Source organism: Pseudomonas sp. JL23, from assembly GCF_056933585.1.
This window is the reverse complement of sequence record NZ_CM167795.1, coordinates 3995556-4053226: the sequence shown is the minus strand read 5'-3', so window position 1 is coordinate 4053226 and position 57671 is coordinate 3995556. Positions and strand designations below refer to the sequence as shown.

General features: G+C 60.3%; 47 protein-coding genes and 2 pseudogenes (2 of these 49 cut by a window edge). 22 read left to right on the top strand and 27 right to left on the bottom strand.

The annotated features are described in order from the left end of the window. Positions 1 to 529, bottom strand: partial view of an acetylornithine transaminase gene (locus tag AC1Z24_RS18735; RefSeq protein ID WP_483742137.1) — the beginning only. The gene continues 656 nt to the left of window position 1, outside the view; 529 of the gene's 1185 nt are visible here — the first part of the coding sequence; it begins with the start codon at positions 527 to 529; its stop codon lies beyond the left edge, outside the window. A 99-nt stretch (positions 530 to 628) separates the two neighbouring features. Here AC1Z24_RS18735 and AC1Z24_RS18730 point away from each other — a divergent pair, with 99 nt between their 5' ends. After that, entirely contained in the window at positions 629 to 1531 is a 903-nt protein-coding gene (locus AC1Z24_RS18730; RefSeq protein ID WP_483742136.1) for a LysR family transcriptional regulator, read from the top strand. 199 nt (positions 1532 to 1730) lie between these two features. On the opposite strand, the gene AC1Z24_RS18725 is transcribed toward AC1Z24_RS18730, so the two are convergent. The 5 genes from AC1Z24_RS18725 to ppk2 all read right to left on the bottom strand — a co-directional run bounded on the left by AC1Z24_RS18725 (position 1731) and on the right by ppk2 (position 6878). After that, complete coding sequence (locus AC1Z24_RS18725; protein WP_483742135.1) at positions 1731 to 2003, bottom strand: DUF2790 domain-containing protein; 273 nt, start codon at positions 2001 to 2003, stop codon at positions 1731 to 1733. Positions 2004 to 2306: 303 nt separating this feature from the next. Then, entirely contained in the window at positions 2307 to 3242 is a 936-nt protein-coding gene (locus AC1Z24_RS18720; protein WP_259108523.1) for a chemotaxis protein CheV, read from the bottom strand. 274 nt (positions 3243 to 3516) lie between these two features. After that, positions 3517 to 4461, bottom strand: a complete 945-nt coding sequence (locus AC1Z24_RS18715; protein ID WP_483742134.1) for a class I SAM-dependent methyltransferase — start codon at positions 4459 to 4461, stop codon at positions 3517 to 3519. 249 nt (positions 4462 to 4710) lie between these two features. After that, positions 4711 to 5745, bottom strand: coding sequence for a phosphate ABC transporter substrate-binding protein PstS (gene pstS / locus AC1Z24_RS18710; RefSeq protein WP_483742133.1), 1035 nt, complete (start codon positions 5743 to 5745; stop codon positions 4711 to 4713). Between the two features lie 215 nt (positions 5746 to 5960). Then, complete coding sequence (ppk2, locus tag AC1Z24_RS18705; protein ID WP_259103281.1) at positions 5961 to 6878, bottom strand: polyphosphate kinase 2; 918 nt, start codon at positions 6876 to 6878, stop codon at positions 5961 to 5963. A 223-nt stretch (positions 6879 to 7101) separates the two neighbouring features. Here ppk2 and AC1Z24_RS18700 point away from each other — a divergent pair, with 223 nt between their 5' ends. Next, positions 7102 to 8061: a Ppx/GppA phosphatase family protein gene (locus AC1Z24_RS18700; RefSeq protein WP_483742132.1), complete on the top strand. Its 960-nt coding sequence runs from the start codon at positions 7102 to 7104 to the stop codon at positions 8059 to 8061. Here the strand turns inward: AC1Z24_RS18700 and AC1Z24_RS18695 are convergent. The 5 genes from AC1Z24_RS18695 to AC1Z24_RS18675 form a co-directional block, all read right to left on the bottom strand. Beyond that, complete coding sequence (locus AC1Z24_RS18695) at positions 8058 to 8762, bottom strand: YoaK family protein (protein WP_259103277.1); 705 nt, start codon at positions 8760 to 8762, stop codon at positions 8058 to 8060. The genes AC1Z24_RS18700 and AC1Z24_RS18695 overlap by 4 nt on opposite strands. 9 nt (positions 8763 to 8771) lie before the next feature. Further along, positions 8772 to 9011 carry a hypothetical protein gene (locus tag AC1Z24_RS18690; protein ID WP_483742131.1) on the bottom strand — a complete coding sequence of 80 codons (240 nt, stop codon included), beginning with the start codon at positions 9009 to 9011 and terminating at the stop codon, positions 8772 to 8774. An 89-nt stretch (positions 9012 to 9100) separates the two neighbouring features. After that, entirely contained in the window at positions 9101 to 9439 is a 339-nt protein-coding gene (locus AC1Z24_RS18685) for an FKBP-type peptidyl-prolyl cis-trans isomerase (protein WP_483742130.1), read from the bottom strand. A 74-nt stretch (positions 9440 to 9513) separates the two neighbouring features. Next, the gene (locus tag AC1Z24_RS18680; protein ID WP_483742129.1) at positions 9514 to 10530 is read right to left on the bottom strand and encodes a zinc-dependent alcohol dehydrogenase family protein; all 1017 of its coding nucleotides are present in this window, start codon (positions 10528 to 10530) and stop codon (positions 9514 to 9516) included. A gap of 247 nt (positions 10531 to 10777) precedes the next feature. Continuing rightward, entirely contained in the window at positions 10778 to 11686 is a 909-nt protein-coding gene (locus AC1Z24_RS18675; RefSeq protein ID WP_483742128.1) for a LysR substrate-binding domain-containing protein, read from the bottom strand. 125 nt (positions 11687 to 11811) lie between these two features. Here AC1Z24_RS18675 and AC1Z24_RS18670 point away from each other — a divergent pair, with 125 nt between their 5' ends. Both AC1Z24_RS18670 and AC1Z24_RS18665 read left to right on the top strand, forming a co-directional pair. Continuing rightward, positions 11812 to 12432: a glutathione S-transferase family protein gene (locus AC1Z24_RS18670; RefSeq protein ID WP_483742127.1), complete on the top strand. Its 621-nt coding sequence runs from the start codon at positions 11812 to 11814 to the stop codon at positions 12430 to 12432. A gap of 30 nt (positions 12433 to 12462) precedes the next feature. After that, positions 12463 to 13428 (top strand): flavin-nucleotide-binding protein, encoded by a 966-nt coding sequence (locus tag AC1Z24_RS18665; RefSeq protein ID WP_483742126.1) that lies wholly within the window; start codon positions 12463 to 12465, stop codon positions 13426 to 13428. Between the two features lie 72 nt (positions 13429 to 13500). Here the strand turns inward: AC1Z24_RS18665 and AC1Z24_RS18660 are convergent, their stop codons facing one another. The 3 genes from AC1Z24_RS18660 to AC1Z24_RS18650 all read right to left on the bottom strand — a co-directional run bounded on the left by AC1Z24_RS18660 (position 13501) and on the right by AC1Z24_RS18650 (position 16178). After that, entirely contained in the window at positions 13501 to 13776 is a 276-nt protein-coding gene (locus AC1Z24_RS18660) for a hypothetical protein (RefSeq protein ID WP_483742125.1), read from the bottom strand. Between the two features lie 426 nt (positions 13777 to 14202). Continuing rightward, complete coding sequence (locus tag AC1Z24_RS18655) at positions 14203 to 14832, bottom strand: response regulator (RefSeq protein WP_483742124.1); 630 nt, start codon at positions 14830 to 14832, stop codon at positions 14203 to 14205. Beyond that, positions 14829 to 16178, bottom strand: a complete 1350-nt coding sequence (locus tag AC1Z24_RS18650; RefSeq protein ID WP_483742123.1) for a cache domain-containing protein — start codon at positions 16176 to 16178, stop codon at positions 14829 to 14831. The genes AC1Z24_RS18655 and AC1Z24_RS18650 overlap by 4 nt, the downstream gene beginning before the upstream one ends. A gap of 209 nt (positions 16179 to 16387) precedes the next feature. Between AC1Z24_RS18650 and AC1Z24_RS18645 the strand changes: the two genes are divergently transcribed. From AC1Z24_RS18645 to AC1Z24_RS18615, 7 genes are all read left to right on the top strand, one after another. Further along, the gene (locus AC1Z24_RS18645) at positions 16388 to 18451 is read left to right on the top strand and encodes a carbon starvation CstA family protein (RefSeq protein ID WP_483742122.1); all 2064 of its coding nucleotides are present in this window, start codon (positions 16388 to 16390) and stop codon (positions 18449 to 18451) included. Positions 18452 to 18469: 18 nt separating this feature from the next. Continuing rightward, positions 18470 to 18667, top strand: a complete 198-nt coding sequence (locus tag AC1Z24_RS18640) for a YbdD/YjiX family protein (RefSeq protein WP_259103250.1) — start codon at positions 18470 to 18472, stop codon at positions 18665 to 18667. A 279-nt stretch (positions 18668 to 18946) separates the two neighbouring features. Beyond that, a complete protein-coding gene (locus AC1Z24_RS18635) occupies positions 18947 to 19963 on the top strand; it encodes a TRAP transporter substrate-binding protein (protein WP_483742121.1) in 1017 nt (338 codons plus the stop codon). Positions 19964 to 19985: 22 nt separating this feature from the next. Continuing rightward, positions 19986 to 21914 (top strand): TRAP transporter large permease, encoded by a 1929-nt coding sequence (locus AC1Z24_RS18630; protein WP_483742120.1) that lies wholly within the window; start codon positions 19986 to 19988, stop codon positions 21912 to 21914. Positions 21915 to 21926: 12 nt separating this feature from the next. Continuing rightward, a complete protein-coding gene (locus AC1Z24_RS18625) occupies positions 21927 to 22979 on the top strand; it encodes a LacI family DNA-binding transcriptional regulator (RefSeq protein ID WP_483742119.1) in 1053 nt (350 codons plus the stop codon). A 7-nt stretch (positions 22980 to 22986) separates the two neighbouring features. Then, entirely contained in the window at positions 22987 to 24006 is a 1020-nt protein-coding gene (locus tag AC1Z24_RS18620) for an NAD(P)-dependent oxidoreductase (RefSeq protein ID WP_483742118.1), read from the top strand. Further along, a complete protein-coding gene (locus AC1Z24_RS18615) occupies positions 23999 to 24805 on the top strand; it encodes an amidohydrolase family protein (RefSeq protein ID WP_483742117.1) in 807 nt (268 codons plus the stop codon). Before AC1Z24_RS18620 ends, AC1Z24_RS18615 begins: the two co-directional genes overlap by 8 nt. A gap of 126 nt (positions 24806 to 24931) precedes the next feature. On the opposite strand, the gene AC1Z24_RS18610 is transcribed toward AC1Z24_RS18615, so the two are convergent. Next, complete coding sequence (locus tag AC1Z24_RS18610; protein ID WP_483742116.1) at positions 24932 to 25399, bottom strand: RidA family protein; 468 nt, start codon at positions 25397 to 25399, stop codon at positions 24932 to 24934. Between the two features lie 163 nt (positions 25400 to 25562). Here AC1Z24_RS18610 and AC1Z24_RS18605 point away from each other — a divergent pair, with 163 nt between their 5' ends. Further along, the gene (locus AC1Z24_RS18605; RefSeq protein ID WP_483742115.1) at positions 25563 to 27227 is read left to right on the top strand and encodes an FAD-dependent oxidoreductase; all 1665 of its coding nucleotides are present in this window, start codon (positions 25563 to 25565) and stop codon (positions 27225 to 27227) included. Positions 27228 to 27373: 146 nt separating this feature from the next. On the opposite strand, the gene AC1Z24_RS18600 is transcribed toward AC1Z24_RS18605, so the two are convergent. Beyond that, the gene (locus AC1Z24_RS18600; RefSeq protein WP_483742114.1) at positions 27374 to 28663 is read right to left on the bottom strand and encodes an MFS transporter; all 1290 of its coding nucleotides are present in this window, start codon (positions 28661 to 28663) and stop codon (positions 27374 to 27376) included. Between the two features lie 153 nt (positions 28664 to 28816). Further along, positions 28817 to 30934, bottom strand: coding sequence for a putative bifunctional diguanylate cyclase/phosphodiesterase (locus tag AC1Z24_RS18595; RefSeq protein ID WP_483742113.1), 2118 nt, complete (start codon positions 30932 to 30934; stop codon positions 28817 to 28819). A gap of 264 nt (positions 30935 to 31198) precedes the next feature. Here AC1Z24_RS18595 and AC1Z24_RS18590 point away from each other — a divergent pair, with 264 nt between their 5' ends. The 3 genes and pseudogenes from AC1Z24_RS18590 (at position 31199) to AC1Z24_RS18580 (ending at position 33794) form a co-directional block, all read left to right on the top strand. After that, on the top strand, positions 31199 to 32050 hold the full coding sequence (locus AC1Z24_RS18590; protein ID WP_483742112.1) for a CAP domain-containing protein: 852 nt from the start codon (positions 31199 to 31201) through the stop codon (positions 32048 to 32050). A gap of 223 nt (positions 32051 to 32273) precedes the next feature. Beyond that, positions 32274 to 32888 (top strand): annotated as a pseudogene (locus AC1Z24_RS18585) (methyl-accepting chemotaxis protein); the annotation flags it as partial. An 18-nt stretch (positions 32889 to 32906) separates the two neighbouring features. Further along, on the top strand, positions 32907 to 33794 hold the full coding sequence (locus AC1Z24_RS18580) for a methyl-accepting chemotaxis protein (RefSeq protein WP_483746665.1): 888 nt from the start codon (positions 32907 to 32909) through the stop codon (positions 33792 to 33794). A gap of 163 nt (positions 33795 to 33957) precedes the next feature. Here AC1Z24_RS18580 and AC1Z24_RS18575 read toward each other — a convergent pair whose 3' ends face one another. Further along, a complete protein-coding gene (locus AC1Z24_RS18575) occupies positions 33958 to 34908 on the bottom strand; it encodes a GlxA family transcriptional regulator (protein ID WP_483742111.1) in 951 nt (316 codons plus the stop codon). Between the two features lie 108 nt (positions 34909 to 35016). On the opposite strand from AC1Z24_RS18575, the gene AC1Z24_RS18570 reads away from it, so the two are divergent. Beyond that, complete coding sequence (locus tag AC1Z24_RS18570; RefSeq protein WP_483742110.1) at positions 35017 to 35781, top strand: SDR family oxidoreductase; 765 nt, start codon at positions 35017 to 35019, stop codon at positions 35779 to 35781. Between the two features lie 112 nt (positions 35782 to 35893). Here the strand turns inward: AC1Z24_RS18570 and AC1Z24_RS18565 are convergent, their stop codons facing one another. Then, positions 35894 to 36805, bottom strand: coding sequence for a LysR family transcriptional regulator (locus AC1Z24_RS18565; protein ID WP_483742109.1), 912 nt, complete (start codon positions 36803 to 36805; stop codon positions 35894 to 35896). A gap of 210 nt (positions 36806 to 37015) precedes the next feature. Between AC1Z24_RS18565 and AC1Z24_RS18560 the strand changes: the two are divergent. Continuing rightward, positions 37016 to 38290 (top strand): annotated as a pseudogene (locus AC1Z24_RS18560) (MFS transporter). 18 nt (positions 38291 to 38308) lie between these two features. Next, complete coding sequence (locus AC1Z24_RS18555) at positions 38309 to 39583, top strand: glucarate dehydratase family protein (protein WP_483742108.1); 1275 nt, start codon at positions 38309 to 38311, stop codon at positions 39581 to 39583. A 110-nt stretch (positions 39584 to 39693) separates the two neighbouring features. Here the strand turns inward: AC1Z24_RS18555 and AC1Z24_RS18550 are convergent, their stop codons facing one another. The 4 genes from AC1Z24_RS18550 to AC1Z24_RS18535 all read right to left on the bottom strand — a co-directional run bounded on the left by AC1Z24_RS18550 (position 39694) and on the right by AC1Z24_RS18535 (position 42822). Beyond that, positions 39694 to 40461: an SDR family oxidoreductase gene (locus tag AC1Z24_RS18550; protein ID WP_483742107.1), complete on the bottom strand. Its 768-nt coding sequence runs from the start codon at positions 40459 to 40461 to the stop codon at positions 39694 to 39696. A gap of 23 nt (positions 40462 to 40484) precedes the next feature. Then, positions 40485 to 41552: a phosphotransferase family protein gene (locus AC1Z24_RS18545; protein ID WP_259103214.1), complete on the bottom strand. Its 1068-nt coding sequence runs from the start codon at positions 41550 to 41552 to the stop codon at positions 40485 to 40487. Between the two features lie 198 nt (positions 41553 to 41750). Continuing rightward, complete coding sequence (locus AC1Z24_RS18540; RefSeq protein ID WP_483742106.1) at positions 41751 to 42065, bottom strand: SCP2 sterol-binding domain-containing protein; 315 nt, start codon at positions 42063 to 42065, stop codon at positions 41751 to 41753. A gap of 55 nt (positions 42066 to 42120) precedes the next feature. Then, complete coding sequence (locus AC1Z24_RS18535; protein ID WP_483742105.1) at positions 42121 to 42822, bottom strand: histidine phosphatase family protein; 702 nt, start codon at positions 42820 to 42822, stop codon at positions 42121 to 42123. A gap of 209 nt (positions 42823 to 43031) precedes the next feature. Between AC1Z24_RS18535 and sohB the strand changes: the two genes are divergently transcribed. After that, entirely contained in the window at positions 43032 to 44054 is a 1023-nt protein-coding gene (gene sohB / locus AC1Z24_RS18530; protein WP_483742104.1) for a protease SohB, read from the top strand. Positions 44055 to 44138: 84 nt separating this feature from the next. Continuing rightward, the gene (locus AC1Z24_RS18525) at positions 44139 to 47708 is read left to right on the top strand and encodes an NEL-type E3 ubiquitin ligase domain-containing protein (RefSeq protein ID WP_483742103.1); all 3570 of its coding nucleotides are present in this window, start codon (positions 44139 to 44141) and stop codon (positions 47706 to 47708) included. 89 nt (positions 47709 to 47797) lie between these two features. Here AC1Z24_RS18525 and AC1Z24_RS18520 read toward each other — a convergent pair whose 3' ends face one another. Together AC1Z24_RS18520 and AC1Z24_RS18515 are read right to left on the bottom strand one after the other, a co-directional pair. After that, positions 47798 to 48292, bottom strand: a complete 495-nt coding sequence (locus AC1Z24_RS18520; protein WP_259103205.1) for a DUF934 domain-containing protein — start codon at positions 48290 to 48292, stop codon at positions 47798 to 47800. Then, positions 48276 to 49934 carry a nitrite/sulfite reductase gene (locus AC1Z24_RS18515; protein ID WP_483746664.1) on the bottom strand — a complete coding sequence of 553 codons (1659 nt, stop codon included), beginning with the start codon at positions 49932 to 49934 and terminating at the stop codon, positions 48276 to 48278. Before AC1Z24_RS18515 ends, AC1Z24_RS18520 begins: the two co-directional genes overlap by 17 nt. A gap of 527 nt (positions 49935 to 50461) precedes the next feature. Here AC1Z24_RS18515 and AC1Z24_RS18510 point away from each other — a divergent pair. After that, positions 50462 to 51547 (top strand): ABC transporter substrate-binding protein, encoded by a 1086-nt coding sequence (locus AC1Z24_RS18510; RefSeq protein WP_483742102.1) that lies wholly within the window; start codon positions 50462 to 50464, stop codon positions 51545 to 51547. Here AC1Z24_RS18510 and AC1Z24_RS18505 read toward each other — a convergent pair. After that, positions 51544 to 51765 (bottom strand): DUF2970 domain-containing protein, encoded by a 222-nt coding sequence (locus AC1Z24_RS18505; RefSeq protein WP_259103202.1) that lies wholly within the window; start codon positions 51763 to 51765, stop codon positions 51544 to 51546. The two genes, AC1Z24_RS18510 and AC1Z24_RS18505, sit on opposite strands and share 4 nt — an antisense overlap. Positions 51766 to 51895: 130 nt before the next feature. Then, positions 51896 to 55615 carry a methionine synthase gene (gene metH / locus AC1Z24_RS18500; protein WP_483742101.1) on the bottom strand — a complete coding sequence of 1240 codons (3720 nt, stop codon included), beginning with the start codon at positions 55613 to 55615 and terminating at the stop codon, positions 51896 to 51898. A gap of 151 nt (positions 55616 to 55766) precedes the next feature. Between metH and AC1Z24_RS18495 the strand changes: the two genes are divergently transcribed. Continuing rightward, positions 55767 to 57671, top strand: the 5' portion of a protein-coding gene (locus AC1Z24_RS18495) for a fatty acid cis/trans isomerase (protein WP_483742100.1). Its footprint extends 384 nt past the window's final position; only the first 1905 of its 2289 coding nucleotides appear in the window; its start codon is at positions 55767 to 55769; its stop codon lies off the right edge, out of view.

Below are 57671 nucleotides of genomic sequence, written 5' to 3'. Positions count from 1 at the left end.
GCGAGCCCCAGGTTTCACAGGCGTGGTCCAGGGCGTCCAGATCACCGAACGGCACTTTCAGGAAGTCCCCCGGCAGTGAGTTGAAACCCACCCGCACCGCCGGGCCGTCGCTGGCCGACAGCGTACCCAGGGTACGGCCATGGAAAGCATTGCCCATGACCACGATCAGCGGCTTTTCGACACCTTTATGCCAAGCAAACAGCCGCGCCAGTTTCAACGCGGTTTCATTGGCTTCGGCCCCTGAATTGTTGAAAAACGCCCGCTCCATGCCCGACAGTTCGGTCAGCTTTTGCGCAAGCCGTTGCTGCCAGTCAATGCTGTACAGATTGGAGGTGTGCAACAGTAGGCCGGCCTGATCGCGGATCGCTTCGACCACGTCGGGATGGCTGTGGCCGACATTGGTCACCGCCACGCCGGCCACGGCGTCCAGGTATTCACGGCCGTCCCGATCCCACAGACGGCTGCCCAGACCGCGCTCGAAGCACAGCGGCAGAGGTTGGTAAGTGGTCATCAGGCAGGCGGTGGACATGGGATCAAGCTCCTTGAGGATGTGAGCTTGCAGTATCGTTAGCCAGTCATGATGGATAAACACTGGTATTGTTCAAGCATTTTAAATCCAGGATTGATAATGGATCTGTTCCAGGCGATGACGGTTTACATAAAAGTGGTGGAGGGCGGCAGCATGACTGCAGCGGCCCAACACTGCGGGATGTCCACGACCATGGTGGGCAATCATCTGCGGGCGCTGGAGCAGCGTCTGGGCGTCAGCCTGTTGAACCGCACCACCCGGCGGCAAAGCCTGACGGAGTTCGGCACTGCGTATTACCAGCGCTGTCAGGAAGTGCTTGGACTGGTGGCGGACTCCGAGCGTCTTGCCGAACAGCAGCAGGGCGAGCCGCAGGGCACGTTGCGCATCACCGCGCCACTGACCTTCGGCTCGGAGCGCCTGGCCCCCGCCCTGAGCGAATATTCCCAACGCTATCCTCAGGTCAAACTGGACGTGGTGCTGACCAACCAGCGCCCGGATCTGATCGGCAACAGCTTCGATGTGGCGGTGCGCCTTGGCGCCGTGGAAGCACCGGGGTTGATTGCCCGGCCGCTGGAGGACTACGTCCTGAAGATCTGCGCCTCACCCGAATACCTGCAACGCAATGGCACGCCCAGACACCCTGAGGACCTGCAGGAACATAACTGCCTGGCCTTTGCCTACCCGGCGGGAGATGACTGGAGTTCGGTGATCAAACAATGGCAGTTCAGCAGTCCTGACGGCGATATCTTCGTGCCGGTCAACGGTTCGCTAGTGATCAACAGTTCGGCGGGCCTGCATCGGGCAGCCCTGGCCGGGATGGGCGTGGTGATGCTGCCGGATGCGCTGGTATTGCCGGATATACGCGAGGGGCGTTTGATCGATCTACTGCCGGGCTATCAACCGCCCAGCCGACCCATGCATCTGGTGTATTCGCCGGATCGCTATCGGTTGCCCAAACTCAAACACTTTGTTGATCATGCGATGAGTTTGTGGGGCAAGTAAGCTGGGTGTGTATGGGAGCGAACAGTGTGGTAGCGATTTCGTGGGAGCCAATTCATTCGCGAAGAGGCCGGTACATCCGATAGATATTCATCGTCTGAAATACCGCATTCGCGAATGAATTCGCTCCCACAAGGTTCGCTCTCGTCGCGCATATTATTCAGGGCGTAAAGAGCGCTAGCTTATTCTTTCTCACCGGTGTTCAGCCGTTGGAACAGCCATTGCCCATGACTTGATACTTGAGGATATGACGCTGACCCTGGGAGTCTTCGTAAGTCATTTCCATTGGCACAACGGCGCAGACATTCGCCACTTCCGTGGTTGTAATAATTTTATGAATATCCAGGTTCATACCGTAGGTATAGTCTTGCGCAACCACATCCTGCACTGGCTGATTCGCTATTGTGTCATCGGCCATGGCAGAAACACTCAGGCAGGAGACAGCGGCCGCGATCAGCAGGGCGTTAACGTTCATTACAGTTTTCCTTGGCAGTGATAATAAATCGGTCGCGCAAGTGACGAGACGGTTAGTTGTCTGTTTTATTCAGAAAGGGTCTTTTGTCGTCAAGCGTTTTCATGGCGCGAATGGTAGGGCGCCGAAAGAAAGAGGGGTAGAGGTATTTTTGATAAACACTTTTTGCAAAAGCTGCAATAATCCCGAGTGGGTCATTCAAGTCGGCTGAGATAAAGGCGGGATATTAGACTTTGGTCGAAACTTTGGTTTTTAAATAATGGATAATCGACCCTTTATGGCTCGATTATCCACGACGCTGTTTGATTACTGGTTTGGAAAGCGCAAGTTCATGTGATCAATTACCCGCTGTGCCAAGTCATCCGGGTGGAACTTGGCGAGAAAGTCATTGGCCCCGACTTTCTTCACCATGGCCTGGTTGAATACCCCTGACAGGGAGCTGTGCAGGACAATATGCAGGCCATGCATGCGTGAGTCATTGCGAACTTCTGCGGTCAGGGTGTAACCGTCCATTTCCGGCATTTCGATATCGGAAATCATCATCAGGAACTCTTCGGTGGGCTTCTTGCCTTCATCCACCATGGCCTTCAGATACTCCAGGGCCTGGCGCCCGTCGTTCAGGGCGACCACTTCCACGCCGATCTTTTCCAGGCAACGACTGACCTGCTTGCGCGCTACCGAGGAGTCGTCGACGGTCAGCACACGAATGGTCTTGGCTTTTTCCTGTACCTGTTCATCGATGACACCTGCGGAGATCTCCTCGGCCACGGGAGAAACCTTGGCCAGGACTTTCTCCACGTCGATGATTTCCACCAGCTTGTCGTTCACCTTGGTCACGGCAGTCAGGTAGTTGTTGGTGCCGCTGCCGCGAGGTGGCGAGTGGATGTCTTCCCAGTTGAGGTTGACGATATGCTCGACCGAGTAGACCAGGAAGCCCTGGGTCTTGCGGTTGTATTCGGTGATGATGACGTAGGCCGACGCCGGATCGGCGAGACCGGGCAGGCCGGTGGCCAGGGCCAGGTCGAGAATCGGGATGGATACACCGCGAATATTGGCAACGCCGCAGATGTTTGAGTTAGAGCCTGGGATCAGGGACAGGTGCGGACATTTAAGGACTTCCCGGACCTTGAATACGTTGATGCCATAGAGTTGATGTTCATTGAACTTGAATAGCAATAGTTCGAGGCGGTTCTGGCCGACCAATTGAGTGCGACTATTAACAGCGTCCATTATCCCGGCCATAGGTACCTCTTATGTTATTCAAGTGAGCAGTGCCCACTGATCATGGCATCAGGCGCAGGCACTGGTAAGCGGCACGGGTCCGTGTGCAGGTGAGTTATTTCATCTCACTCTAGCGTGTATCGGCACGCTTTCGCTGTTGTTAAGGCCAGAGTAGGTGATTCGTCGGGAAAAAAACGTCCGGCGAAAAATAAACATTAATTTGGATCCAAATCCACCGTAATTGCCGCGCATTTGCCAATCGCGCGACAGTGCATTCGCGCGATCCGCAATCAGATCAAAGGCTTTTTTGCCGGAATATCAACGCTTTCAGGCCACCGTTACTATCGGCGTCGATAAATTCTGGCGGATTATCCAGGCGTTGTTCGAAATGCAGCCTGGGCGCCTCAATCGCCATCTGTTCAATGAGAAAGTCCGGGCCGACGCTGGGATCGTTCATGCAGGCCAGCACGCAGCCGTCGACAGTGAGCAACTCCGGCAAGCGGCGCAGGACACGTCGATAATCCTTGTCGAGTTCGAAGCTGCCTTTCTGGAACGAGGGTGGATCGATGATTACCAGATCATAGGGGCCGGATTTCTTCACCATGCCCCATGACTTGAACAGGTCATGTCCCATGAAACCGACGCGGCTCAGATCGTGGTTGTTCAGGCGATGGTTGTCGCGACCGCGGTTCAGCGCGCCACGGGCCATGTCCAGATTCAGTACCTGCTCCGCGCCACCGGCAATGGCCGCCACGGAAAAGCCGCAGGTATAAGCGAACAGGTTGAGGATGCGCTTGCCCTGAGCCTGGGCGCGGACCCAGTCGCGGCCGTAGCGCATATCGAGGAACAGTCCGGAGTTCTGTTTTTTACCGAAGTCGACCTTATAAGTCAGGCCGCTCTCATGAATCAACCATTCATTGACCACTTCACCGCACAGCCACTCGGTAGTGCTGTCGGGCAAATAGCGATGCTGCAACAGCAGGGTGTGGGCCTGAGCCTGGCGCCAGGCAACCGAGGTGCTCAGTTCCATCAACAACGCTTTCAACACGAGCAGTTCGTCGGCAGGCGGCTCACGGAACAGCGACACCAATACCACGCCTTCCATCCAGTCGACGGTGATCTGCTCAAGCCCGGCCCACAGTCGCCCACGGCCATGGAACAGGCGGCGGGTTTCCTCAGGGGGTGGGGTCAGGGCGCTGATCAGGTGCTGGTGCAGGGTCGCGAGTGCTTCGGAGTTCATGAAGGCGCATCAGTCGATAAAAGAGCGCGGCATTCTAAACCTATCAGGCGGCTTGTGCTTCGGCCTGCTGCAAACCAACAGAATGAATTGGAATGAGGGGTGGGAGCCGGCTTGCTGGCGATGGCCTCGGTGAGGTCACCGGCATTGTTGCGAGCGCTTCGCACTCGATCGCCACCAAGGCGGCTCCCACGAGTCCTCTGTCTGAAATTCGACAGCCTGGCGTCATGGGCGCGGCGGTTTGGACTGTATTTAGGGCCTCATCTTGTTCTCTGTCCAATAGGCTTCGACCTGTTGGGTCAGCGCATCGGGCAGCGGCACAAAGTTAAGGGCGTTGGTCTGGGCCTTGCCGTCTTCCAGGGACCACTTGAAGAAGTCCAGTACCAGTTTGCGCCGCTCCGGATCCTTGGCCAGTTTCGGCATGACCACGAAGGTGGTTGCCGTTACCGGATAGGCATTGTCACCCGCCGCATTGATCATCGAGGTATTGAAGTCCTGGGCGCTGTCCCAGTTGGCTGCCGCCGCTGCGGCCTGGAAACTGGCCACGGTGGGCGGTACGAAGTTCCCCGCCTTGTTTTGCAGCAGACCGAAGTTCAGGTTGTTCTGTTTGATATAGGCGTATTCCAGATAACTGATGGAATCAGGCATCTGCTTGACGTAAGTGGCTACGCCTTCACTGCCCTTGGCGCCGAAACCGGTTGGCCACTTCACTGAGACGCCGCTGCCGATGGTGCCTTGCCACGCTGGGCTGACACTGGACAGGTAATTGACCCAGTTATAAGTAGTGCCCGAGTCATCGGAGCGGTAGACCACGACTATCTTCTTGTTCGGCAAAGTAACGCCGGGATTAAGTGCAACAATCGCCGGGTCATTCCACTGTTTGATCTTGCCCATGAAGATATCGGCCATCACCGCGCCGCTGAACTTCAGAGTGCCCGGGGCAATACCACTCAGGTTCATCACCGGGACGACGCCGCCGATCACCAGGGGAAATTGACCCAGGCCGTGGCTGGCCAGTTCTTCGGACTTGAGCGGCATGTCACTGGCGCCGAAGTCCACGGCATCGGCCTTGATCTGGGCAATACCACCGCCGGAGCCGATGGCCTGGTAGTTGATGCGCTTGCCGGTCTTCTGGTTATAGTCTGCCGCCCACTTGGAGAGGATTGGATAAACGAAAGTTGATCCGGCTCCGGTCACTTCTTCTACGGCACTGGCCTGGTTGACAAGAGTGAGACTCAACACCAGGCCCAGGCTTGCGGCCATCAGTGTTTTGGAAAACTCGAACATGCGACGACTCCCGGTCGGTCAATATAGGCAAAGGGGATAAATAGGGGCGGGCGGTCTCGCTTGCCCGCCACTGGATTTGTCAGTGGGAGCGTGTCTTGCCCGCGAAAGCAATCTTTCAAGCGAAGAACATCTTTCGAGTCTCCGACTCTTCGCGGGCAAGCCACGCTCCCACTGACAATCACATCCAGGTTTTATGTTTGCTATGCACTAAAGGCCTAGTACACCGGCGGTACAATCAGCTCATTCGGCGTCGGCACGCGGGTGTAATCCTCACGGCGCTGGCGCTGTGGCAACTCGATCACCGGGTGCTCGACTTCTTCGTAGGGCATTTGCCCTAACAGGTGATGAATGCAGTTCAGACGTGCCTTCTTTTTATCGTCGGCCTGCACGACCCACCATGGCGCTTCGGCGATATGGGTGCGGTTGAGCATGATTTCCTTGGCCTTGGTGTAGTCCTCCCAACGACGGCGGGATTCCAGGTCCATAGGGCTGAGTTTCCACTGCTTGAGCGGGTCATGGATGCGGCTGAGGAAGCGCAGGTGCTGCTCCTGATCGGAGATCGAGAACCAGTACTTGATCAACTGGATGCCGGAGCGGGCCAGCATGCGTTCGAATTCCGGCACGGTACGGAAGAATTCTTCGTATTGGTCGTCATTGCAGAAGCCCATGACCTTTTCCACGCCCGCGCGGTTGTACCAGCTGCGGTCAAACAGGACGATTTCGCCTGCAGCCGGCAGGTGCGAGACGTAACGCTGGAAGTACCACTGGGTCTGTTCGCGGTCGTTGGGTGCGGGCAGGGCGGCGACGCGGCAGACCCGTGGGTTGAGGCGCTGGGTGATGCGCTTGATCACGCCACCCTTGCCGGCGGCATCGCGGCCTTCAAACAGAATCACTACTTTGTGGCCGGTCTTGACCACCCAGCTTTGCAATTTGACCAACTCACCCTGCAGGCGGAACAGCTCGCTGAAATACAGACGACGGGCTTCTTTTTCTTCGAGGCTGTCGAGGTCGCCTTCAAAGAGTTTGTCGAGGCCGTGTTCGTCTTCGGCCAGTTCCAGCTCCAGTTCTTCGTCGTTGTGGTCCTGCAGCTCGCGGTGGATACGGCGCGCCAAGGTATCGTTGCCTGGATGCATGAGAGAAGCTCGCATGGTTGTCGGAGGGCTCCGATTTTAGTAACGGCATGTGACGGGTTGGTGACGGAAACTTCCTACAGGATTTGATTGCTCCGTCACACAGGCAAACGGGCGTTGTCATCATCGTGTAACGGACCCGGTGGCAAAATCAGCCACTTCTTCACTTTTCATGGGCTTGCGCATCGCGCGTGGGTTGCTCGTGAACTCAACAGGAATTTGGGTATTGAAAAGTGACACTCCGCTGTTTGCCGCCGTCGACCTGGGCTCCAACGCCTTTCGCATGATGATTGGCCAGCCGGTCAAGCGTGACCAGCGTATGGTCATTCAGGAAGTCAAAACCCTGCGCGAGCCGGTACGTCTGGCCGAGGGCTTTCAGGGCCGGGCCCTGGATAACCTGGCGCTGGAGCGCGGCTGGCTGGCCCTTGAGCGGTTTGGCAAGCGTCTGCGTCATTTCGAGGCCGGTCGCGTTCGAGCCGTGGCTACTAGTGCAGTGCGTGAGGCCGAGAACGGTGGGCTATTCCTCAAGGGCGCGCAAGAGCGCCTGGGTTTTCCTATCGATGTCATCTCCGGGCGTGAAGAGGCCAAACTGGTCTACGCCGGTGTCGCCCATACCATGCCCGACGCTGAAGTCCCGCGTCTGGTGGTAGACATCGGCGGCGGCTCCACCGAGCTGATCGTCGGTCAGGGCGAGCGCCCTTTACTGGCGCAAAGCATCGCTATCGGCAGCGGCACGTTCAGCAAACGCTATTTCCCCGGCGGCCATATCAGCGCCCTGGCCATGCAGGAAGCCGAGCGCGCCGCCATCGAACGCTTCGAAAAGGTCGCCCAGCGCTATCGCAAGCTGGGCTGGCAGCAGGCGATCGGTTCGTCCGGCACGGCGCGCATGCTGGCCAAACTGATCAAGCTCAATGGCCTCAACAGCTTCGGCGAGACGGGCATCACTTATGCCGCTTTGTTGCGCCTGTCGGTGTGCCTGCTCGAAGCCGGTAATGTCCAGCAACTGCGCCTGGTCGGCCTGCAAAGTCAACGCATGAGCACCTTGCCCGGTGGCCTGGCAATCATGCTGGCGGCGTTCAAGGTATTTGCCATTGAGGCTATGCAGCCGTCCGAACCGGGTTTGCGCATGGGCGTGTTGCATGGCCTGTTAGGCCTGCATAACTCGCCGCTGCGTAAACTGGCTTAACGCGGCATATAGCGCTTCTGCCATCTATGAGGGATTTTCAGCGACAACAGGCCCAGCAGCGCCGCGACCAACGCGCTGACCAGCAGCGCCTTGAGCCCCAGTCGCTGCTCCAGAAAGGCGCCTATCACCGCGCCGAGAAACATGCCAAGCCACGGCACCAATTGCACCCGCCAGCCATCGCGGCGTTCACCGAGCATCCAACGCCCCAGGCCACGACCAAAGCGTGACAGGGCGCCGGTGACATAGGTCAGGCCCACCGGCAGGCCGTTGACCTGTTCCACGGCGGCATTGAGCATGCCCATCGCCAGAATGGCCGCGATCAGCGCAGGCAACTGCGTATCCAGTGGCCAGGCCGCAGCCAGACACAACAACATGGCGATGCACAGCAGTAACGGCAACGCGCGCCGACCGCTACGCCGGGCGACCACGATACCCAGGGCATTGCCCATTACGAAGGCCAGCAGTACCCAGAGGAGTCGCAGCATGACCCCGGTTTCCCCGGCGCTGATCGCCACCGCCAGTCGGGTTGTATTGCCGCTCATGAATGAAACGAAATCCCCGGTGGCCATGAAGCCGATGGCATCGGTCATTCCCGCCAGCACCGACAGACTCGCCGCCAGCGCCATGCCGATACGGCCGCGCCATTTCTGCATGTGCAAGTGTTGTGGGCTGCTGCCGGTGCGGGTCGGGGCGGGGAGCATGGCGCTTCGTCAATCCTGAGGATTATTGAGCTTGGCACGTACGATGCGCTTGTCCTTGATCTCATCGGCATAGGCCTTGAGCTGGTCGGCATCGCTGTAGAGGCGGTTGACCAGTTGCAGGGTTGCGGTGACATCGACATCCGGCATCTGCCCGGCGAGCCTGAGGATTTCGTTGGCGGCGTTTTCCAGATTGATGGCTGAGCCGCGCAAGTGGCGTTTGAGTTCCTGGGTTGGCTTGTTGAGGGCCATAAAAGAGATTCCTGAGCAAAGACGCAAATTACCTTGCGCGGAGCATGGCTTTTTCCCCCGCCGCGCGCAATGCCCCGATGCCTCGGTGATCAATCGTCCCGGGTCAGGACTTCCAGCAGCTCGATTTCAAACAGCAGATTGGAGTTTGGCGGGATGGCACCCATGGTACGTTCGCCGTAGGCGAGGTGAGCCGGCACCCAGAGCTTGCGCTTGCCACCGACCTGCATGCCCATCAAGCCCTGGTCCCAACCCTTGATCACCCGGCCGCTGCCGATCACGCACTGAAACGGCTTACCGCGTTCCCAAGAGGAATCGAACACCGTACCGTCTTCCAGGCATCCGGTGTACTGGGTGGCGATCAGGGCACCCTTGACCACGGCTTTGCCGGTGCCGGGGGTGAGGTCTTCAATTTGCAGTTCCTGGGGCATTTGCGGCTCGTACTGTGGTTGGCGATGACGGGCCGCTTTTTCTCAGGATTGCGTGTGGCTGGCAACTGTTTTCATCACACTGGCTTCAAAACCACCCGCCCATACGCCGTCTGGTGTTCCAGATAGTCATGGGCCTTGGCCGCATGTTCCAGGTTGAAGCTGCGGTCGATATCCGAGGCCAGCGGGTGTTCCAGGGTCAAGCGGTTGATGCCTTCCAAGGCCCGTTTCAGCGCTTCGCCGTCCTGGCCGATGTTGAATTCGGGCTTGCCGGTGAAGTTGCACAGGCAATGGACGAAGAAGCGGATGTTCTTCTTGAACGCCTCTATGGCCGGGAAGGGCGTGTAGTTGCCGCCGCGCAGGCCGTATAAAACCAGACTGCCGCGCGGTGCCAGGACGTCGCCGAGCAGGGACATCTGTGGGCCGCCAAGGCCGTCGAAGATGGCCTCGACGCCGTGGCCATCGGTCAGTTTGGTAATGCGCATGCCCAGGTCCTGTTCGTCGGTGACGATGACTTGCGCGGCGCCATTGTCGAGCAGGTACTGGCGGTCCTCGGGGTTTTTCGTCGCGGCGATGACCTTCAGGCCCAGGGCCTTGCCCAGTTTGACGAAGGCAATGTTCGGGCTCAGCGTCGCCTCGGTGACGAGGATGCTCTGGCCGGGCTGTACGCGGGCCAGGTCGACGAGGGCAAACCAGGCCAGCAGCAGCGGATTGTAGTGCACCGCCGCCTGAGCCGGTGTCAGATTGTCCGGATAGCGGGTCAGGGTGGCGCGGGGCTGAATGATCAGGTCGCCATAGACCGGGTAGTCGTTGGTATTCACCGCCTGAAAGCTGGCGACGCGATCACCGGGCTGCAGATCAGTGATCTGTGCACCGACAGCTTCTACCACACCGGCCATTTCAGTACCCAGGCCAGCTGGCAGGCGAGCCTTGCACGGGCCCAGGTCCTGACGCCAGAGCACGTCATCCCAGCTCACGCCAATGGCTTCGACGCGGATCAGTACCTCGTCGGCAGCCGGTTGCCGAAGCTTTTGTTCCTCGCACTTGAGCACATCGGCGGAGCCGAAGTGGTGGAAACGAATAGTGCGGGACATGACATACCTCGTGAGCCAGGGGTGATGAATCGTTGCTGCTGACTCTATCGAGGGCACCCCTGAGGCACCATTAACCCGTATCGATACTTGAAATGCCCGCCATCAATGTGAGGTTTGGGGAACCAGGCGGTTCGCGGGTGTGGGGCCGGCTTCAGCCGGGAATGCGGTGTGACAACACACATCTGTTGGATGCACCGGCCCTTTCCCGGCTAAAGCCGGGCCCACCCATCGGTATTTACAGCCCGGTTCAACCCAACTGGGCACTAAGCCGCTGACTGATCGCCTCTTTGGCCCACTTGATAAACGCCTGGCTGCGCACTGAATTGCGCCGGGAGGGCATGTAGACCAGGGACACTGGCACCGGCGGCGGCAGGAAATCACGCAGCACCACTCGCAGCCGGTCATCGGCAATGGCGTCGCGCACCTGATAAGACAGGACCATGCCCAAACCCAGGCCATCCATGCAGGCGGCAATGGTGCCGGCTGCGCTATTGGTCTTCATGCGCACGTTATTCATCTTGATGACCAGCGGCTTGTTGCGCTCCTCCAGAACCACCTGCGCGCCCAAGACCAGGGCCGAGTGCTGAATAAAGGGCACGTCACAGATATCGGTGGGGTGTTCGATGGGCGGCAGGCTGGCGAGCAGTTCGGGGCTTGCGACCAGGTAGCGGCGGACCTGGCCAAGAGGCGTGGCCACCAGATCCGGCGTCGCCAGCGGGGCAATGCGTACCGCGATATCGATGCCTTCCTCGATCAGATCCGTGACCCGGTCCAGCAGGATCAGGGTCACCGTGACCTTCGGGTACTGCTTCATGAAACTGCTCAGGCACGGCATGACGTGGTATTGACCGAACAGCACCGGCGCGCTGATCACCAGCTCACCGCTGGGTTCACGGCCCTTGTCGCGAAACACATCTTCGACGGTTTCGATTTCCCGCAGCACCGCCCGTGCCGATTCGGCATAACGTCGACCTTCCTCGGTAATGCGCACCTGGCGTGTGGTGCGTTCGAACAGACGCACACCCAGGTGCTGTTCCGTCGCAGCCAACACCCGCACCACCGTGGGCAACGAGGTTCCGAGCTTCTGTGCAGCGGCGGTCAGGCTGCCTTGTTCGGCAATCGCTAGAACCAGACGCATCGCTTGTAGCGTATCCATTGCGGACTCCATTACTCCGAAATATGGAGTGAATATGTTCTTTCTGTGGCATTTATTCAATCTGGTGACATGGCTAGCATTATCTCCAGCGAATGCCCGTCCCTATCACTCAGCGAGAATCGACCATGAAACTGTTTTACTTCCCCTTGTCCGGCCATGCTCATCGTGCACAGCTGTTTCTCTCCCTGATCGGCGCGAATTGCAGCCTGATCGAGGTCGATCTACCCAATGGCGCCCATAAAACCGAAGCCTTTCTCAAGCTCAATCCATTTGGTCAGGTGCCGGTGCTGGAAGATGACGGGCAGTGGATCAGCGATTCCACAGCGATCCTGGTGTACCTGGCGAAGAAATTCGGCAAGACCGACTGGCTGCCTGAGGGCGCGCTGGAAGCGGCTCATGTCCAACGCTGGCTGTCGGTTGCTTCGGGTGAACTGGCCGCAGGCCCGGCGGCGGCGCGGTTGATTACCGTGTTCGGCGCCAAGCTTGATCCCGAGACCACCATAACCCGCGCTCACCGCATTCTGACGCTGATCGAAGACAACCTGAGCAGCAATGGCGCCTGGATGGTCGGCACTCAACCGACCCTGGCCGATGTGGCGCTGTACAGCTACATCGTCGGCGCGCCTGAAGGCAACGTCGACCTGACGCCATATCCCCTGATCGGCCAATGGCTGGGTCGTGTCGAAGCACTGGACGGTTTCGTGCCGTTCCCCCGTACCCAGGCCGGGTTGTACGCCCAGGCCTGACCTTGAAACAAGCTATCGTCGGAGGTTCCCATGGACATCACCGCTACCATCCCCGATTCACCCTGGCATGCCGGTGAGCGGGCGTTGCAGCGTAGCGCCCATGTGCTTGAGCGCATGGACATGGTCGGGCGCAAGGTTATCCGCGACCATTTGATCGAGCAGCATCAGGGTTTCTATCCGTTGTTGCCGTATATGGTGCTGGGTGCGGTGGATGCCGACGATGATGTGTGGGCCAGCCTGCTGGTGGGGGAGCCGGGCTTTGTCCAGGCCGAAGATGCACGGCACCTGCGCCTGGATATTCAGGCCGATCCTGCCGACCCCGCGCAGACGGCGCTGAGCGAAGACGCTGCCATCGGCCTGCTGGGCATCGACCTGCGCACCCGACGGCGTAATCGCCTCAATGGCCGCTTGCAGCGGGTCACCCGGCAGAGTCTGTTGCTGACGGTGGAGCAGAGTTTCGGTAACTGCCCCAAGTACATTCACCAGCGCCAATTCGCCTATGCCCGGGACCCGGCGGTCGCGGGTAACGGCGAGGTGCAATGGCTGAACGAGCTGGATGATGAGGCACGCAGCCTGATCGGCGATGCCGCGACTCTGTTTGTTGCTACCTATGTAGACCTGCCCGAAAGCGGGCGCCAAGTGGACGTTTCCCATCGTGGCGGCAAGCCGGGTTTTGTCCGGCTCAATGCCGATGGCTCGCTGACGGTGCCGGATTTCATGGGCAATCAGTTCTTCAATACCCTGGGTAATATGCAACTCAACCCGAGGGCCGGACTGTTGTTCATTGATTTTACCAACGGCGATGTGTTGCAGATGAGCGGGGCGGCCAGGGTTGATCTCGATTCGGCGGATATTGTGAGGTTCGAAGGTGCTGAACGGCTCTGGCATTTCACCCCGCAGCGGATCGTGCGGCGTCGCGATGCTTCGCCCTTGCGCTGGATCAATCTGCCGGAGGGGCTGCCGCCCTATGTCGAGGACACTGGGCAATGGTCATGAAAAAACGCATAAAAAAGGGACGCCACTGCGTCCCTTTTTTTATTGCCCGGCCTGAGCAAATTGCCTGCTGAATCAGAGATTCTGCGAGCTCACCACCATCGCCTGGGAGACGACTTCTTTCTGTTGCTCGCTCATTTCGTCCCAGACGTGAACCTTGGCGTAGTAGCCCAGGCCCGCGAGGATGTAGAGGCTCAGGGTGAACACGGCGAAGATGGAAACGAAAGTCCAGCGGCTGCCTTCGCTTTCTTCACGGTTGAACTCACGGGAGTAACCCTGGCTATCGGAAGAAGCGTTGTCTTCAGGGGAACGTTTGATCCATTGGTACAGGGAAACGACAAGGCGAATCATGGGGTAAACCTCTAAGTTTAATGTTGAAAAGCGTTAAAAATGGGTCACGGGCAGCGCGACAAGCGCTGAAAACGAAAAAAGCCCGTCGAGGACGGGCTTTTTTCTTATATAAGTGGGTCAAGTCGCCGGGTTCGAATTCGCCGATGAAAATCATCGTTTCGGTTCGATTCCACATCCGCTTGCCGATTGAGAAACATTTTAGAACAAATTATTTCTGAATACTACGGCATACATATAGTCGTCAGACAACTGGTCGTGGGTTTGGCTGCGGCGTGTTGTCGCAGTATTGATTTGCCCGTCGAGATTAGCTGCTGTGGGACCGGCTTTAGCCGGGAAGGCTCCAATGAAAACGACACAAATGCTGTGAATGTGCCGCCGCCTTCCCGGTTGAAGCCGGTCCCACCCGTGCACCTTCAGGCCTGCACATCACGGCAACAACCCATGCTCCATGGCATACATCACCAACCCCGCCGGCTTATCCACCTTGAGCTTGCGGCGAATGCTCAAACGGTGGGTTTCCACGGTGCGCACGCTGATGGCCAGGTCCCGGGCGATAGTCTTGTTGTTCAGGCCCTGGGCCAGGCCGACCAGTACCTGAACCTCCCGCGGGGTCAGTTCGTTGTCGTCGTTTTTCGGCGTGACCAGCTTGAGCGTCACGGCCGCGCTATAAAAGGTGCCGCCGGTGGCAATGGCTTCGATGGCGGCGACGATCTCCCGCGAAGGCGCGTTCTTGAGCACATAACCGCTGGCTCCGGCGCGGATCGAGGTGGTCACGTACTCATGGTTGTCGTACATGCTCAGCACCAGGATCTTGATCTGTGGATAACGCGCGCGTACCTGGCGGGTCAGTTCCAGGCCGTTCATGTCTTGCAGGCCGATATCCACCAGCAGGATATCCGGGCTGATCGCCCCGCACAGGTCCAGGGCCTGGACGCCACTTTCGGCCTCGCCCACGACCTCGAACGACGGACGCGTAGACAGCAGGGCGCGGACACCATCCCGGACCAGGGCGTGATCATCAACCAAGGCAATACGAATGGGTGCTTCAGCAGTCATGAGTTCGCTCGGGTGGGGAGGGTGACGATTATTTCGCTTCGCCCGGACATGGAAAAGAGGTGCAACTGGCCGCTGAAGTGTTCCACCCGCTCGCGAATGTTGCGCAAGCCAATGCCGCCCTGCATGCCTTTGCCATCCACTTCAAAGCCGACGCCGTCGTCGATGACCGCCAGGCGCACGTGGGCGGCGTTGCTGCTCAGCTCTATATAGACGTTGCTGGCATGGGCATGGCGTTCGATATTGGTCAGGGCCTCTTGCAGGATACGGAATAGTGCGACCGGTGCGCCGTCCACCAGGGTCAGATCGCCCAGGTGCTGGCCGTAATGGATATGCAGGCCGCTGCGCTGCTCGAACTCGTTGACCAGTTGGGTCACGGCGGCGGCCAGGCCCAGGGTATCGAGCAGGGAAGGGCGGAGATCATGGGAAATGGTGCGGATTTCACCGATGGCGTCGCCCAGTCGTTCAGTACCCTTGCGCAGGATATCCATGCCCGATTCGCGGCCGGCCTCCAGTTCCAGGCTGGCCAGTTCGAACTGGAACTTGATCGACACCAGTACCTGGCTGATGCCGTCGTGCAGTTCCCGTGACAACCGCGAGCGTTCTTCTTCCTGCAGATTCATGATGCGCCGGTTCAGGCGCTGCAACTTGCTGTCTGCCAGGCGATGTTCGCTGGCATTGAGGGTCAGGCCGCAGGCGAACACCAGGACCACGGCGATCAGGGCCACGGCGCCGATATCGAGCATGGTGGTGTAGATGCCCCGGGCGACTTCTTCCCGGGCCTGGCGGGTGGCGCGTTCGACGTCTTCCAGATAGATGCCGGTGCCGAGCATCCAGCCCCAACGGTCCAGCATGACAACCCGGGCGAGCTTGTCGGTGATCTGCCCGGTGGAAGGTTTCTCCCAGGCGTAATGCTGAAAACCGTCGCCGGACTGGGCGCTTCTCAACAAGGCCTGGATGACCAACAGGCCCTGAGGGTCGGTCATGCTCCACAGGTCCTTGCCCACCAGTGCGCCCTGACGCGGGTGCATCAGGTTGCGGCCATTGTGGTCGTAGACAAAGAAATAGCCGTTGATGCCGAAGCTCAGCTTGGACAATTCCTGCAAGACCTGCTGTTTGGTCTGCTCGTCGTCCTTGCCGCTTTCATACAGCGGGGCGAGGGCGCTCATGGCCAGTTCTACGTAGTTCTGCAGTTCCGCGCGCTTGCTGGCCAGGATGCTGTCTTCGATCAATTGCGCCTGTTGTTCGCCCAGGCGCTGGTTCTGCACGATCACCAGGGCGCAGATCACTCCGACGGCAAGGATCAGCGGCAGGATGCCGAGGGCGACGATCTTGTACTTCAGTTGCATGACGACGGGCACCGCACGTGTGTTGTTTTTGTAGGCGCACATGGTATGCCTTAAGCCTGTTCCTGTAGACCCACGTAGTACTACGTAGACGGAACGGTAGTAATACCCATGTTTATCTGGCCGGACAGCAGGGATAGTGGGCACGCTCCGTTTGCGAGCCCAACAAAAACAATTACGCCACCGGCCCCTGGCCCTGGCAGGAGACTCAAATGACCCGACTGACCAGACATCTGGCTTGGTTCGCTGTCGCCGCTTTGGGGGCATGCGCGCTTGGCGTCGTAGCGCTTCGTCGCGGTGAACCCATCAATGCCTTGTGGATAGTAGTGGCCGCCGTCGCCATCTATCTGGTTGCCTACCGCTACTACAGCCTGTTCATCGCCAACCACGTCATGCAACTGGACCCGACCCGGGCCACGCCGGCGGTGGTCAACAACGATGGTCTGGACTATGTGCCGACCAATAAACACATTCTTTTCGGTCACCACTTTGCCGCCATTGCCGGTGCAGGTCCGCTGGTCGGTCCGGTGCTGGCTGCGCAAATGGGTTACCTGCCAGGCACCCTCTGGCTGATTGCCGGTGTGGTGCTGGCCGGGGCCGTGCAGGATTTCATGATCCTGTTCCTCTCCACCCGCCGCAACGGTCGCTCTCTGGGCGACATGGTCCGCGAGGAAATGGGCCGCATTCCCGGCACCATCGCCTTGTTCGGCTGCTTCCTGATCATGATCATCATCCTCGCGGTGCTGGCGCTGATCGTGGTCAAGGCCCTGGCTGAGAGCCCTTGGGGCATGTTCACGGTGCTGGCGACCATTCCGGTGGCGATGTTCATGGGCATCTACATGCGCTACATCCGCCCGGGCCGCATCGGCGAGATCTCGGTGATTGGCGTGGTCCTGCTGCTGGCCTCGATCTGGATGGGCGGGCAGATTGCCGCCAACCCGGCGTGGGCGCCGATGTTCACCTTCACCGGCGTGCAGATCACCTGGATGCTGGTGGGCTACGGCTTCGTCGCCGCCATGCTGCCGGTCTGGCTGCTGCTGGCACCGCGTGACTACCTGTCCACTTTCCTGAAAATCGGCACCATCGTGGCCCTGGCCATCGGCATCCTGATTCTGGCGCCCGAGCTGAAAATGCCGGCCCTGACCCAGTTCACCGACGGTACTGGCCCGGTCTGGAAAGGCGCGCTGTTTCCTTTCCTGTTCATCACCATTGCCTGCGGTGCGGTGTCGGGTTTTCACGCGCTGATTTCCTCGGGTACTACACCCAAACTGCTGGATAACGAGAAGAACGCCCGTTACATCGGTTACGGCGGCATGCTCATGGAGTCCTTCGTGGCCATCATGGCCATGGTTGCCGCTTCGGTGATCGAGCCAGGCGTGTACTTCGCCATGAACAGCCCGGCCGCTGTGGTCGGCGGTGATGTGGTTGCCGTGGCCCAGACCATCAGCGGCTGGGGCTTTGCCATTACCCCGGACATGCTCACGGCCGTGGCCCATGACATCGGTGAAAACACCGTACTGGCCCGTGCTGGCGGTGCGCCGACCCTGGCGGTGGGTATCGCGCAGATCCTGCACCAGGCATTGCCGGGGCAGAACACCATGGCGTTTTGGTATCACTTCGCTATTTTGTTCGAAGCACTGTTCATCCTGACGGCGGTTGACGCCGGTACCCGTGCCGGTCGCTTCATGCTGCAAGACCTGCTGGGCAGCTTCGTGCCGGCGCTGAAACGCACCGAGTCGTGGACCGCCAACGCCATCGGCACCGGTGGCTGCGTGGCCCTTTGGGGTTACCTGCTGTATCAGGGCGTGATCGATCCACTGGGCGGTATCAACACCCTGTGGCCGCTGTTTGGCATCTCCAACCAGATGCTGGCGGGGATCGCCCTGATGCTGGCCACCGTCGTGCTGATCAAAATGAAACGCCAGCGCTACATCTGGGTGACCATGCTGCCAGCGTCCTGGCTGCTGATCTGCACCGTGACCGCAGGCTTTATCAAACTGTTCGACCCGAGCCCGGCCGTTGGCTTCCTCGCCCTGGCGAAGAAATACAGCACCGCCGCCGACGCCGGTCAGATCATTGCTCCGGCCAAGACCATGGACCAGATGCAGCATGTGATCTTCAACGCCTACACCAACGCGACCCTGACTGTTCTGTTCCTGTTCGTGGTCCTGAGCATTCTGTTCTACGCCATCAAGGTCGGTGTTGCGGCCTGGGGCAAGAAAGAGCGTACCGACAAGGAAGCGCCATTCCAGGCGCAACCGGTGCAACACTCGTGATGAACGGAGGATCAGCCCATGTTCAATGACCTGAGTCGCCTGGGCAAATACCTGGGCCAGGCTGCCCGCCTGATGGTCGGCATGCCGGACTACGACACTTACGTCGAGCACATGCAGGCCACCCATCCGGACAAACCGGTGATGAGCTACGAGATGTTCTTCCGGGAACGTCAAGAGGCTCGGTATGGCGGCAAGGGCGGGCCGAAGTGTTGTTGAACGGCTGATCCACGCAAGCATCTGAAATAGCTGCGCGCAACACCCGACACCCCGCGAAGGCTGGCCTTTCGCGGGGTGTTTTTTATGGCAACGCATTTTAACTGTGGGACCGGCTTTAGCCGGGAATACGCCTTCCCGGCTAAAGCCGGTCCCACAGGAAACGCGCAGTGTGGTTGAGCAAGAATCAAACTTTTTATTGAATATTTATCGTTGAGGCCTATTATCCGTAAAACGGTTTAGTAAAACGTTTTACTCATAACAACAAAAAAGGCTAAAACCATGAATCTGACTCGTCGTCGCTTCGTGCAATCCGCCACCCTTGGCGCTGCCGCTCTCTCGTTTCCCATGATCAGTCGTGCCGCCACGCCGGTATTGCGGCTGTCATCGACCATGACTTCCGATGAAAACTCGGCCCATTACCTGTTCTACCGGCGCTTCACCGAGAACCTGAAACAGGCCCTGGGTGACAAGGTGCGTATCGATTTCTTCGCCAACGGTCAGTTGGGCAAGGAGGCCGATGTGGTGCAGCAGGTACGCCTGGGTTCCATCGACATGATGATCACCGGCAGCTCGATCTGGGCCACGGCTTTGCCGGAATTGGCGCTGCTGGACCTGGGCTTTCTGTTCGACAGCTACGCCCACGTAGCCAAGGCGGTGGACAGTGGCGTCGGCGAGATCTACAACAAACTGCTGCAAGAGCGCACCGGCTGTACCGTGATCGGCTGGGGTTCGCACTTCAGTGCGCGCAGTGTCTATACCAAGCCGCCGATCAAGGACCTGGCCGCCTTGCAGAACGTCAAACTGCGGGTGCTGCCGACCCAGGCCTTTATCGAGACCTTCAAGCTGATGGGGGCGATTCCTACGCCTATCGCCTTCAACGAGGTCTACACCGCCGTGCAGACCGGCGTGGTCGAGGGCTTCGAGCACGATGCCGCCAGTGTCCTGGCCAACAAGCTGGATGAAGTGGTACGCAATAGCTGGCAGACCAATCACCTGTTCAGCCCGTGCATCGCCGTGATCGGCAAGCGCGGCCTGGCGAAAATCCCTGCCGATCTGCAACCGGTGTTCATTGCCGCCGCCCGTGACGCCAGCGTTTATCAGCGCGAAGCGGCCAAGGTCAAAGGCGCCGAAGCTTTGGCGACCCTGGCCAAGGGCGGCATGACCCTGTTCCCCATGGCCGACGCCGAGCGCGCCGCCACCCGGCAATTGATGCGGGAAAAACTCTGGGTGCCCTTTACCCAGAGCAATCCGGTGACGGCGCCGATCCTTGCCGCCATCGACGCCGCACGCGCCTGAGCAATCACGGGGAACACTCACCATGAACCCAGCTATAGGGGTGGCGGCTGTCGATCAGCCGCCTGAAGAAACCGTTGGCCCGCTGATCAAAGCCCACGATTGGGGTTTCGCCACCGGCCATGGCAGCGGTCGCCTGCTGGCCGGGCTGTGTGTGCTGATCGAGCGCTTGTGCGCGTTGGTCCTGGCCGTAGATATCATCGTCGTGTTCATTTCGGTGATCCTGCGTTACTTCGTCCATCACCCGGTGGATTGGGCTGAGGAGGTCGCCCGCGGCCTGATGGTGATGCTGGTGTTCCTCGGCGGTGCCACGGTACTGGCGCGCAGACAGCATGTGCATGTGGACTTCTTCCGTGCACTGTTGCCCTCAACCTGGCAACAGGTGGCGACGCAAATTGGCGGTTGGGCGGTGGCGGGGACGGCGGCGGGGCTGGCGTACTCGTCGTGGCTGCTGTTGGAAGACTCGACCAATGTCTCCACGCCCATGGGTCTGCCGCAGTGGCTTAACGTGCTGCCGGTGTTCGTCGGTGCCTTGCTGATGACCCTGGTGGGTGTCGCCAATGCGCTTAATGGCGCCACTCGCAGTACCTGGTTCAGCCTGTTGGGCTGTGTGTTGCTCGGTCTGGGACTATGGGCCTGGAATACGCAATTCGAAGCCTACGCTCTGCAACCCTGGAGCCTGTTGTTGCTGGGTTTTGTCGGCGGCCTGCTGGTCGGCGTGCCGATCGCCTTTGTCCTGGCCCTGTGTGCGTTGTTGTATTTCATCGGTGATCCGTCGCTGCCCATGGTGATCTACTCGCAGCAGGTCATGGCAGGCATGGACCACTTTGTGTTGCTGGCGATTCCGTTTTTCGTTCTGGCCGGTTTGGTCATGGAGGTCAACGGCATGTCGGCGCGGCTGGTCGAGTTGCTGGTGCGGATCTTCGGTCGGGTGCGCGGTTCGATGAACCTGATTGCAATCCTGGCCACGGCGTTTTTCTCCGGCGTGTCGGGCTCCAAACTGGCCGATATTGCTGCGGTGGGCGGGATTGTCGTACCGGCGGTGCGCCGCACCAGGCAGGATGCCAACGAAACCGCAGCGGTGCTGGCGGCGTCCGGGGTGATGGGCGAGACCATCCCGCCGTGCATCAATATGATCATCATGGGTTTTGTCGCCAATATCTCCATCGGCGGGTTGTTTATCGCCGGGATAGTGCCTGCGGTGGTCCTGGCCATGGGCCTGTCGACGCTTGCTGTGGTGTTCGGCAAGAAGGTCGATCCCAACCTGGCGTTTCCGGTGCGCACGCCCATCTTGCGTTTGCTGGGCGGGGCGCTGGTGGCGCTGATCATGGTGGCCATGATCGGCAAGGGTGTGACCTCCGGCGTGGCCACTTCCACCGAGGTGTCGGCCTTTGCCGTGGTCTACGCGCTGCTGGTCGGCGGGGTGACTTTTCGGGAACTGACCCTGGGCGGTATTGCCCGCTTGTTTGTGCGCGCGGCGTCCATGGCGGCAGGTATCCTGTTCATCATTGCGGCGGCCTCCAGCGTGGCGTTTGCCCTGACGATCCAGCAGATTCCGGCGATCATCTCCGACTTTATGCTGGCCCTGGCGCATAACTACGGCGCGGTGGCGTTCCTTGGCGCGTCGGTGCTGATCATGGTGGTGTTCGGCGCGGTGCTGGAAGGCGCTCCGGCTTTGATTATCTTCGGCCCGCTGCTGGTGCCGATTGCCGTGCAGGTGGGCATCAATCCGCTGCACTTCGGTACGGTGGCGGTGATTTCCATGGGCCTGGGGCTGTTTTCGCCGCCGTTCGGCCTGGGCCTGTTTGCAACGTGCGCCATGACCGGCACGCGGATCGAAGACGTCTCGAAAAAGATGCTCAAGTACCTGCTGCTGCTATTGGTGATGTTGATTCTTATCGTGCTGGTGCCATCGATTTCCCTGTGGCTGCCGCGCATGTTCAATATGGTTTAAGGCACAACGCATATGGCAACAATTCATGATGTAGCCGCCTTGGCGGGAGTGTCGGTCAGTTCGGTGTCCAACGTGCTCAACGGCCGCACGGAAAAGCTCAGCCCGCAGACCTTCAGTCGGGTGGAGAAGGCCATCAGCAGCCTCAACTACCGGCCTAACCGTGCTGCCCGGCAATTGAAGACCGGGCACACGCCGATGCTCGGTCTGCTGGTGCCGTCCACCGCCAACCCCATGTACGGGCAACTGGCCCTGCAGATCGAGGCCGTGGCGCAGCAGCGCTATGGCTACCGGCTGTTGCTGGCCAATACCCACCGCGACAAGCAGCACGAAGCGCGGATGTTCGACGATTTGCTGTCCTTCGGCGTGCAGTCGGTGATCGTGGTCTCGTCCCGGGACGATGAGCGTCACCTGGAAGACGCGGTGGCCCGTGGTCTGAGCGTGGTCAGTTATGACCGGGCGACGGTGCCGGTGGAGAACTCCCGGGTCGATCATGTCTCGCCGGATAACTTCAAGGCCGGGTATATCGCCGCCGACCACTTGCTCGCCCACGGCCATACCCGCCTGGCGTTCCTGGTGCCCAGCGGCAAGACCGTCAGCCGCTCCAACAAGATCGCCGGTTTTCTCGAACGCACCGCTCTGGCCGGTCTGCACGGCAGTTGCGAGGTGGTGCAGGGCCAGGTCGCGCAGACCTTTGGCGACTCGGAACTGGCTGACCTGGGCTTTGCCATGGCCAGTCAGATCATGGCCATGCGACCGATGCCCACCGGCATAGTCACGGTCAACGACATGCTCGCCATCGGCCTCATGGCCGGGTTGCACCAGGCCGGGCTGCGGGTGCCCGAGGATATCTCGGTGGTGGGCATGGACGGACTGTCGATTGCCGCCTTCACCAATCCGGGCCTGACCTCGGTGGTCATGCCGCTGCATGAAATGGCCGATGCCATGGTCCAGCGCGCCGTCGACCGTTCGCGGCAACCCGAGCAGCGCCCGGTCAATTTCGTCTTTCAACCCACGTTGGTAGCCCGGCAGTCTGTCGCCCGGCCTGCGTCCAGTCATAGGGAATGAAACGCATATGACCCAGATTTTCCTGACCCATTCGCCCCAGACCCTGCAGAACTACTACGGCGCCCGCGCCCTCACGCAATTGCGCGCCTGCGGTACGGTGCGTCTCAATCATTCGCGCCAGCCCCTGAGCATCGATGAGTTTGTCGAGGCGGCCCGGGGTTGCCAGATCATCGTTGCCAGCCGTGATGCTGCGGCGCCCGCCGAGTTGTTCGAACGCCTGCCGGAACTGGTCGTCTACTGCCGTGTGGCGGTGGATATCCGCAATATCGACGTCGCTGCCGCCAGCGCCCATGGCGTACTGGTGACCCGCGCCACACCGGGGTTCGACACCTCGGTCAGCGAATGGGTGGTAGGGGTGATGATCGACCTCAGCCGTGGCATGAGCCGCGCCGCTGCCGGTTACTGGCAGGGCCAGGCCCCGGAAATCGTCATGGGCCGTGAGCTGCGCGGTTCGACCCTGGGCATCGTTGGCTACGGCTTTATCGGCAAGCGTCTGGCGGCCATGGCCCAGGCCCTGAACATGCACGTTCTGGTCAGTGATCCCCATGTCACCATCACCGACGAGGGCATTGAGCAAACCTCTTTCGAACGGGTAATTTCGACCTCCGACTACGTCGTCTGCCTGGCGCCGGCCGTGGCCGAAACCGCCAACCTGTTCGGCCGCGCAGCCTTTCAGGCGATGCAGCCCCATGCCTTCTTTATCAACGCTTCACGGGGTGAGCTGGTGGATGAGCAGGCGCTGGTCGAGGCCCTGGATCAGGGGCTGCTGGCTGGTTGCGCCCTGGATGTTGGCCGGGCTCAGGACCAGATGCCGACCCAGGTCATCGCTGCCCACCCCAAGGTCATCGCCAACCCCCATATCGGCGGCCTGACTCCGCAAGCGGCCGAGCACCAGGCCATGGACACCGTGCATCAGGTCCAGGCGCTGTTGGCCGGGCAGATCCCCCAAGGCGCGGTCAATCTGGCCGCTGCCAGCCGGGCGGTTTTCCTGTTTGGCCTTAATACCCTGGAGCTCTCCCATGACTGAATTACTGGCGGGCGCCTGTGACTGCCATGTCCATATCTACGAGCCCGAGCGCTTTCCCTTGAGCCAGAAGATTGGCCGCGCCAGTTGGAGTGATTATCAGCAGATGCAGCAACGCCTGGGTCTGCAACGAGCGTTGCTGGTCCAGGCCAATGGCTATGGCTTTGATATCGGCTGTTTGCTCGACGCCTTGGGGCAGGCCGGCGACGCGGCTCGTGGCATTGCCGTGATTCGCCCGGATATCAGCGATGCGCAACTGGCCGACCTGCACCGGCAGGGCGTGCGCGGGGTGCGCTTCATGCTGGTGCCCAACGCCCGTGGCGCTTTGGACTGGGAGGCGCTGGAGCCCATCAGTGCACGGATTGCCGAACTGGACTGGGTGATCAACCTGCAAGTGGATGGCCGTGAGCTGCCTGAGTTCGAAAACCGCCTGCGGGCGTTGCCCAGTCGCCTGAGCATCGACCATATCGGCAAGTTTCTCGAACCGGTGCCGGTGACCCATCCCGGCTTTGTCAGCCTGTTGCGTTTGCTCGATGGCGGCAGGACCTGGGTCAAGGTTTCCGCGCCTTACGAGACATCGAAGACTGGGGCGCCGCACTACGAAGACGTCAGCGTTTTGGCCCGGGCACTGGTCAACGCCCACCCCGAGCGCTGCCTGTGGGCGAGCAACTGGCCGCATCCGGGGCGCGATCCGGCGCCGGATGATCAGGCGATGCTTGATCTGTTGAGCGAGTGGACGGTGAGTGAGGCGGTGCGCAGGCAGATACTGGTTGATAACCCGGCGGCCCTGTACGGCTGGTAACAGATTGAGCTGCGCCACAGAATCAATGTGGGACCGGCTTTAGCCGGGAAAGCGCAGGCAGGATCGATACATCGCTATCGTCTGTCATACCTTTTTCCCGGCTAAAGCCGGTCCCACAAAAACACATCAAACCACCGCAATCATTTCCACTTCGACACTGGCATTCTTCGGCAACTGATACACGCCCACCGAGGTGCGGGTGTGGGCGCCGATATCGCCGAGGACAAACGACAGCAGATCGGATGCCGCATCGGCTACTTCGCTGTGATGGGTGAAGTCCATGCTGCATTGCACATAAACGCCGATGCGCAGGATACCCTTGACCGCTTCCAGGCTGCCGAGTGAGCGTTGCAGCAGGGCGAGGGCGCGCATGGTGCTGATCTTCGCGCCCAGTTGCGCCACTTCCAGGGTGGTGGCTTCGCCGACCCGGCCGGTCACCACCACCGTGTCGCCAACCCGTGGGATCTGCCCGCTGATGTAGATCTGCTGTTCATGCCGCACCAATGGCACGTAGTTGCCACCGATCTTGATCTCGCCATCGAAGCTGTAGCCCATCTCTTCTGCGGCCTGCTGAAAACGTTGGTCGGACGACATGCTGACTCCTTGTTATGGGGGGGGAATTACGCATTGGCATTCTTGATCAGGCCCGGCCTTTCTGCGAGCCCTGCCGGGCAAAAAACACGCGCATCCATTCAATTTATTGCCGGTGAGCCCGTCTAGTCTCAGCGCTATCCCGTTCTCCGCCCAGGTATTCGCCATGACCGAGGTCTATTCCCGCCACGAGCAGATGTTCCCCGTGCTCAACCCAAACCAGGTCGCGACCGCGCTGCGTTTTGCCTGTGATCAGCCGCATCGCTTTGCCCCCGGCCAGGTGCTGTATGCCGTGGGCAGTCATGGCGTGGCGGTGTGGCTGATTCTGGAAGGCAGTATCGATGTCGTGCGTCGCGACGGTCTGGGCCGTGAGGCGGCAATCATCAGCGGCGGGCCGGGGGAGTTCACCGGTGAGGTCGGCCTGCTCGGCGATCGCGCCTCCCTCGCCGAAGGTCGGGCGGGGCCCCAGGGTTGTCTGGCGGTGCCGTTTGACGTGGCGCATCTGCGCTCGTTGATCATCGGCTCAGCCGAGCTGGGTGAGATCATCATGCGCGCGTTCATTCTGCGTCGGGTCGGCATGCTCGGGACGGACCGGGTCGGCTCGGTCCTGATCGGTCGCCTGGGCGAGCAGCAACTTGTGCGGCTGCAAGGGTTCCTGACCCGTAATGGCTACCCTCACACGGTGCTGGATATCGCCACCCATGGCGAGGAAGCCCGGCTGCTGATTGAGCGCTTCGGTGTCGCGCAGGACGACTTGCCGCTGATGATCTGTCCCAATGGCAATCTGCTCAAGCAGCCTAGCAATGCCGAGGCCGGAATCTGTCTGGGCATCACGCCGCAGCTGGATGCCAGCCAGGTGTATGACATTGCCGTGGTCGGCGCCGGTCCTGCCGGTCTGGCGACGGCGGTGTATGCCGCTTCCGAGGGTTTATCGGTGCTGGTGCTGGACCAGCGTGCCTTTGGCGGCCAGGCCGGGGCCTCGGCGCGGATCGAGAACTACCTGGGCTTTCCCACCGGTATTTCCGGGCAGGCCCTGGCCGGACGGGCATTCAATCAGGCGCAGAAATTCGGCGCGAAAATGGCCATTCCTCTGGAGGTGGCGCGGCTCGATTGCCGTCAGGGTGAACTGAGCCGTCTTGAACTCACCACGGGGGCGGTGATTCAGGCGCGCTACGTGGTAGTCGCTTCGGGAGTGCGTTATCGCCAGTTGCCGGTGGCTGATATCGAGCGCTTCGAGGGTAGCGGCGTGTCGTACTGGGCTTCGCCCATCGAAGCAAAAATTTGCAGCGGCGCGGAGGTTGCACTGATCGGCGCCGGTAATTCGGCAGGCCAGGCCACGGTTTATCTGGCGTCCCATGTCAGGCACCTGCACCTGATTGTGCGCGGGGAGGGGCTGGAGGCGAGTATGTCCAAGTACCTGATCGAGCGGATTGCGGTGCTGCCCAATGTCACGATCCATGTCGAAACCGAGGTCACCGCGGTCAATGGCGATACCGTCCACGGTCTGCAAGCGGTGCAACTTCGCCATCGCGGCAGCGGCGAGACGCACCCGCTTGAGGTCAGTCATCTGTTTCTGTTTATCGGGGCCGACCCTAATACCCAGTGGCTCAACGGTTGCCTGGAAACCGACGCCAAGGGCTTTGTCCTCACCGGCGCAGCGCTGCCTGCGGGCCCGCAGCAAGGCTGGCTGCCGTTGCCCCTGGAGACCAACCGCAAGGGCGTGTTTGCCATCGGCGACGTGCGCGCCCAGTCGACCAAGCGCGTGGCGGCGGCAGTGGGCGAGGGCGCGGCGGTGGTGGCGCAGATATTCGAAGCGATGAAGCGCGGGTGAATCTTGAATGGAAACAGTTTTTGCGGGAGCCGGCTTGCTGGCGATAGCGGTGTTTCAGTCGGCAAATCTAACGCCTGATCCGACCCCATCGCCAGCAAGCCGGCTCCCACAGGTTTTGTGCCGCATGACAGTGCAGCCGTGTTGCGTTACAGAGTTTGCGCCTTGGCCCGCGCAGGTTTGCTGATGGCAATCGCCAGCAATGCGGCAATCACGCACAACGCCCCGGCCAGGAAGAACGACGGCGTATAGCTGGCCAACAGCGTACGCATCAGGCCGGCGCCATAGGCGGCAAAGGCAGCGCCCAGTTGATGCCCGGCAAAGATCCAGCCGAAGACGATATTGGCCTTTTCCGGACCGAAACGGGCGGCAGTCAGCTTCACCGTCGGCGGCACGGTGGCGATCCAGTCCAGGCCGTAGAGCACGGCAAAGATCGACAGGCCGAAGATCTGGAAGTCGATAAAGGGCAGCATCATCAACGACACGCCGCGCAGGCCGTAGTACCAGAACAACAGCCAGCGATTGTCGAAGCGGTCCGACAGCCAGCCGGAGCCGATGGTGCCGAAGAAGTCGAAGATGCCCATCAGCGCCAATACACCTGCGGCAGCGGTGGCGGCCAGACCGAAGTCGCCACACATGCTGATGAAGTGGGTCTGGATCAGCCCTGAGGTACTGGCCCCGCAGATAAAGAAGGTGGCGAACAGAACCCAGAAGGTCATGGATTTCGACACTTCACCGAGCACCACCAGCGGTGTCCACAGCAGTGCCGCCAGGCTGGTGGCCTTGGCTGGTGCCGGCACCGGATCGCTGTCGCCATATAACGGCAGGCCCAGGTCCACAGGGCGATCACGCATCAGGGCGAACACCACCACCATGGCCAGCAGCAGCGCGCCGCAGATAAAACCCATGGCCGTGCGCCAGCCGTAGACTTCGGTCAGGCGCGCCAGCAGCGGCAGGAACACCAGTTGCCCGGTGGCGGAACTGGCGGCGAGCAGGCCGATGATCAGGCCACGGCGGGCCGAGAACCAGCGAGTGGCCACGGTGGCACCGAGGACCATGGCGGTCAGCCCGGTGCCCAGGCCCACCACCACGCCCCACAGCAGTACCAATTGCCAGAATTGCTGCATATACAGGGAAGCGCCCAGGCCGACGATGACAATGCCCAGGGCCGTCATCATCACCCGGCGCATGCCGAAGTAGTTCATGAAGGCGGCGGCAAACGGCCCCATCAGACCGAACAGCAGGAAACGGATGGCCAGGGCTGAGGAAATTTCCGCAGTGTTCCAGCCGAATTCCTTTTGCAGCGGCACGATAAAGACACCCGGCGCGCCGACGGCCCCGGCCATGACCAGCATGGTCAGGAAGGTGACAGCGGCGATGACCCAGCTGTAATGAATTTTGCGACGGGCCAAGGATTCGGCCAGCAGGGGAGAGAGCATCGGGAGGTCCTGTTGAACTGTCGGAGAAGTCGTTAAGGCTTTTATTTATAGTTAAGATGGCTAACAGGTCAACATATAAAGTAACAAATGAGTCAGGTCAATCATCTGTTATCGCGTTATTGCCAAGGCAGGCGGGGTATTTCTCGGATCAGCTCATAAGATCGGGCACGGCTGCGCCTGCTTGAGCAGGGCCGTGGCGATTTGCGGCGAGGCCAGTAGATAGGGTTGTACCGCCTCGACACTGAGTGGCCGGGCAAACAGATAACCCTGCAGCAGATGGCAGCCCAGTTCACGCAACTGTTGCATCTGCGCCTTGGTTTCCACGCCTTCGGCGACGATTTCCAGCCCCAGATTCCTGGCCAGACCAATGGCGGTGGCGCAGATTTCCAAGTCTTTGACACTCTTGCCTATATCCCGGACAAAGCTGCGATCCAGCTTGAACGCATGCACCGGCAGCACCCGCAGATAGCCGAGGGATGAATAGCCGGTGCCGAAGTCGTCGATCGACAGGCGCACACCCAGCTTGCGCAGGGCGCCCAGGCGCTCGATGGAGCGCTCGGGGTCCTGCATCAACACCGATTCGGTGATTTCCAGTTCCAGGTCGCGACCGCTGAGGCCCGCGCGGTCCAAGGCGTTGCTGACCGTCTCTTCCAGATCCTTGACCAGCAGTTGTTGGGCGGACAGATTGACCGCCACCTTGAGATCGTTGAACCCCATGGCATGCCAGCGCGCCAGTTGCTGGCACGCCGAGTCGATGACCCAGGCGCCGATGGCGGTGATGATGCCCGTGGATTCTGCCAGGGGGATGAACTTGTCCGGCATGACCAGGCCATAGACCGGGTGCTGCCAGCGAATCAACGCCTCCATGCATACGGTACGGCCGTCCTCGGAGGCGACCTGGGGCTGATAACAAAGGAAGAACTGCTCCTTCTCAAGGGCTTCTTTCAAGGCGCTCTCGAAGTCGATGCGCTGTTGCAGATTCTCTTTAAGCGACGGGTCGAAGATGCGGATATGGCCAGGCCCGGAGCTTTTCGCATCATGCAGGGCCAGCTCGGCTGCGGCGAGGATATCTTCCACTGTCTGCCCGTCATCCGGAAACACGCTGATGCCGGTATTGAGGGTGATTTTCAGGATCCGGTCCGCCACCTCGAAAGGCGGTTCCAGGGCCTCGACCAGCTTGTCGTAGATCAGCGCCACACCGTACTGCTCGGTCAGCCCACTGGCGCCGACCATGAAGCTGCCGCCGTCGAGGCGGGCGATCAGGTCACTGTCACGGAAGGCCAATTGCAGACGCTCGGCCACTTCGATCAGCAACTGATCACCAGCCTTGTGCCCGCGCATGCCATTGATCGCGCCAAGACGGTCCAGGTCGAACATCAATACCGCGAGGCGGGTCTGGTTCAGCAGGTTGTGTTCCAGCAGGCCATACAGGCGACTGACGGCACCGGCGCGATTGGGCAGGTCGGTCAGCGGGTCGTTGTGCAGCACATGTTCGAAGCGCTGATTGGCCAGGGTGTGCTTTTTCACCGCCTGTTCCAGCGCACTGTTGATACGCAGCGCCTCGGCCTTGCGATTGCGCGCGTCATTGCGGATCAGCAGCGGCAGAGCGCCAGCGAAAAACATGAAGCCGAACCCCGTCATATACGGCAGCTTCAGCAGGCCGCTGTCAGACACCCAGGTCAGGCTGCAGGTGACGAACATGATGGTGAGGGCTGTCCAGATCAGACGACTCGACAACTGCCCGGCCAGGTCGCTGATACGCACCGAAAACACCAGGCTGTAGATCAGAACACCAAGCGTGAGCAGACGCATCAGACGACAGACAACTGCAGGAGGGCCGGAAAAAATATTCAGCGATTCGCCCCAGGGCAGCGTCGTCTGGCTCACGCCCTGAAGCTCGGCGAAGCGATAGCCGAGAGGGCTGACGAAGTTGTCGATAATCACCACAGCGACCAGGCCACAGGTGATGTGGGCGGCGGTCAGCGAGCGGCGCTTGTTGTCGAGGGCGGCGACCAGATACAGGGTCAGCGGCGTGATCAACACCGAGAACAGATTAACCCAGCGATGGGCAGCAATCGCGCCCGGCTCATCCACCGCCTGATATTGCAGGACAACACAGAACTGGTAACAGCAAAAGGTCAGGCAGATCCCGGAAAAAATCCAGCAGGCCTGCACGTACGGCGTGCTGCGCGCCACCATTGCCGCCTGCAACGCGGCCATGACCAACACGCCTACGGAGATGAGATACAACGTGGCGAGGGGCGCGTTCATGTATCAATCGTTCCTTGATGTGGCCGGGAATCCGCAGGGGACCCATCCCTTGGGTTGTGCGCCGGATGAATGGCGCCATTATTTTGCCATCAATTTTTGCGTCCCGTTACTACTATCTGTCGGATGACCACATTTGCCGGTGTGCCGCTTTGCAACTTGTCTTCCAGTGAGCGGTCTGATCCGGGCTTTGACGGCCGTCGTCAGGCGTAATCTCTGGTGTTGTACTGCCGGACTCGTTGCCACCTGCTGTGAGCTGTCTGCTTGATGCGTCCATTCCTGCGCTATGCCTCTATGTGTCTCCCTGTTTTTATGGCGCTGTTCGCCCATCCCGCCAAGGCGGATGGCGAGCGGCAACTGCTGCAGCAGATCAACGCCTATCGGGCGCACCCCGATCGCTGTGATGGCAGCTACGCCCGGGCCTTGGCGCCACTGACACTGAAATCCAGCCTGGCGCTGCCGGTCGACTACGACGGTGGTCTGCGCGATGGTCTGAAGGCCGCCGGTTATCAGGCGGCTTTGGTGCAGACCATTCGTCTGGTCGGGGCCCATGACGTTGAGTCTGCGTTCGATTTGCTGCAGCGCGACTATTGCGACTCGATGCTTGATGGCCAGTACGCCGATATCGGCCTTAGTCGCGCCGGCAGCCAATGGCGCGTGGTGCTGGCGCGGCCGCAGATCGATCCGCATCTGGGCAATCAACAGGCCGCCGACAAAGTCTTGCTGGCGATGGTCAACAGCGCCCGCGCCCATCCACGGATGTGCGGTTACCAGCGTTTCGCCGCCGCCCGGCCCTTGACCTGGAGCAGTACCCTGGGCTCGGCCGCCGAAGGCCACAGCCGCGCCATGGCCCATGACAACTACTTCGCGCACCAGGGCCTGGCGGGGGACTCCCCCGGCGACCGCGCCCACGCGGCCGGCTATCGGGGCCGCAATATCGGCGAAAATATCGCCGCCGGGCAGGGCTCGCCCAGCGATGCCATGCAAGGTTGGCTGGCCAGCCCCGGCCATTGCGCCAACCTGATGAGTCCGCTATTTACTCAGGTCGGCGCGGGATACGCCAACAACGCCCGTAGCGACAAGGGCATCTACTGGACCATGCTTTTCGGCGCGCCCTGATCGCCTTTGATGGGCTGATCACAAGCGAAAGCGTGGAAATGGTCTTAACTAATCAGGATGATGCATATCGTTGTGCCTGCAATGGGCTTTGACCTTTCGGTCTTGTATTTGCCACCAGGGGAGTTTCACCGTGTCCATCAAATTACGCTTGCTCTTGTTGATTGGCACCAGCGTGTTCACTGCATTGATCATCAGTCTGGTCAACTATGAGGGCAACAGCCGGATGGCGGAGGCGACTCAGGACAGTGAGACCAGCATGACAGTGCTGCGTAATCATCTCGAAGCCGATATGATGCATGACGCTCTGCGGGCCGATGTGTTGTCAGCGATGTTGGTGGGCCTGGGCAAGAGCAACAGCAGCAAGGCCGAGGTCCATGCCGGACTGAACGAGCATGCGGGCCATTTCCGTGAAGTGCTGGGTGAAAACCTCAAACAACCGGTCAACGATGCCATCAAGTCCGCCTTGAACGCGGTCAAGCCCAGCCTGGATACCTATATCAGCAGCGCGGAACGGATCGTCGACATAGCCCTGGACAATCCTGACGCCGCGCAACGGGACCTGAGTTCATTCAGCAAGGCCTTCAGCCAGCTGGAAGATCAAATGGCCGAACTCAGCAAGTTGATCGAGGACAACGCACAACACAGCAGCGAAGCGACCCAAAGTACCATTCATACCGCCAACCTGACCCTGTGCGTAGTGCTGGTGATCGGCATATTGTTGCTGATTACCCAGGGCCACTGGGTTATTCGCAGCATCATGGCGCCGCTGAACACCGCCAGCCGGATCGCCGAAAGTATCGCTCATGGTCATCTTAACGAACCTATTGCCGAACCCGCGCAACGGGACGAGGCCGGCATGTTGATTCGTAGCCTGGCGACCATGCAGCGCGATCTGCGTGGCATGATCGAAGTAGTGCGGCGCAATGCCCAGGGCGTCAGTGGTGTCAGTCAGCAACTGAGCAGCGGCTGCCATGAAGTTGCGGGCAGCAGCCAGCAACAGAGCATTGCGGCCAACACCATGGCCGCGGCAGCCAGTGAAATGACCTCCAGCATTGAGGAAATCACCCGGCATGCCGAGCGGGCCCTGGATATGGCTAATCAGGCCGAGGCCCTGGCCAAGAATGGCGGGCAGATCATTCATCAGGTGGTCAGCGACATGGGCGGCATTGCCCGTTCGGCCCAGCAATCGGCCCAGGTGATCCGCACCCTGGACAAGGAATCCGAAGGGATCTACAGCATCATTCAGGTGATCAAGGGTATCGCCGAGCAAACCAACCTGCTGGCACTGAATGCTGCCATCGAGGCCGCCCGCGCCGGGGAGCAGGGTCGTGGTTTTGCGGTGGTCGCCGATGAGGTCCGCAGCCTGGCCGGGCGCACCAGCGCCTCGACCCAGGAAATCGCCAGCATGGTTTCACGCATCCAGCAAAGCACTCGCGAAGCGGTGACCAGCATGGAGGCCGGGGTGATTCAGGTCGACAAGGGCATGGCGGTGACGGCCGATGTCGAAAAGGCCATTCGCGAGATCCTCGAAGCAACCCTGAACACTACGCAACTGGTCAACGACATCAGCCGCACCATCGGCGAGCAGAGCCTGGCCAGCAACGAAATCGCCCATCAGGTGGAGTTGATTGCCGGGATGTCCGAGGGCAACAGCCGGGTCATAGGGCAGACCGCCGCGACCACCGACGAACTCTCCAGTCTGGCGGGGCAGTTGGCGCAATCGGTGGATCGGTTTCATCTTTGACCTGAATGTGCTGTGTGGACGTGGATGACTCCTGTTGGAATGCGGCACTCGTTGGAGCGAGGCTTGCCCGCGAAAAATTAAAGCACGGGATATCTGATGGTTCGCGTCAGCCGTTTCGCGGGCAAGCCTCGCTCCCACAGGATCTGCCCGCTGCCTGGATGATTCAGCGCGCCGCGCTGCGCACATCCCGCCTTACCGCCTGGGGCGGCACGCCGAAGCCGCGGATAAACACTTCGTGCATATGGCGGCGGTCCCGGAAACCGGTCTCCCGGGCGATCACATCCAGTGAGTGACGACTCTGTTCAATCATCAACCGCGCCGATTCCAGGCGCAGGCCCTCAATGGCCTTGGCCGGGGACTGACCGGTTTCGGCAGTAAATACCCTTGTGAATTGCCGCGGGCTCATGTGAACGCTGTCGGCCAGGTCCTCGACCTTGAGTGGAGTGGCCAAGTGCTGGCGAGCATATTCCAGCGCGTTCTGGATGCGGTCCGATTTGGCCGACAGATCGAGCATTTCCGAGTGCTGGCTCTGGCCTCCCGAGCGCCGTTGATGCATGACCAGTTTGCGCGCCACCGAGCGCGCCAGATCGCTGCCCAGGTCTTTCTCGACCATGCCCAGGGCAAGATCGAGCCCGGCGGTCATGCCCGCTGAGGTCCAGATTGAACCATCGACGATAAATATCCGGTCTTCCTCGACCGTGATATCCGGAAAGCGCCGTTGCAGGGCCGGGGCATAGACCCAGTGCGTTGTCGCGCGACGACCCTGCAGAAGGCCGGCTGCGGCCAGGGTGAAGCCACCGGTGCAGATCCCCGCCGTGCGCCGCGCCTGGTTTCCGGCAAGGCGCACGAACGCGAGGGTCTCATCGGACGGTGGACCATCCAGTGGATTGTCCACGCCGGCGATGATCCAGGTATCGGCCAGGCTGGGCGCCTGCACGGGTTGAGTATCGATGCTCATGCCCAGGGAAGAGCGCACCGCGCCGCCCTCCAGGGAAAAGGTCTCGATGGTATAGAAGGGCTCGACGGCGACCTTGTTGGCAAACTCGAACACCGCCTGGGTGGCCACGGCCATTACCTGGAAGTTATCGGTGAGTAAGTAGCAGATACGGTGCATGGCATGATTCCTGTGTCTCGAATCACTACCCTATACGTCGTTTCGGTCATGGTCAAATCGCCGCATCATGGCGCCATCACCCAGTACTTCCCTACAGGAACCATGACCATGAAACTCACAGCCAACACCATCTTTATCACCGGCGGCACTTCGGGCATCGGCCGTGGCCTGGCCGAAGCCTTCCACCGCTTGGGCAACCAGGTGATCATCGCCGGTCGCCGCAAGGCCCTGCTGGACGACGTGGCCAAGGCCAACCCCGGCATCGATACTATCGAGCTGGATATCAATGACGCGGCGCAGATCAAGTCCGTGGCACAGGAAGTCATCCGCCGCCACCCGACCCTCAACGTGGTGATCAACAACGCCGGGATCATGCCCTTCGACAACCCCGCTTCCGGCGAACTGGACGATGCTCAGGCGGTCGGCCTGCTGGAAACCAACCTGCTGGGGCCGGTACGGGTCAGCGCTGCTTTTGTCGAACACCTGAAGAAACAGCCGCAGTCCTACCTGATCAACAACAGCTCGGTACTGGCCTTTATTCCGATTGCGGTCACGGCGTTGTACTCGGCGACCAAGGCAGCCATTCACTCCTACACCCTGTCGCAACGTTTCATGCTGCGTGACAGCAGCGTCAGCGTGCTGGAAATCGCGCCACCATGGGTCGACACCGACCTGATCCACAAGAGCGGCGACCCGCGCTCCATGCCGCTGGACGTGTTTATCGCCCAGACCCTGGAAAAACTGGCTACCGACACCACCGAAGTGTTTGTCGACGGCATCGCCCCGCTGCGCGCCAATGTCGGGCCGAACGAATACGGGCTGATTGCGCAGTTCAACCAGTCATTGATCGATAATCCGATTCCGCTGGGTTAAAAGAAGCGGCAAGTGGATCTGTGGGGCCGGTTTTAGCCGGGAAGACTATTTAACAGGCGATAGAAGTGTATCGATCCTGATTGAGCCTTCCCGGCTAAAGCCGGTCCCACAATCATTTCAAGCCCGATACCGTGTCCGCCCGCACCGCCGCCCGAATCGCCTCCAGCAACATCCGGCACGCCGGGTTGTCGTTATCGCTGCGCCAGGCCAGGTGCAGTTCGCTCTGCACACCCTCATCCAGTTCAATGGCACGAAAGGTCACGTCCTTGAACACCACCGAGGTGGCGCAACGCGGGACCAATGCCAGGCCCATGCCGGCGTTGACCAGGGCCAGGATGGTCAATGACGAGCCCAGCCATTGCACATAGTCAGGCGCCACCTGGGCCGAGCGGAACATGCCGGTGAGCAATTCGTTGAAGGGCGGGTAGGCCGAGTGGGAGTACATCAGGAACGGCACGCCATTGAGGTCGCGCACGACGACCGTTTCGGCACGGGCCAAAGGGTGGCTGCCGGGGATGGCGAGGATAAACGGCTCGCGCACCAGACACTCACTTTCATAGCCCGGCTGGAACAGCGGCGCGCGGACGATTCCCAGATCGATGCGCCTTGCCCGCAGGGCTTCATGCTGCTGATGGGTGTTCATTTCCGTCAGGGAGATCTTCACGTGGGGCTGCTTGAGCCGTGCCTCGGTGATGACCTTGGGCAGAAACTCATACACCGCACTGCCGACAAAACTGATGCTTACCGAGCCAATATCGCCTTCGGCAAAGCGCCGGGCGGCGAGGGCGGCCTGTTGTGCGCGTTCGAGCAGGCTCTGGGCTTCAATAAAGAATGCGCGACCGGCGGCGGTCAGGGCCACGCTGCGGGTGCTGCGGGTAAACAGCTCGACGCCCAGATGGTGTTCGAGCAACTGAATCTGCCGACTGAGGGGTGGCTGAGTCATATTCAGGCGCTCGGCGGCACGGCGGAAATTCAGTTCCGTGGCGACGGTGGTAAAGCAGCGCAGTTGGGCCAGTTCGAACATTGATATATTCCAGGTATCAATCAAGTGCCAATCTAGATTAGACGGGAACAATACCGGCGTCCATCATCGACTCATCCCTACAAAAACCAACAACGGGAGAGTCGCCCCTTGAATAACGTCCCTGGCACATCCGCCGGTGCAGCGCCTGATTCAACGCTGGCCCGCGCCGCCGCGAAAGTGAAGCGCCATGTGCTGCCCCTGTTTGTGGTGATGTTCATCGTCAACTACATCGACCGGGTCAACATCGGCTTCGTCCGTACTCATCTGCAAACCGACCTGGGCATTGGCGCTGCAGCCTATGGTCTGGGTGCAGGCCTGTTCTTTATCGGTTATGCGCTGTTCGAAGTGCCTTCCAACATGCTGCTGCAACGCTTCGGCGCCCGCGCCTAGCTGACGCGCATCATGTTTACCTGGGGCGCGGCGGCCATGGCCATGGCGTTCGTTCGTGGCGAGACCAGTTTCTATGTGCTGCGGTTTATCCTCGGTGCGGCAGAGGCGGGCTTCTTCCCCGGCATCATTTATTACTTCACCCAATGGCTGCCCTCCACCGAGCGGGGCAAGGCCATGGCGATCTTCCTTAGCGGTTCGGCGATTGCCTCGGTGATTTCCGGTCCTGTGTCAGGTGCGCTGTTGAGTGTCGAAGGGCTGAGCCTGCATGGCTGGCAATGGATGTTCCTGATCGAAGGCTTTGCCTCCATCGTGCTCTGCGGCTTTGTCTGGTTCTGGTTGCAGTCCCATCCCCGGGAAGCCAAGTGGCTCAGCGACGATGAGAAAGCTGCCCTGACCCAGGCCATTGACGCCGAGCAGCGCGCTCGGGAGGCGGCGCAGACGGTGCGACCGTCGATGTTCAAATTGCTGGCCGACCGGCAAATCATGCTGTTCTGCTTCATCTACTTTTCCATTGCCCTGACCATCTACGGTGCCACCTTCTGGCTGCCGAGCATGATCAAGAAAATGGGCAGCCTCAGTGACTTCCAGGTGGGCCTGTTCAACTCGGTGCCGTGGATCATTTCCATTGTTGCCATGTACAGTTTCGCTGCTCTGGCCTCACGCTTCAAGCATCAGCAGGCCTGGGTCGCGGTGACGCTGGTGATCGCTGCGTTCGGCATGTTCATGTCCACCACCGGCGGGCCGATCTTCGCCTTCATCGCCATCTGTTTTGCCGCCATCGGTTTCAAGGCCGCGTCGGCGCTGTTCTGGCCGATTCCCCAGGGCTATCTGGATGCACGTATCGCTGCGGCGGTGATCGCCCTGATCAACTCCATCGGCAACCTCGGCGGTTTCGTCGCCCCGGCAACCTTCGGCTTTCTTGAGCAAACCACCGGTTCCATCCAGGGCGGGCTTTATGGCCTGGCCGCCACTTCGCTGCTGGCGGCGGTGGTGATCTTCTTTGCCCGCACCACTCCGCGAGGTGAACCGCGCCGCCCGTCTTTGGCTGAGTCCGCCAATACCGTACTCAGCACACCTTCCAGCCCAAAACCCTGATTGATCGGGAGCATTCTTTTGAAAATCACACGCGTAACAGTCACGCCAATCGCCTTTCGTGATCCACCACTGCTCAACGCCAGCGGCATTCACGAGCCTTTTGCCCTGCGTTCGATCATCGAAGTGGAAAGCGACAACGGCTATATCGGCCTGGGTGAGAGCTACGGCGATGCACCGGCCCTGGCGATCCAGCAGCAACTGCAAAGCCAACTGATCGGTCTTGATCCGTTCGACCTGAATAAGCTGCGACGTATCGTTCAGGCCACCGTTGCCGCCCATAAGCCTGCCAGCCTGGCCGGTGCCGAACTGGCCCCCGGTTCCCACGCCAGTAAGGCGGTAAGCAATGCCTATTCGGCGTTTGAAGTGGCGTTCCTCGACCTGCAGGCCCGCTCCATGAACCTGCCGTTGGTGGATTTGCTGGGCGGTGCGGTGCGTGATCGGGTGCCGTTCAGTGCCTATCTGTTCTTCAAGTATGCCGTGCACGCCCAGTCCCCCTACGCGCCAGACAGCTGGGGCGAGGCCTTGAGCGAGGAGCAAATCGTCGCCCAGGCCCGGCGCATGATCGAGGCCTATGGCTTCAAGAGCATCAAGCTCAAGGCCGGTGCTCTGGACCCGGAGCATGAGGTGTCATGCATCAAGGCGTTGAAGAAGGCGTTTCCCGGTTACCCATTGCGGATCGACCCCAACGGTAACTGGTCCCTGGAGACCTCGATTCGCATGGCCGAACTGCTCGGCGATGACTTGCAATACTACGAGGACCCGACCCCTGGCCTGGATGGCATGGCTGAACTGCACAAGCGCACTGGCTTGCCTCTGGCGACCAATATGGTGGTGACCGATTTCGACGAGTTCCGCCGCAGCGTGGCGCAGAACAGCGTGCAGATCGTCCTTGCCGACCACCATTACTGGGGCGGCCTGCGCGATACCCAGGCATTGGCGAAGATGTGCGAGACCTTTGGCCTCGGCGTGTCCATGCACTCCAACTCGCACCTGGGCATCAGCCTGATGGCCATGACCCATGTTGCCGCCGCGGTGCCGAATCTGGATTTCGCCTGCGATACCCACTACCCGTGGCAGGAGCCGGACGAGGAGGTCATCAAGGGCGGCAAGCTGCCTATCGTTGATGGCTGCGTGCATCTGACCCGCGAGCCGGGGCTGGGCCTTGAGCTGGACTATGACCAATTGGGCAAGCTCAACGACCAGTTCCTGAGCTGCGGGATTCGTCAGCGTGACGATGTGAAGCAGATGCAGAAATACAAGCCAGAGTGGAAGGCGGTCAAACCGCGGTATTGAAGCCTGCGGTCATTGTGGGACCGGCTTTAGCCGGGAATGCGCCTTAGGACGATAGCAGTGTGTCGATCCCAACGGTGCCTTCCCGGCTAAAGCCGGTCCCACAATTGCATTTAAGAGAGGAAACCACCATCCACATTCAGTGCCACGCCCGTGGTGTAGCTTGAGGCATCGCTGGCCAGGTACAGCACGGCGCCAGCCATTTCGCTCGGGTCGGCCACGCGCTTGAGGGGGATCTGCGCCAGGGCGGTCTTGAGGATCGCGTCGTTCTTGACCAGCGCCGAAGCGAACTTGGTGTCGGTCAGGCCCGGCAGCAGGGCATTGCAGCGAATGCCGAAGCCTGCGCATTCCTTGGCGAAGACCTTGGTCATGTTGATCACGGCCGCCTTGGTCACCGAATAGATGCCCTGGAACACTCCAGGCGAGACGCCGTTGATTGAGGCAACGTTGATGATGCTGCCACCGCCGTTGTCGCGCATCAGCTTGCCGGCTTCCACCGACATGAAGAAATAACCGCGAATGTTCACGTCCACCGTCTTCTGGAAAGCGCCGAGGTCGGTGTCCAGCACGTTGCAGAACTGCGGGTTGGTCGCGGCGTTGTTGACCAGGATATCCAGGCGGCCGAACTGTTCGCGGATCTGCGCGAAGACGCTGCTGATCTGTTCCATCTCGCCAATGTGGCAGGCGATTGCCGTGGCCTGGCCGCCGTCGGCGATGATGGCGTCGGCAACCTGCTGGCAGCCGTCGATCTTGCGGCTCGACACGATCACATGGGCGCCCTGTTGCGCCAGCAGTTTGGCGATGGCTTCGCCGATACCGCGGCTGGCACCGGAAACGAAGGCGATCTTGCCGTCGAGGTCGAACAGTTGGGTCTTGGACATATTGTCTTCCTTATAGGTCGCAATCAGAGACTGGATTTGCCGATCACTTGCAGGGCCATGTGCTCGAGCAGCTTATTCATGTGAATGAACTGGGCGAAACGCTTGTCCTGAGTCTGGCCGTGGAAAAACCTGTAGTAGATCTGCTGCACGATGCCGGCCAGACGGAACAGGCCGTAGGTGTAGTAGAAGTCGAAGTTGTCGATGGCGATGCCCGAACGCTCGGCGTAGTAGTCGACGAACTGGCGACGGGTGAGCATGCCCGGCGCGTGGCTGGGCTGGCGGCGCATCAGTTGCACCGGCGCCGGGTCGTCGGCTTCGATCCAGTAGGCCAGGGTGTTGCCCAGGTCCATCAGCGGATCACCGAGGGTGGTCAGCTCCCAGTCGAGCACGCCGATGATCTGCATCGGGTTCGCCGGGTCGAGAATCACGTTGTCGAAGCGGTAGTCGTTATGGACGATGCTGGAGACCGGATGGTCGGCGGGCATCTTTTCCAGCAGCCAGTCGCGGACCTTGTCCCAGGCCGGGGCGTCAGGGGTCAGGGCCTTGGCGTAACGGTCGCTCCAGCCGCTGATCTGCCGAGCCACATAACCCTCGGGTTTGCCCAGGTCAGCCAGGCCGCATGCCGTGTAATCAACCCGGTGCAGTTCGACGAAGCGATCGATGAAGCTTTTGCACAGCGCTTCAGTCTGCCCGGCGTCGAGGTTCAGCTCGGCAGGCAGTTCGGCGCGCAGGATGATGCCCTTGACCCGCTCCATCACGTAGAACTCGGCGCCAATCACCGATTCGTCGGTGCAATGCACGTAGGCCTTGGGGCAAAAGGGGAAGGCATCACGCAGCTGATTGAGGATGCGGTACTCGCGGCCCATGTCGTGGGCGGACTTGGCCTTGTGGCCAAATGGCGGGCGGCGCAGGACGAACTCCTGTTCGGGGTATTGCAGCAGGTAAGTCAGGTTCGATGCGCCGCCGGGAAACTGGCTGATCGCCGGGCTGCCGCTCAGGCCGGGAATGTGCGCCTTGATATAAGGATCGATGAGCGCAGTGTCGAGTTCTTCGCCGCTACGGATCTGAGTGGACTGGTCGGTGAGCGCCATGCTTATCCCTTCTACTTATTATGGAGCGCACAGATCATTGACTAATCTAATGCAGCTCACAAGCTGGAAACGGCCTTATAGGCCAGCGTGTTGCAGGTCAATCAGTGATCTTGATCAAGCTTTTCAGCTTTTTCAGCGACAAAAAAACCGAGGCCTGGGCAGACCTCGGTTTCGTGTGCATCAGCGTTGTCGCAGGCCTTACGCCGGGAACAGTTCGCTCAGTTTCATCGCCAGCATCATGTCGCCTTCGGTGCGCAGCTTGCCGCCCATGAACGCCTGCATGCCGTCGGTCTCGCCGCTGACGATGCCTTGCAGGGTTTCGGCGTCCATGACCAGGGTCACTTGTGCGTCATGGTTTTCGCCTTCCTGCAGCTCGCAGGTGCTGTCCTTGACGATCAGGGAGAAGTGTTTGTCTTCGTCGATGCGGAAACCGAAAACCAGGTCCAGGCCAGCGGCGGCGCTTGGGTTGAACTTGGCTTTCATTGCTTGAACGGCGTCGGCTACAGAGGTCATGGTTCGATCCTTTTTCTAGTGTGGGTACAGCGTCGCAAGACGCGGTGTGCCGGACTCAGCGATAAGTGATGAGTTCCGGCGTCCTCAACAGTTGCAGATGTGCGTGACTGTTGAAGGAAGCCAGTGCCACCTCGCGCCCGCGAAACTTCAGCAGGTTCAGCGAGGTATTGACGATTTGCCAGTTGAGCTCGAATGCCTGAGCGACCGGCATTTGCGTAATCAAGTGAAGCAGGGCGGTGATGGTGCCGCCAGACGTAAACACGGCGATGCGTTCATGGCCTTCGGCGCTGTCAAGCAGCCGGCGCAGGCCGCCCTGAACCTGTTCGAGGAACTGCTGCCAGCTTTGCAGGCCGGGGGTGTCATATTCGCCGCCGACCCAGCGGGCGATCACCAGGGCAAACAGCCGCTGGAATTCGGCGCGGTGCTCGGTGGCGTTACGCATGACCTCCAGAGCCTGGGGTTCGTCGCCGAGCATGGCCGGGAGCAGGGCGCGGATGACCGCTTCGGCATCGAACTCATCGAAGGCCGCATCGATTTCCAGCGCAGGTGCTGCACTCGACAACTGCGCCAATGCCGCCTCGGCCGTATGCTGTTGGCGGCGTAATGAACCGGCGACGCAACGGTCGAGGCTGATATCCATCTGGGCCAGGTGGGCGCCGACCAGTTCGGCCTGACGAATGCCCAGCGCCGACAACACGTCGTAGTTGTCGGCACCAAACGAGGCCTGGCCATGTCGTATCAAATAGATGCTGCCCACGTCCGTGTCATCCCGGTACGGTGAAGGTTTGGCGAGGTTATGAGGATGCCGGTGGGCTGTCAATGAAAATTCATACGTTTGTTTGAATGGTCTTTCCCTGTCGTGGAAACTTCGTACAAACGCTCTGGCTGGTCGGCGGCGGGTCACGTCGGTATGCTTGGACGTTCGCGCCCCTGTCTCGGGGGGCGTCATGCAATTGAGGAATATCTGTGGAGTTTTTAGCCGATTACGCCAGTTTTCTGGCCAAGACGTTCACACTGGTGGTCGCCATTATCGTCGTGCTGGTGTTTATCGCCGCGCTGCGTGGCAAGGGCCGTCGCCGCACGGCAGGGCAGATGCAGGTCACCAAGCTGAATGATTTTTACAAGGGCCTGCGTGAGCGCCTCGAGCAGTCGCTGCTCGGCAAGGACGCCCTCAAGGCCCTGCGCAAGCAGCAAGGCAAGGCGCAGAAGCTGGAAAAGAAAGCCGCCGAGTTCAAGCCACGGGTCTACGTGCTGGACTTCGACGGTGACATCAAGGCATCGGCCACCGAAAGCATGCGCCATGAGATTACCGCGCTGCTGAGCGTGGCCACCGACAAGGACGAAGTGGTACTGCGCCTGGAAAGCGGCGGCGGCATGGTGCACAGCTACGGTCTGGCGTCCTCGCAACTGGCGCGGATCCGCCAGGCCGGCATTCCCCTGACCATCTGCATCGACAAGGTCGCGGCCAGCGGCGGTTACATGATGGCGTGCATCGGCGACAGAATCATCAGTGCGCCGTTCGCCATCCTTGGCTCCATCGGCGTCGTGGCGCAGTTGCCCAACGTCAATCGCCTGCTGAAAAAGCACGATATCGACTTCGAAGTACTGACTGCCGGCGAGTACAAGCGCACCCTGACGGTATTCGGCGAAAACACCGAGAAGGGCCGGGAGAAGTTCCAGCAGGACCTGGATATCACCCACGACTTGTTCAAGAACTTCGTTGCCCGCTATCGGCCGCAACTGAGTATTGACGAAGTGGCTACCGGTGAGGTCTGGCTGGGCATGGCGGCCCTGGATAAACAACTGGTCGACGAACTCAAGACCAGCGACGAGTACCTGTCCGAAAAAGCCAAATCGGCAGACGTCTTCCACCTTCACTTCGCCCAGCGCAAGAGCCTGCAGGAGCGGGTAGGGCTGGCGGCCAGTGGTTCGGTGGATCATCTGCTGACCCGCTGGTGGAGCCGTCTGACTCAGCAGCGCTTCCTGTAACAGACTGCGGTATCTATGTAAGCTTTTTCTGCAAAACGCGTTGATAGGCTGGCCATTTCTTCCAATTGAATGAAATGGCCCGCTATGCCGAACACTATTGTCTACCCGGCCGACCATCCATTGATGGCCGCCTATATCACCGCCCACGGCAAGATCGTCAAAAATCCGCGCGGCTTTGCTCGCACCCAGATCAGGAAATACGCCAAGACTCACTGGTCCGTTGACCTCGACCCGGATGCCACGCGCATCGTCACCCTGACTTTCAATGAAACCTCAACGCCTTGTCCCGCAACGGTTTTCAGCGCCTTGACGCTGACCGAGGCCGCTGTGCAGCGCTATCAAAAGCACTTTGGCTGGTTGAACGGTATTGGTCATGCCGTGCCCTATCGCGACGGCGGCATCGCAATGCGGCAGGTCGAGCAGTTGGCGGCAGATGCACGGGTATTCCTCAGCGAAGGCCTGTACAAAGACAGCTTTCCCCAGATATATGACCCCTCGACCCACGTCAACGTAAGCCCCGAGGTCTTCAAGGCGTTTGTCAAAGACCTGGATCTGCGTAAGCGCTATCAGGCGTATCTGAAGAAGTTCTGGTCGGTAAATGCCCGCCATTACCCGGTATTGATCAAGGCGGCGTTTATCAAAGCGGTGCTGCTCCAGGCCGCTGAGAACAGCCTGAGTGAGGTGGACCGGTTGCTGGCACTCAGCGCCGTGGGGCTGTCAGATACACAGCAGTGGAGCACATTGACGCCTGATCAGCTTGAGGGCCCGACCCGTGCGGCCCCCCATGTGCAGATCGCCCCTCTGAAAATCCATCGCTATACCTCGACGGATATCCTGCTGATCCGTGATACACGTCATCCGCGCGTGTTGCTGTATATGCCGGGCAATTCTTCGCCCGTCCATGGCTTTACCGATGAACACGCCATGGCTGACTGGCTGGCGGCGCAATGCCGTAACCCGCGCCAGCGGGCGGCGCTGGAACTGCATTTCCCTGAACGGGATGATCACGACGGCCTGTTTGTGAGTGGTTTGCGTACGACGCTGGAAGGTGTTGCGGTCTATCCCCATTGGCTCAGCTACGACAGTGGCGCCTGGCCGCCCCGGCATCTGATTCACGCTGGCAAGACAATCAGCGGCGATCCCTTTGTGTTCCTGCGCAGGCGGATGCAGCAGCGCCTGAACTCGGATGCTGGCTCGGTGATCCGTACATCGACAGACGTGCTGCTCAATGGGTTGAGCGAAGGACTGTCCAGAAGTCTGCTGGTGACTGGCGTGATTGCTCTGGTCGTGCCTGAAGCCATCCCATTTATTGCCGGTCTGTCCGTCACCCTGATTGGCACCGGCACTGCCCAGATTGTCCGAGGCAACAGCCTGGAGCAGCGTCAACAGGGGCTGCAGCGTGTTGAGTTTGGCCTGTTCAATGCTGTGCCGCTGGCTGCCGGGGAACTCATGGGTGCTGCTGCGGGGGTAGAGGCTATGGTTGACCGGGTCGAATCGAGCGTCACGCTGGCACAGCCGCAGGCCGCGCTACGATTTACCAGTGAGCCGCCCGGATTGGCCTCTCTTAGCCCGTCGCTACGCCAGTCCCTGCGTGCTTTCGAGGCGCCGGCCAGCACTGTTGACGGGGCGCCGACGATCCCCGGTCCCAACGGCATGCTCGATATCCATCATGCCGATGGTCGCTACTACCTGGCCATTCATGACAAGGCCTATGCGGTTCGCTGGGAAGACGCCGTGCGTCAATGGCGAATTATCTCCTCGAATGGCAAGGACGAGATCGGGCCATTTGTCCGGCAGTTGCACAACGATCAATGGGATATCGATAAAGGTGGTTTGAGGGGCGGTATGGACAGCGGCCCGGCTGTGCCGGTGGGTGAGCCTGCGGTGCCGGGGATGTCAGTGGATGAGCGAGTCAAGTCGCTGTATCCCGGGTTCTCACAGCAGCAGGTGGCCGAGTTCCTGGCCGGGTTGCGTGGCAGTGGTGTTGCGCTCGAGGTGCAGCTGTCGCAACTGGCAGCGGATTATCAGGCACTGGAGCAAAGCCTTGAGCGTTGGCTCAATGGTCCGTTGCGCTGGGGACCGAGGATTGACGGAGTATCGATCCCTGTCTCACGGGAAGCCCGCAGCCGGGCGGCGGATATCATCAAGCGTTGCTGGCAGCGGCAAACCCCGGTTGAAGGCCTGGCGGCGCGACATATCGAGGGCTATATGCTCAATCTGGCAAGCATTCCCGTGGGCGATCTGCCACTATTACCTGGGGATTTCAGCCATGTCACCGCCATTAACCTGTCGGCAACTTTTACCTCGCATCTGAATGCCAGTGGCTTGCTGATCAAATGCCCGAACCTGCGTTGGCTTAACCTGGAACACAATTTCCTTGACCGGGTGCCTGATGGCGTACGGGGGCTGTCACAACTGACCCGCCTGAGTCTGGCCAATAACCGTATCGAACTCAGTCTCGAGATGATGAATACCCTCAGGACGCTGCCAAGGCTCAAGCAACTGGACCTGTCCTTCAACCCGCTGGGCCTGTTGCTGGATGTGAGCAGCATGCCGGAGCTGATCAATCTGTTCCTGCGTCATACCGGCATCAGCGCGCTGCCGGCCGGGGTCTGTGATCTGCCCAATCTGTTGGCTCTGGATTTGCGCAATAACCTGATCACCACGCTGCCTGAAGCCTTTTTCGAGCGGGGGAGGTTGCTGCAGCACAGCCTGCTCGATGGCAACCCGTTAGTGCCGATAGCTCGCGGTCGTTTGGCGATCCTGCGGGTGCCCCTCGTCGAGCAGCCACAGGGCGGGAGCCTCGACTTCTGGCTGGCGCGAACCCCGATGGCGCAGCGTGCCAGGCGCAGGGATGTCTGGGATCTGCTGTGGACCCAGGAGCACGCGACCGATTTCTTCGAGGTGATTGCCAGGCAGCAGGGTTCTGCCGATTTCGAGATCGACCCTGAAGGTGTCAGCGAACGCGTGTGGCGGGTGCTGGAAGCGAGCGCGCAGGACCAGGCATTGCGCGGTCGTCTGGCGGGCATGGCCGCTCATCCGCAAACCTGTGCCGATGGCGCGGCGGTCATGTTCAGCAATATGGAACTGGAGGTGCTGGTCAGCCGGGCCAGGGCCCAGGCTGTTGCCGGAGCTGAAGGGCAGTCGTTATTGAAGTTGTTGCGCGGCCTTTACCGGCTCGAAGAGGTAGATGCCATTGCTCGCCGGGATGCTGCCGGCAGGATCGATTTCGTCGAGGATGTTGAGGTGATACTGGCCTATCGCACAAGGCTGGCCAGCCGCCTGGAGCTGCCGATCAATACCCGCAGAATGGTCTATGGCGATGTTGCGGATGTGTCTCTGCAGGTCATTACCCGCACCGGCCAAATCGTTCTCGGCAATGAAACGTCTGCACGCCTGGCGGAGTTTGCTCTCGGCCGTGAATTCTGGGTGGATTACCTTGAGCGCCACTACGCCGATCGGTTCGTGCTCTGTCGGCAGCCGACCGTAGAGCGGATGGAAGCGCTGGATGAAAGATTGGAGAAGGAGTCTATGAGCGATGCGGCCTACAAGGACGCGGCCGATACGCTGATGCGCCAACGGCGTGAGGATGAACGGGCATTGATGAAGCGATTGACGGAGGAGGAGTTGGCGGGAGAAAAGAGGAGCAACTGAAAAAGCTCGATATTCCTGTAGGAGCGGCTTCAGCCGCGAGAGCGCTCTCCCGGCTAAAGCCAGTCCTACAGGTTGTATTTCAGTGCGAATCAGCGCCGACGAAACAACGGCAGCGGCTCGTCAGTCGCTGCCTGGTACGTTACCGAGAAGTCGTTCAGACCTTCCAGGGCTTCGTACGGGTCTTTGTCGGCGCGAATGGCGAAGGCGTCGAAGCCGCAGCGTTGCAAGTAGAACAACTGGTCGCGCAACACGTCGCCAATGGCTCGTAGTTCGCCCTTGTAGCCATAGCGATCACGCAGCAGGCGCGCGTTGGAGTAGCTGCGCCCGTCAGTGAAGGCCGGGAAGTTCAGGGCAATGACCTGGAACTGATCGACGTCATCACCGATTTCCTCGGCTTCTTCGTCGCTGTCCAGCCAGACGCCCAAGCCACCATCGCGGGCCTTGAGCGCATGAGCGTGGTCACGCCACAGGGCCAGGGGCACGATCAGGTCGTCGCAGTTGGACAGGCCATCGAGGGTCGTTTCCTTGGGCAGCAGGTGCCAGGTTTCGTCGATGACCGCGTGGTTCTTAATGATTCGCTGCATAGACGCGCTCCTTGAAAGGGTCGATGCCAATACGTTGGTAGGTGTCGATGAAGCGCTCGTCTTCGGTCCGTTTTTCCACGTACACGTCGATCAGCTTCTCGATCACATCCGGCATCACTTCCTGGGCAAAGGACGGGCCGAGGATCTTGCCCAGGCTGGCGTCGCGGCTGGCGCTGCCACCCAGGGATACCTGGTAGAACTCCTCACCCTTCTTGTCCACGCCGAGAATGCCGATATGGCCGACGTGGTGGTGACCGCAGGCGTTCATGCAGCCGGAGATGTTCAGGTCCAGCTCGCCGATGTCGAACAGATAGTCCAGATCGTCGAAACGACGCTGGATGGACTCGGCAATCGGGATCGACTTGGCGTTGGCCAGGGAGCAGAAGTCACCGCCGGGGCAGCAGATGATATCGGTCAACAGGCCGATATTCGGCGTGGCAAAACCTTGCTCGCGCAGCTCGTTCCACATGGCGAACAGCTGGCTCTGCTCGACATCGGCCAGAATGATGTTCTGCTCGTGGGAGGTGCGCAGCTGGCCGAAGCTGTAACGGTCGGCCAGGTCGGCGACGCCGTCCAGTTGCTTGTCGGTGATATCGCCAGGCGCTACGCCGGTAGGCTTGAGCGACAGGGTCACCGCAGCATAGCCAGGCTTTTTGTGCGCCAATACGTTGCGGGTGCGCCAGCGGGCGAAACCGGGGTGCTGGGCATCGAGGGCGGCCAGTTCGGCGTCCTGATTGCTCAGGGCCTTGTAGTCAGGGTCAACGAAGTGCTTGGCTACGCGCTCGACTTCAGCGTCGGTCAGGGTAGTCTGGCCGCCACGCAGGTGGGCCATTTCCGCCTCGACCTTCTCGGCGAAGACTTCAGGAGTCAGGGCCTTGACCAGAATCTTGATCCGCGCCTTGTACTTGTTGTCACGACGGCCGTAGCGGTTGTAGACCCGCAGGATGGCGTCGAGGTAGCTCAACAGGTCCTGCCACGGCAGGAACTCATTGATGAAGGCACCGACCACCGGAGTACGGCCCAGGCCGCCACCTACCAGTACGCGGAAACCCAGCTCACCGGCGGCGTTGAGTACCGGCTCCAGGCCGATATCGTGCACTTCGATGGCGGCGCGGTCAGTGGTCGAACCATTGATGGCGATCTTGAACTTGCGCGGCAGGTAGGCGAATTCCGGGTGGAACGTAGTCCACTGGCGAACGATCTCGCACCATGGGCGCGGATCAACCAGTTCGTCGGCTGCGACACCGGCGAACTGGTCGGTGGTGACGTTGCGCAGGCAGTTGCCGCTGGTCTGGATGGCGTGCATCTGCACGGTGGCCAGCTCAGCCAGGATATCGGGGATGTCTTCCAGTGCCGGCCAGTTGAACTGCACGTTCTGACGGGTACTGATGTGGGCGTAGCCCTTGTCGTAGTCGCGGGCGATCTTCGCCATCATGCGCACCTGACGCGAAGTCAGCTGGCCATAAGGCACGGCTACGCGCAGCATTGGTGCAAAACGCTGCACATAAAGCCCATTTTGCAGGCGAAGAGGACGGAATTCCTCCTCGCTGAGTTCCCCGGCCAGATAGCGTCGGGTCTGATCACGGAACTGCTTGACGCGGTCCTCGATGATCCGCTGATCGTACTCGTCGTATACGTACATATAGGTCCAGTTCTCGGGCTTATAAATGTCGCAGAGCAATGTTGCTCCTGCGCCATCTAAACAATTCTGCGCGCACGGCCGCGCACTCCCTGACGGAGCCGGGGGAAGATACCAGTTTGCGGATATACGCAAAAGTGAAGTTTGAGTATATGCAAATAACCAAAATGACTAAGGCGCTTATAAGTGCCGATAGCCTTGCTTGTGATAAGGGCAATGCTCGGCTTAACTGGGGGTGTGGTCAATGGGCGCGCCCCGTGTTCCGGGCCACGCATCCTAATAAAACCGACAAGAGGCGATGCGATGAGTAATCACCCTAAAACCGTGAAAAGTGATAGTAGCGTTGATGCCTGGGCCATTTTTTTCCTGATTATCCTGGTGGTAGGAGCCGCCGTGTTCTGGGTTAGCCATCAGTAAGCGTGAGAGGCGGGCTTGTCTGGCTTTAGATTTCCAGGCAGGCCGCCGATAAAGGGAGGCAGGTGGGTTTCTCAAGTCGGCATGCTTTTGCTGTTTTACAAGGCCTCGTGACCATGAACAGGTTTTTTTGCTGTTGGCTCATAGTCGCAAGCAGCCTTTGGGTGAATACAAGTCTGGCCGCCTCGGTGATTTTTCTGAACCCCGGCTCGGCCACGGGCAACTATTGGGCGTCTTATTCGAAATTCATGCAGACGGCGGCCGAGAGGCTCGGCATGTCGCTGACGGTGTTGTATTCGGATCGCGATACCCGGACCCTTCTCGATCTTGCCCGGGACAGTCTGCAAGGTCCGACGCGGCCAGACTATCTGGTGTTTTCCAATGAGTTGAACGTGGCTCCTGAAATCCTGCGTCTGTCCCAGGGCAGCGGGGTCAAGCTGTTCCTGGTAAACAACACCCTGACCGCCAGCCAGACGGAAATCCTCGGCGACGTGCCATCCCGCTACCCTGACCTGATCGGCAGTCTGATCGGTAATGACGAGGAGGGCGGTTACCTGATCGCCAATCAGCTGATGAGCCTGCATCCACCCCTTGCCGTCGGCGAGAGCATCGAGATGCTGGCGTTCTCCGGCACCAACACCACGCCTGTATCCCTGCGCCGCGAACAGGGTATGTATCGTGCTTTGGCCGAACATCCGGAAGTCCATTTGCGCCAGATTGTTCTGGGCGGTTGGCGCCGTGATCGGGCTTTGGAACAGGCGCGGGTGCTGCTCAAGCGCTATCCGCAGGTGAAGCTGATCTGGGCCGCCAGCGACCAGATGGCCTACGGCGCCATGGACGCCGTGCGTGAGGTGGGCAAGCAGCCAGGCAAGGATGTGTTGTTCGCCACCATCAATGGCTCGCCAGAGGCCCTCAAGGCCCAGGCCGAGGGCACACTGAGTGTGCTGGCCGTGGGGCACATCGCTATTGGTGGCTGGGCCATGGTGCTGTTGCATGACTACGACCGTGCCAGCATCGCTGAACGGCATAATCCGGGCGCGCGGCAGGTGCGGGTGCTGAAGCTGTTGAGTGCAGGCGATGTTCCGGCGTTCGTGGCGTCCAACAAGCGCGCTGATCGCGGCATCGACGTGCGCCAGTACAGTATGGAGGGCAGCGAGGGGAGTGCGGATAAACCGTTTTCGCCGAAGCGCATCCAGCCTTAGCTATTGGCCAGATGAACCACCAGTTGCACCACGCCCAGCAGTATCGAGGCGAACAGAATGGTGAACAGCAACCCCATCATGACGAAATGCACCGGCTTGCCGTTGCTGAAGTCCCGTGCGCGGTTTTTGCTGCTTTGCACGCCGAAGGCCGCAGCAATGACGCTGTGCAGCATCTGCCAGAAGGTTGGCGGTTTGTTGGCTGGGGGGAGCTTGTCCATGAGGGGTGCTCGCTGGGGTTGGGGGCCTCAGCAAGCATAGGTGGTCCTGCGCAGGTGTGCCTGACAGGCTTTTGTGGGACCGGCTAAAGCCGGTCCCACATTGGATCTCCTGCAGGTTCTGCGTTTGCCCTTACTCGTCATACCCCAGATTCGGCGCCAGCCAGCGCTCGGTCACGCTGAGGTCCTGGCCTTTGCGCGCGGTGTAGCTTTCCACCTGATCCTTGTCGACCTTGCCCACGGCGAAATACTGCGCCTGTGGGTGGGCGAAATACCAGCCGCTGACCGCTGCCGCCGGGAACATCGCGTAGTGTTCGGTGAGGAACACGCCGCTGCGGCCGGGGGTGTGCTCGGGGGTGCCGGCAGGCATCGGGTCGAGCAGTTCGAACAGGGCACGCTTCTCGGTGTGATCCGGGCAGGCCGGGTAGCCGGGAGCAGGGCGGATGCCCAGGTATTGCTCCTTGATCAGCGCCTCGTTATCCAGGGTTTCATCCTTGGCGTAACCCCAGTATTCCTTGCGCACCTGCTGGTGCAGCCATTCGGCGCAGGCCTCGGCCAGGCGGTCGGCCAGGGCCTTGACCATGATCGAGTTGTAGTCGTCGCCTTTGTCCTGATAGGCCTTGGCGACTTCCTCGGCACCGATACCGGCGGTGGTGATGAAGCCACCGATATAGTCGGTGACGCCGCTGGCTTTGGGCGCAACGAAGTCGGCCAGGGAGAAGTTCGGCTTGCCGTCGGTCTTGATGATCTGTTGGCGCAGGTGATGCAGCCTGGCCATGGGCTTGCCATCTTCGCCGTAGACTTCCAGATCGTCGTCATCGACCTGGTTGGTCGGCCAGAAGCCGAACACGGCACGGGCGCTGATCAGCTTCTCGTCGATCAGTTTGCGCAGCAGTTGCTGAGCGTCGGCAAACAGGCTGGTGGCCGCTTCGCCGACCACTTCATCGGTGAGGATGCGCGGGTACTTGCCAGCCAGGTCCCAGGAGATGAAGAACGGCGTCCAGTCGATGTATTCGGCCAGAACATCGAGGTCGATATTGTCCAGCACGCGACTGCCAATGAAGGTCGGTTTGACGGGGGTATAGCTGGCCCAGTCGAACTGCGGCTTCTTCGCCACCGCCGCGCCATAGCTCAGGCGTTCGGTACGGGCGCTGCGGGCCGAGGTGCGTTCGCGCACGTCGATGTATTCCAGACGGGTCTTCTCGACGAAGGCCGGTTTCAGCTCCTTGGACAGCAACTGCGTGGCCACGCCCACGGCGCGGGAGGCGTCGGTGACGTAGATCACAGCGTCATTGCTGTACTTGGGTTCGATCTTCACCGCCGTGTGGGCCTTGGAGGTGGTCGCGCCGCCGATCATCAGCGGCAGGTGGTAGTCCTGGCGCTGCATTTCCCGGGCAACATGGACCATCTCGTCCAGAGACGGCGTGATCAGGCCGGACAGGCCGATGATGTCGCACTTCTGCTCTTTGGCCACCTGCAGGATTTTCTCTGCCGGGACCATCACGCCGAGGTCGACGATGTCATAGCCGTTGCAACCCAGCACCACGCCGACAATGTTCTTGCCGATGTCGTGCACGTCGCCCTTGACCGTGGCCATGAGGATCTTGCCCTTGGCTTGCGGCTTGTCGCCTTTTTCCAGCTCGATGAACGGGATCAGGTGGGCCACGGCCTGCTTCATCACGCGCGCGGACTTGACCACTTGCGGCAGGAACATTTTGCCCGAGCCGAACAGGTCGCCGACGATATTCATGCCCGACATCAGCGGGCCTTCGATGACCTCGATAGGGCGCTTGAACGACTGGCGTGACTCTTCGGTGTCTTCGACGATATGGGTGGTGATGCCCTTGACCAGCGCATGTTCCAGGCGCTTGTTGACTTCCCAGCCGCGCCATTCCTCGGTCTCGGCTTCCTTGACGCTGCCATCGCCCTTGTACTTGTCGGCAATCGCCAGCAGCGCATCGGTGCCTTCCGGCGTGCGGTTGAGCACTACGTCTTCGACGGCGTCGCGCAGTTCTTGCGGAATCTGGTCGTAGATTTCCAACTGCCCGGCGTTGACGATACCCATGGTCAGGCCGTTGCGGATCGCATACAGCAGGAACACCGAGTGAATCGCCTCGCGCACCGGGTTGTTGCCACGGAACGAGAACGACACGTTGGATACGCCGCCCGAGGTCAGGGCATACGGCAACTCGTCGCGGATGTAGGCGCAGGCATTGATGAAGTCCACGGCATAGTTGTTGTGCTCTTCGATACCGGTGGCGACGGCGAAGATGTTCGGGTCGAAGATGATGTCTTGCGGCGGGAAGCCGACTTCATTGACCAGAATGTCGTAGGAGCGTTTGCAGATTTCCTTTTTGCGCGCCTCGGTATCGGCCTGTCCGGCTTCGTCGAAGGCCATCACCACCACTGCCGCACCATAGCGCTTGCACAGTTTGGCGTGATGAATGAACTGCTCGACGCCTTCCTTCATGCTGATGGAGTTGACGATGCCCTTGCCCTGGATGCACTTGAGACCGGCTTCGATCACTTCCCATTTCGACGAGTCGATCATGATCGGCACGCGGGAGATGTCCGGCTCGCCAGCGATCAGGTTGAGGAAGGTGACCATGGCCTTCTTCGAGTCGAGCATGCCTTCGTCCATGTTGATGTCGATCACCTGGGCACCGGCTTCGACCTGCTGCAGGGCGACTTCCAGGGCTTCGGTGTAGTTCTCTTCACGGATCAGGCGGGCAAAACGGGCGGAACCGGTGATATTGGTGCGCTCGCCGACGTTGACGAACAACGACTGGCGATCAATGGTGAACGGCTCCAGGCCCGACAGGCGGCAGGCCGGGGCGATATCCGGGATTTCCCGTGGTGCATATTTGCCCACCGCTTCGGCGATGGCCTTGATATGGCCTGGGGTGGTGCCGCAGCAGCCGCCGACGATATTGAGGAAGCCGCTCTGGGCGAACTCTTCGACGACCTTGGCCATTTCTGCCGGGGATTCGTCGTACTCGCCGAACTCGTTGGGCAGACCGGCGTTGGGGTGGGCGGACACATGGGTGTCAGCCTTGGTCGACAGCTCTTGCAGGTACGGACGAAGGTCGCTGGCACCCAGAGCGCAGTTCAGACCCACGGAAATCGGCTTGGCGTGGCTGACCGAGTTCCAGAAAGCTTCGGTGGTCTGGCCCGACAGGGTACGGCCGGACGCATCGGTGATGGTCCCGGAAATCATGATCGGCAGCTCGACACCCAGTTCCTCGAACACGCCCTGCACGGCGAAGATCGCCGCCTTGGCGTTGAGGGTGTCGAAAATGGTTTCGATCAGGATCAGGTCGGCGCCGCCCTCGATCAGGCCCTTGGTGGCCTCGGTGTAGTTTTCCACCAGCTCATCGAAGGTAACGTTGCGATAACCGGGGTTGTTGACGTCCGGGGACAGCGAGCAGGTGCGGCTGGTCGGGCCGAGGACGCCGGCAACGAAGCGCGGGCGATCGGGAGTTTCCAGGGTCTTGGCATCGGCGACCCGGCGGGCCAGGCGCGCGCCTTCGACGTTCAGCTCATACACCAGTGCTTCCATGCCGTAGTCGGCCTGGGACACCTGGGTGGCGTTGAAGGTGTTGGTTTCGAGAATGTCGGCCCCGGCGTCCAGGTACGCCTTCTCGATGGCGCCGATCACGTCAGGGCGGGTCAGGACCAGCAGGTCGTTGTTGCCCTTGACGTCGCTCGGCCAGTCGGCGAAACGCTTGCCGCGGTAGTCCTCTTCCTCGAGGCGATAGCTCTGGATCATGGTGCCCATGCCACCATCGAGGATCAGGATCCTCTGCTTGAGAGCTTGCTGGAACGAGTGGAGGCGGGCGCTGCGGTCAGACATAGGGCTACCTGGACGGGTCGATACAGAAAGGTCGAAATGATAGCAAACCCGAAAGGATTTAGCGTTGTTCAGGGTTTTGCATGAATATCATTCATGTTGGGCCTTGGCCGCTCTCTGTAGAATCACGATTTTTGATCCTGGGACGCAGGTTATGCCGTTACGTTCGATGGTCAGCATTGTATTAATGCTGATCAGTGCAGCGGCCTGCGCCGAGGACCTGCTGCCGCAAATTTCTTATACCCGCGATATCCAGCCGATTCTTACCGAGAAGTGCGTGGCTTGCCATGCCTGCAACGATGCCGCCTGTCAGCTCAACCTGGGCAGTGGTGAAGGTGCGTTGCGCGGTGCTTCCAAAGTGCCGGTGTATCAAGGCGATCGTTCTACCGCCGTAGCACCGACGCGGATTTTCTACGATGCCAGTGGCCCCGACGCCTGGCGCCACAAAGGTTTCTACTCGGTCCTCGATGCCCAGGGCAGCCAGGCAGCGTTGATGTCGCGCATGCTCGAACTGGGTCACAGCGCGCCATTACAGGCCAATGCCAAGCTGCCGGAGGAGATTGCCCTGGGCCTGAACCGCGATAACAGCTGCCCGGCGCCCAACGAATTCGATACCTATGCGGCGGCGCATCCCAAGGAAGGCATGCCCATGGCCGTGACCGGCCTGACCGATGCCCAGTACCAGACCGTGCAACGCTGGCTGGCGGCTGGCGCGCCGGTGGATCAGCAGGCGATCCAGGCCAATGCCGTGGAAGCGGCGCAGATTACTGATTGGGAAGCCTTGCTCAACCGCCCCGGCTCCAGTGAAGCCCTGGTCGGGCGCTGGCTCTACGAGCATTTGTTCCTGGCCCATATCTATTTCACCAATGGCGATCAGGCGCATTTCTTCCAGTGGGTGCGTTCGCGTACGCCCAGCGGCCAGGCTATCGACCTGATCGCCACCCGCCGTCCCAACGACGACCCCGGCACCCAGGTCTATTACCGGCTGATGCCGGTGCAGGGCGTGATCGTGCACAAGACCCACATCACCTATCCGCTCAGCGCGCAGAAGCTCGACCGAGTCAAGCAGCTGTTCTACAGCGGCAGCTGGAGGGCGACGTCCTTGCCTGGTTACGGGCCGGAGCGTCGCGCCAATCCGTTCGATACCTTCGAAGCCATCCCGGCGGTGGCCCGCTACCAGTTCATGCTGGATAACGCCGAGTACTTCGTGCGCACCTTCATTCGTGGTCCGGTGTGTCGTGGGCAGATTGCCACGGACGTGATTCGCGACCAGTTCTGGGTGCTGTTTCAGGAACCGGCCCATGACCGCTACGTATTCGATGCCGCCTACCGCAGCAAGGCCACGCCCCTGCTGGCCATGCCGGGGCAGAACGATGACGTCGGCAGCGTCCTGGGCCTGTGGCGCGATTATCGGGACAAGCGCAATGAATACGAAGACCTGCGCCGCGACGCCTACGCGCAGATGCCGCCGCCGAGTTGGTCGACCCTGTGGGCGGGCAATGACAACGCGCTGCTGACAGTCTTCCGCCATTTCGACAGTGCCTCTGTGAACAAGGGCCTGATTGGCGATGTACCGCAGTCGCTATGGTTGTTCGACTATCCGCTGCTGGAGCGCACCTATTACCAGTTGGCGGTGAATTTTGACGTGTACGGGAACGTCTCCCATCAGGCGCAGACCCGTCTGTATTTCGACCTGATCCGCAACGGTGCCGAGGTCAACTTCCTGCGCCTGATGCCTGCCGACAAGCGCGACGAAATCCTTGCCGACTGGTATCAGGAAGGCGGCAAATTCAAGATGTGGCTGGATTACCAGAAGATCGACGACGACAAGCCCACCGGCATGCAGCTCGATCCTAAGGACCCCAAGCGCGATTTTGCCCTTGAGTTGGTACAGCGCGCCGGAACCCTGGATGCCGCGCCCGATCCGATCAATCGTTGTACTGGCGATTGCGCGCGGTCCGGTATCAGCGACAGCTTCAAGCAGGTCGAGCAGGTGCTCAGTCGTCTGGCTTCGCGTCCCGCCGCAGGTCTGAAGGTGATCGATTACCTGCCGGAAGCA

What these genes read in the sequence shown, in the direction of transcription:
- AC1Z24_RS18730 (WP_483742136.1), top strand. Translation starts at nt 629, where the DNA reads ATGGATCTGTTCCAGGCGATGACGGTTTACATAAAAGTGGTGGAGGGC.
- AC1Z24_RS18725 (WP_483742135.1), bottom strand. Translation starts at nt 2,003, where the DNA reads ATGAACGTTAACGCCCTGCTGATCGCGGCCGCTGTCTCCTGCCTGAGT.
- AC1Z24_RS18720 (WP_259108523.1), bottom strand. Translation starts at nt 3,242, where the DNA reads ATGGCCGGGATAATGGACGCTGTTAATAGTCGCACTCAATTGGTCGGC.
- AC1Z24_RS18715 (WP_483742134.1), bottom strand. Translation starts at nt 4,461, where the DNA reads ATGAACTCCGAAGCACTCGCGACCCTGCACCAGCACCTGATCAGCGCC.
- pstS (WP_483742133.1), bottom strand. Translation starts at nt 5,745, where the DNA reads ATGTTCGAGTTTTCCAAAACACTGATGGCCGCAAGCCTGGGCCTGGTG.
- ppk2 (WP_259103281.1), bottom strand. Translation starts at nt 6,878, where the DNA reads ATGCATCCAGGCAACGATACCTTGGCGCGCCGTATCCACCGCGAGCTG.
- AC1Z24_RS18695 (WP_259103277.1), bottom strand. Translation starts at nt 8,762, where the DNA reads ATGCTCCCCGCCCCGACCCGCACCGGCAGCAGCCCACAACACTTGCAC.
- AC1Z24_RS18690 (WP_483742131.1), bottom strand. Translation starts at nt 9,011, where the DNA reads ATGGCCCTCAACAAGCCAACCCAGGAACTCAAACGCCACTTGCGCGGC.
- AC1Z24_RS18685 (WP_483742130.1), bottom strand. Translation starts at nt 9,439, where the DNA reads ATGCCCCAGGAACTGCAAATTGAAGACCTCACCCCCGGCACCGGCAAA.
- AC1Z24_RS18680 (WP_483742129.1), bottom strand. Translation starts at nt 10,530, where the DNA reads ATGTCCCGCACTATTCGTTTCCACCACTTCGGCTCCGCCGATGTGCTC.
- AC1Z24_RS18675 (WP_483742128.1), bottom strand. Translation starts at nt 11,686, where the DNA reads ATGGATACGCTACAAGCGATGCGTCTGGTTCTAGCGATTGCCGAACAA.
- AC1Z24_RS18670 (WP_483742127.1), top strand. Translation starts at nt 11,812, where the DNA reads ATGAAACTGTTTTACTTCCCCTTGTCCGGCCATGCTCATCGTGCACAG.
- AC1Z24_RS18665 (WP_483742126.1), top strand. Translation starts at nt 12,463, where the DNA reads ATGGACATCACCGCTACCATCCCCGATTCACCCTGGCATGCCGGTGAG.
- AC1Z24_RS18660 (WP_483742125.1), bottom strand. Translation starts at nt 13,776, where the DNA reads ATGATTCGCCTTGTCGTTTCCCTGTACCAATGGATCAAACGTTCCCCT.
- AC1Z24_RS18655 (WP_483742124.1), bottom strand. Translation starts at nt 14,832, where the DNA reads ATGACTGCTGAAGCACCCATTCGTATTGCCTTGGTTGATGATCACGCC.
- AC1Z24_RS18650 (WP_483742123.1), bottom strand. Translation starts at nt 16,178, where the DNA reads ATGCAACTGAAGTACAAGATCGTCGCCCTCGGCATCCTGCCGCTGATC.
- AC1Z24_RS18645 (WP_483742122.1), top strand. Translation starts at nt 16,388, where the DNA reads ATGACCCGACTGACCAGACATCTGGCTTGGTTCGCTGTCGCCGCTTTG.
- AC1Z24_RS18640 (WP_259103250.1), top strand. Translation starts at nt 18,470, where the DNA reads ATGTTCAATGACCTGAGTCGCCTGGGCAAATACCTGGGCCAGGCTGCC.
- AC1Z24_RS18635 (WP_483742121.1), top strand. Translation starts at nt 18,947, where the DNA reads ATGAATCTGACTCGTCGTCGCTTCGTGCAATCCGCCACCCTTGGCGCT.
- AC1Z24_RS18630 (WP_483742120.1), top strand. Translation starts at nt 19,986, where the DNA reads ATGAACCCAGCTATAGGGGTGGCGGCTGTCGATCAGCCGCCTGAAGAA.
- AC1Z24_RS18625 (WP_483742119.1), top strand. Translation starts at nt 21,927, where the DNA reads ATGGCAACAATTCATGATGTAGCCGCCTTGGCGGGAGTGTCGGTCAGT.
- AC1Z24_RS18620 (WP_483742118.1), top strand. Translation starts at nt 22,987, where the DNA reads ATGACCCAGATTTTCCTGACCCATTCGCCCCAGACCCTGCAGAACTAC.
- AC1Z24_RS18615 (WP_483742117.1), top strand. Translation starts at nt 23,999, where the DNA reads ATGACTGAATTACTGGCGGGCGCCTGTGACTGCCATGTCCATATCTAC.
- AC1Z24_RS18610 (WP_483742116.1), bottom strand. Translation starts at nt 25,399, where the DNA reads ATGTCGTCCGACCAACGTTTTCAGCAGGCCGCAGAAGAGATGGGCTAC.
- AC1Z24_RS18605 (WP_483742115.1), top strand. Translation starts at nt 25,563, where the DNA reads ATGACCGAGGTCTATTCCCGCCACGAGCAGATGTTCCCCGTGCTCAAC.
- AC1Z24_RS18600 (WP_483742114.1), bottom strand. Translation starts at nt 28,663, where the DNA reads ATGCTCTCTCCCCTGCTGGCCGAATCCTTGGCCCGTCGCAAAATTCAT.
- AC1Z24_RS18595 (WP_483742113.1), bottom strand. Translation starts at nt 30,934, where the DNA reads ATGAACGCGCCCCTCGCCACGTTGTATCTCATCTCCGTAGGCGTGTTG.
- AC1Z24_RS18590 (WP_483742112.1), top strand. Translation starts at nt 31,199, where the DNA reads ATGCGTCCATTCCTGCGCTATGCCTCTATGTGTCTCCCTGTTTTTATG.
- AC1Z24_RS18580 (WP_483746665.1), top strand. Translation starts at nt 32,907, where the DNA reads ATGTTGATTCGTAGCCTGGCGACCATGCAGCGCGATCTGCGTGGCATG.
- AC1Z24_RS18575 (WP_483742111.1), bottom strand. Translation starts at nt 34,908, where the DNA reads ATGCACCGTATCTGCTACTTACTCACCGATAACTTCCAGGTAATGGCC.
- AC1Z24_RS18570 (WP_483742110.1), top strand. Translation starts at nt 35,017, where the DNA reads ATGAAACTCACAGCCAACACCATCTTTATCACCGGCGGCACTTCGGGC.
- AC1Z24_RS18565 (WP_483742109.1), bottom strand. Translation starts at nt 36,805, where the DNA reads ATGTTCGAACTGGCCCAACTGCGCTGCTTTACCACCGTCGCCACGGAA.
- AC1Z24_RS18550 (WP_483742107.1), bottom strand. Translation starts at nt 40,461, where the DNA reads ATGTCCAAGACCCAACTGTTCGACCTCGACGGCAAGATCGCCTTCGTT.
- AC1Z24_RS18545 (WP_259103214.1), bottom strand. Translation starts at nt 41,552, where the DNA reads ATGGCGCTCACCGACCAGTCCACTCAGATCCGTAGCGGCGAAGAACTC.
- AC1Z24_RS18540 (WP_483742106.1), bottom strand. Translation starts at nt 42,065, where the DNA reads ATGACCTCTGTAGCCGACGCCGTTCAAGCAATGAAAGCCAAGTTCAAC.
- AC1Z24_RS18525 (WP_483742103.1), top strand. Translation starts at nt 44,139, where the DNA reads ATGCCGAACACTATTGTCTACCCGGCCGACCATCCATTGATGGCCGCC.
- AC1Z24_RS18520 (WP_259103205.1), bottom strand. Translation starts at nt 48,292, where the DNA reads ATGCAGCGAATCATTAAGAACCACGCGGTCATCGACGAAACCTGGCAC.
- AC1Z24_RS18515 (WP_483746664.1), bottom strand. Translation starts at nt 49,934, where the DNA reads ATGTACGTATACGACGAGTACGATCAGCGGATCATCGAGGACCGCGTC.
- AC1Z24_RS18510 (WP_483742102.1), top strand. Translation starts at nt 50,462, where the DNA reads ATGAACAGGTTTTTTTGCTGTTGGCTCATAGTCGCAAGCAGCCTTTGG.
- AC1Z24_RS18505 (WP_259103202.1), bottom strand. Translation starts at nt 51,765, where the DNA reads ATGGACAAGCTCCCCCCAGCCAACAAACCGCCAACCTTCTGGCAGATG.
- metH (WP_483742101.1), bottom strand. Translation starts at nt 55,615, where the DNA reads ATGTCTGACCGCAGCGCCCGCCTCCACTCGTTCCAGCAAGCTCTCAAG.